59 protein-coding genes, 4 tRNA genes, 2 pseudogenes and 1 riboswitch (2 of these 66 only partly in view) are annotated in these 54,514 nt (G+C 69.7%); of the genes and pseudogenes, 41 read left to right on the top strand and 24 right to left on the bottom strand.

The features are described 5' to 3' along the window. Together AC1DWP_RS08470 and AC1DWP_RS08465 are read left to right on the top strand one after the other, a co-directional pair. Positions 1-151, top strand: partial view of an amidohydrolase family protein gene (locus AC1DWP_RS08470; protein ID WP_477614023.1) — the 3' portion only. 713 nt of this gene lie to the left of the window's left edge; only the last 151 of its 864 coding nucleotides appear in the window; its start codon lies off the left edge, out of view; the stop codon is at positions 149-151. Next, positions 148-1,125: an aldo/keto reductase gene (locus tag AC1DWP_RS08465; RefSeq protein ID WP_477614022.1), complete on the top strand. Its 978-nt coding sequence runs from the start codon at positions 148-150 to the stop codon at positions 1,123-1,125. The genes AC1DWP_RS08470 and AC1DWP_RS08465 overlap by 4 nt, the downstream gene beginning before the upstream one ends. 5 nt (positions 1,126-1,130) lie before the next feature. On the opposite strand, the gene AC1DWP_RS08460 is transcribed toward AC1DWP_RS08465, so the two are convergent. Next, the gene (locus AC1DWP_RS08460) at positions 1,131-1,892 is read right to left on the bottom strand and encodes a FadR/GntR family transcriptional regulator (RefSeq protein WP_477614021.1); all 762 of its coding nucleotides are present in this window, start codon (positions 1,890-1,892) and stop codon (positions 1,131-1,133) included. 144 nt (positions 1,893-2,036) lie between these two features. Between AC1DWP_RS08460 and AC1DWP_RS08455 the strand changes: the two genes are divergently transcribed. The 7 genes and pseudogenes from AC1DWP_RS08455 to AC1DWP_RS08425 all read left to right on the top strand — a co-directional run bounded on the left by AC1DWP_RS08455 (position 2,037) and on the right by AC1DWP_RS08425 (position 7,645). Then, positions 2,037-3,437, top strand: a complete 1,401-nt coding sequence (locus AC1DWP_RS08455) for an ABC transporter substrate-binding protein (protein WP_477614020.1) — start codon at positions 2,037-2,039, stop codon at positions 3,435-3,437. A 4-nt stretch (positions 3,438-3,441) separates the two neighbouring features. Beyond that, on the top strand, positions 3,442-4,353 hold the full coding sequence (locus AC1DWP_RS08450) for a carbohydrate ABC transporter permease (protein WP_477614019.1): 912 nt from the start codon (positions 3,442-3,444) through the stop codon (positions 4,351-4,353). A gap of 10 nt (positions 4,354-4,363) precedes the next feature. Then, a complete protein-coding gene (locus AC1DWP_RS08445; RefSeq protein ID WP_477614018.1) occupies positions 4,364-5,308 on the top strand; it encodes a carbohydrate ABC transporter permease in 945 nt (314 codons plus the stop codon). A 5-nt stretch (positions 5,309-5,313) separates the two neighbouring features. Then, on the top strand, positions 5,314-6,450 hold the full coding sequence (locus AC1DWP_RS08440) for a mandelate racemase/muconate lactonizing enzyme family protein (RefSeq protein WP_477614017.1): 1,137 nt from the start codon (positions 5,314-5,316) through the stop codon (positions 6,448-6,450). Between the two features lie 80 nt (positions 6,451-6,530). Next, positions 6,531-7,124: pseudogene (gene deoC, locus AC1DWP_RS08435) on the top strand (deoxyribose-phosphate aldolase); the annotation flags it as partial. Beyond that, positions 7,022-7,477 (top strand): annotated as a pseudogene (locus AC1DWP_RS08430) (RbsD/FucU domain-containing protein); the annotation flags it as partial. The pseudogenes deoC and AC1DWP_RS08430, both read left to right, overlap by 103 nt. A gap of 9 nt (positions 7,478-7,486) precedes the next feature. Continuing rightward, positions 7,487-7,645: a hypothetical protein gene (locus AC1DWP_RS08425; RefSeq protein WP_477614631.1), complete on the top strand. Its 159-nt coding sequence runs from the start codon at positions 7,487-7,489 to the stop codon at positions 7,643-7,645. A gap of 114 nt (positions 7,646-7,759) precedes the next feature. On the opposite strand, the gene AC1DWP_RS08420 is transcribed toward AC1DWP_RS08425, so the two are convergent. After that, positions 7,760-7,836, bottom strand: a tRNA-Phe gene (locus tag AC1DWP_RS08420). A gap of 172 nt (positions 7,837-8,008) precedes the next feature. On the opposite strand from AC1DWP_RS08420, the gene AC1DWP_RS08415 reads away from it, so the two are divergent. From AC1DWP_RS08415 to AC1DWP_RS08385, 7 genes are all read left to right on the top strand, one after another. Then, complete coding sequence (locus AC1DWP_RS08415; protein WP_477614016.1) at positions 8,009-8,932, top strand: NADP-dependent oxidoreductase; 924 nt, start codon at positions 8,009-8,011, stop codon at positions 8,930-8,932. A 155-nt stretch (positions 8,933-9,087) separates the two neighbouring features. Continuing rightward, positions 9,088-9,202, top strand: a riboswitch (SAM riboswitch). 283 nt (positions 9,203-9,485) lie between these two features. Then, complete coding sequence (gene ssuE / locus AC1DWP_RS08410) at positions 9,486-10,061, top strand: NADPH-dependent FMN reductase (protein ID WP_477614015.1); 576 nt, start codon at positions 9,486-9,488, stop codon at positions 10,059-10,061. After that, positions 10,061-11,116 carry an ABC transporter substrate-binding protein gene (locus AC1DWP_RS08405; RefSeq protein WP_477614014.1) on the top strand — a complete coding sequence of 352 codons (1,056 nt, stop codon included), beginning with the start codon at positions 10,061-10,063 and terminating at the stop codon, positions 11,114-11,116. Before ssuE ends, AC1DWP_RS08405 begins: the two co-directional genes overlap by 1 nt. Next, on the top strand, positions 11,113-11,958 hold the full coding sequence (locus tag AC1DWP_RS08400; RefSeq protein WP_477614013.1) for an ABC transporter ATP-binding protein: 846 nt from the start codon (positions 11,113-11,115) through the stop codon (positions 11,956-11,958). Before AC1DWP_RS08405 ends, AC1DWP_RS08400 begins: the two co-directional genes overlap by 4 nt. Beyond that, complete coding sequence (locus AC1DWP_RS08395) at positions 11,958-12,851, top strand: ABC transporter permease (protein ID WP_477614012.1); 894 nt, start codon at positions 11,958-11,960, stop codon at positions 12,849-12,851. Before AC1DWP_RS08400 ends, AC1DWP_RS08395 begins: the two co-directional genes overlap by 1 nt. A gap of 36 nt (positions 12,852-12,887) precedes the next feature. Then, positions 12,888-14,237 carry an LLM class flavin-dependent oxidoreductase gene (locus tag AC1DWP_RS08390; protein ID WP_477614011.1) on the top strand — a complete coding sequence of 450 codons (1,350 nt, stop codon included), beginning with the start codon at positions 12,888-12,890 and terminating at the stop codon, positions 14,235-14,237. Next, positions 14,234-15,136: a TauD/TfdA dioxygenase family protein gene (locus AC1DWP_RS08385; RefSeq protein WP_477614010.1), complete on the top strand. Its 903-nt coding sequence runs from the start codon at positions 14,234-14,236 to the stop codon at positions 15,134-15,136. Before AC1DWP_RS08390 ends, AC1DWP_RS08385 begins: the two co-directional genes overlap by 4 nt. A 103-nt stretch (positions 15,137-15,239) precedes the next feature. On the opposite strand, the gene AC1DWP_RS08380 is transcribed toward AC1DWP_RS08385, so the two are convergent. From AC1DWP_RS08380 to AC1DWP_RS08340, 9 genes are all read right to left on the bottom strand, one after another. After that, positions 15,240-15,313 (bottom strand) — tRNA-Asp (locus tag AC1DWP_RS08380). Between the two features lie 20 nt (positions 15,314-15,333). After that, positions 15,334-15,406: transfer RNA gene (locus AC1DWP_RS08375), tRNA-Glu, on the bottom strand. Positions 15,407-15,571: 165 nt separating this feature from the next. Beyond that, positions 15,572-15,946, bottom strand: a complete 375-nt coding sequence (locus AC1DWP_RS08370; RefSeq protein WP_477614009.1) for a GntR family transcriptional regulator — start codon at positions 15,944-15,946, stop codon at positions 15,572-15,574. After that, positions 15,943-17,010: a PHP domain-containing protein gene (locus tag AC1DWP_RS08365; protein WP_477614008.1), complete on the bottom strand. Its 1,068-nt coding sequence runs from the start codon at positions 17,008-17,010 to the stop codon at positions 15,943-15,945. The genes AC1DWP_RS08370 and AC1DWP_RS08365 overlap by 4 nt, the downstream gene beginning before the upstream one ends. A gap of 4 nt (positions 17,011-17,014) precedes the next feature. Beyond that, positions 17,015-17,854, bottom strand: coding sequence for an oxidoreductase (locus tag AC1DWP_RS08360; RefSeq protein ID WP_477614007.1), 840 nt, complete (start codon positions 17,852-17,854; stop codon positions 17,015-17,017). Continuing rightward, positions 17,851-18,144 carry a hypothetical protein gene (locus tag AC1DWP_RS08355; protein ID WP_477614006.1) on the bottom strand — a complete coding sequence of 98 codons (294 nt, stop codon included), beginning with the start codon at positions 18,142-18,144 and terminating at the stop codon, positions 17,851-17,853. Before AC1DWP_RS08355 ends, AC1DWP_RS08360 begins: the two co-directional genes overlap by 4 nt. Positions 18,145-18,179: 35 nt before the next feature. Continuing rightward, positions 18,180-19,169, bottom strand: coding sequence for a pirin family protein (locus AC1DWP_RS08350; protein ID WP_477614005.1), 990 nt, complete (start codon positions 19,167-19,169; stop codon positions 18,180-18,182). A gap of 148 nt (positions 19,170-19,317) precedes the next feature. Next, positions 19,318-19,390 (bottom strand) — tRNA-Lys (locus AC1DWP_RS08345). A gap of 103 nt (positions 19,391-19,493) precedes the next feature. Next, entirely contained in the window at positions 19,494-19,880 is a 387-nt protein-coding gene (locus tag AC1DWP_RS08340) for a hypothetical protein (protein ID WP_477614004.1), read from the bottom strand. Between the two features lie 111 nt (positions 19,881-19,991). Between AC1DWP_RS08340 and AC1DWP_RS08335 the strand changes: the two genes are divergently transcribed. The 6 genes from AC1DWP_RS08335 (at position 19,992) to AC1DWP_RS08310 (ending at position 25,066) form a co-directional block, all read left to right on the top strand. After that, positions 19,992-20,354, top strand: a complete 363-nt coding sequence (locus tag AC1DWP_RS08335; RefSeq protein WP_477614003.1) for a TFIIB-type zinc ribbon-containing protein — start codon at positions 19,992-19,994, stop codon at positions 20,352-20,354. Positions 20,355-20,395: 41 nt separating this feature from the next. Next, positions 20,396-21,043: a hypothetical protein gene (locus tag AC1DWP_RS08330; RefSeq protein ID WP_477614002.1), complete on the top strand. Its 648-nt coding sequence runs from the start codon at positions 20,396-20,398 to the stop codon at positions 21,041-21,043. A gap of 565 nt (positions 21,044-21,608) precedes the next feature. Next, a complete protein-coding gene (locus AC1DWP_RS08325) occupies positions 21,609-21,827 on the top strand; it encodes a hypothetical protein (RefSeq protein ID WP_477614001.1) in 219 nt (72 codons plus the stop codon). A gap of 109 nt (positions 21,828-21,936) precedes the next feature. Beyond that, positions 21,937-22,563 (top strand): DUF47 domain-containing protein, encoded by a 627-nt coding sequence (locus tag AC1DWP_RS08320; RefSeq protein ID WP_477614000.1) that lies wholly within the window; start codon positions 21,937-21,939, stop codon positions 22,561-22,563. A gap of 8 nt (positions 22,564-22,571) precedes the next feature. Continuing rightward, positions 22,572-23,564 carry an inorganic phosphate transporter gene (locus AC1DWP_RS08315; RefSeq protein WP_477613999.1) on the top strand — a complete coding sequence of 331 codons (993 nt, stop codon included), beginning with the start codon at positions 22,572-22,574 and terminating at the stop codon, positions 23,562-23,564. Between the two features lie 734 nt (positions 23,565-24,298). Further along, complete coding sequence (locus tag AC1DWP_RS08310) at positions 24,299-25,066, top strand: hypothetical protein (RefSeq protein ID WP_477613998.1); 768 nt, start codon at positions 24,299-24,301, stop codon at positions 25,064-25,066. Positions 25,067-25,411: 345 nt separating this feature from the next. Here AC1DWP_RS08310 and pstB read toward each other — a convergent pair whose 3' ends face one another. The 7 genes from pstB to mshD all read right to left on the bottom strand — a co-directional run bounded on the left by pstB (position 25,412) and on the right by mshD (position 33,873). Beyond that, on the bottom strand, positions 25,412-26,188 hold the full coding sequence (pstB, locus tag AC1DWP_RS08305) for a phosphate ABC transporter ATP-binding protein PstB (RefSeq protein WP_477613997.1): 777 nt from the start codon (positions 26,186-26,188) through the stop codon (positions 25,412-25,414). Positions 26,189-26,263: 75 nt separating this feature from the next. After that, positions 26,264-27,184 carry a phosphate ABC transporter permease PstA gene (gene pstA / locus AC1DWP_RS08300; RefSeq protein WP_477613996.1) on the bottom strand — a complete coding sequence of 307 codons (921 nt, stop codon included), beginning with the start codon at positions 27,182-27,184 and terminating at the stop codon, positions 26,264-26,266. After that, the gene (pstC, locus tag AC1DWP_RS08295) at positions 27,181-28,194 is read right to left on the bottom strand and encodes a phosphate ABC transporter permease subunit PstC (protein WP_477613995.1); all 1,014 of its coding nucleotides are present in this window, start codon (positions 28,192-28,194) and stop codon (positions 27,181-27,183) included. The genes pstA and pstC overlap by 4 nt, the downstream gene beginning before the upstream one ends. A gap of 153 nt (positions 28,195-28,347) precedes the next feature. Next, complete coding sequence (gene pstS, locus AC1DWP_RS08290; protein WP_477613994.1) at positions 28,348-29,469, bottom strand: phosphate ABC transporter substrate-binding protein PstS; 1,122 nt, start codon at positions 29,467-29,469, stop codon at positions 28,348-28,350. Between the two features lie 197 nt (positions 29,470-29,666). Then, on the bottom strand, positions 29,667-30,635 hold the full coding sequence (locus tag AC1DWP_RS08285) for an NUDIX hydrolase (protein WP_477613993.1): 969 nt from the start codon (positions 30,633-30,635) through the stop codon (positions 29,667-29,669). Then, positions 30,632-32,893, bottom strand: coding sequence for an RNA degradosome polyphosphate kinase (locus AC1DWP_RS08280; protein WP_477613992.1), 2,262 nt, complete (start codon positions 32,891-32,893; stop codon positions 30,632-30,634). Before AC1DWP_RS08280 ends, AC1DWP_RS08285 begins: the two co-directional genes overlap by 4 nt. Then, on the bottom strand, positions 32,890-33,873 hold the full coding sequence (mshD, locus tag AC1DWP_RS08275) for a mycothiol synthase (protein WP_477613991.1): 984 nt from the start codon (positions 33,871-33,873) through the stop codon (positions 32,890-32,892). The genes AC1DWP_RS08280 and mshD overlap by 4 nt, the downstream gene beginning before the upstream one ends. A gap of 99 nt (positions 33,874-33,972) precedes the next feature. Between mshD and AC1DWP_RS08270 the strand changes: the two genes are divergently transcribed. Beyond that, on the top strand, positions 33,973-35,880 hold the full coding sequence (locus AC1DWP_RS08270; RefSeq protein ID WP_477613990.1) for a bifunctional metallophosphatase/5'-nucleotidase: 1,908 nt from the start codon (positions 33,973-33,975) through the stop codon (positions 35,878-35,880). 157 nt (positions 35,881-36,037) lie between these two features. Here AC1DWP_RS08270 and AC1DWP_RS08265 read toward each other — a convergent pair whose 3' ends face one another. Next, positions 36,038-36,742 carry a winged helix-turn-helix transcriptional regulator gene (locus tag AC1DWP_RS08265; RefSeq protein WP_477613989.1) on the bottom strand — a complete coding sequence of 235 codons (705 nt, stop codon included), beginning with the start codon at positions 36,740-36,742 and terminating at the stop codon, positions 36,038-36,040. A gap of 121 nt (positions 36,743-36,863) precedes the next feature. On the opposite strand from AC1DWP_RS08265, the gene AC1DWP_RS08260 reads away from it, so the two are divergent. Further along, the gene (locus AC1DWP_RS08260) at positions 36,864-37,184 is read left to right on the top strand and encodes a MoaD/ThiS family protein (protein ID WP_477613988.1); all 321 of its coding nucleotides are present in this window, start codon (positions 36,864-36,866) and stop codon (positions 37,182-37,184) included. 7 nt (positions 37,185-37,191) lie between these two features. Beyond that, the gene (locus tag AC1DWP_RS08255; RefSeq protein ID WP_477613987.1) at positions 37,192-38,055 is read left to right on the top strand and encodes a hypothetical protein; all 864 of its coding nucleotides are present in this window, start codon (positions 37,192-37,194) and stop codon (positions 38,053-38,055) included. 285 nt (positions 38,056-38,340) lie between these two features. On the opposite strand, the gene AC1DWP_RS08250 is transcribed toward AC1DWP_RS08255, so the two are convergent. After that, complete coding sequence (locus AC1DWP_RS08250) at positions 38,341-38,709, bottom strand: DsrE family protein (protein ID WP_477613986.1); 369 nt, start codon at positions 38,707-38,709, stop codon at positions 38,341-38,343. 122 nt (positions 38,710-38,831) lie between these two features. On the opposite strand from AC1DWP_RS08250, the gene AC1DWP_RS08245 reads away from it, so the two are divergent. Genes AC1DWP_RS08245 through AC1DWP_RS08235 form a run of 3 tightly spaced genes read left to right on the top strand, consistent with a single transcriptional unit; the run spans position 38,832 to position 40,870 of the window. Beyond that, a complete protein-coding gene (locus AC1DWP_RS08245) occupies positions 38,832-39,329 on the top strand; it encodes a heme-binding beta-barrel domain-containing protein (RefSeq protein WP_477613985.1) in 498 nt (165 codons plus the stop codon). A gap of 9 nt (positions 39,330-39,338) precedes the next feature. Beyond that, the gene (locus AC1DWP_RS08240) at positions 39,339-39,926 is read left to right on the top strand and encodes an arsenate reductase/protein-tyrosine-phosphatase family protein (protein ID WP_477613984.1); all 588 of its coding nucleotides are present in this window, start codon (positions 39,339-39,341) and stop codon (positions 39,924-39,926) included. Next, the gene (locus AC1DWP_RS08235) at positions 39,926-40,870 is read left to right on the top strand and encodes a hypothetical protein (RefSeq protein ID WP_477613983.1); all 945 of its coding nucleotides are present in this window, start codon (positions 39,926-39,928) and stop codon (positions 40,868-40,870) included. The genes AC1DWP_RS08240 and AC1DWP_RS08235 overlap by 1 nt, the downstream gene beginning before the upstream one ends. Positions 40,871-40,885: 15 nt before the next feature. Here the strand turns inward: AC1DWP_RS08235 and AC1DWP_RS08230 are convergent, their stop codons facing one another. Further along, positions 40,886-41,908: an LCP family protein gene (locus AC1DWP_RS08230; RefSeq protein WP_477613982.1), complete on the bottom strand. Its 1,023-nt coding sequence runs from the start codon at positions 41,906-41,908 to the stop codon at positions 40,886-40,888. Between the two features lie 81 nt (positions 41,909-41,989). Between AC1DWP_RS08230 and AC1DWP_RS08225 the strand changes: the two genes are divergently transcribed. Next, on the top strand, positions 41,990-42,406 hold the full coding sequence (locus tag AC1DWP_RS08225; protein WP_477613981.1) for a Fur family transcriptional regulator: 417 nt from the start codon (positions 41,990-41,992) through the stop codon (positions 42,404-42,406). Further along, entirely contained in the window at positions 42,391-43,449 is a 1,059-nt protein-coding gene (gene ygfZ, locus AC1DWP_RS08220; RefSeq protein ID WP_477613980.1) for a CAF17-like 4Fe-4S cluster assembly/insertion protein YgfZ, read from the top strand. Before AC1DWP_RS08225 ends, ygfZ begins: the two co-directional genes overlap by 16 nt. Before the next feature lie 67 nt (positions 43,450-43,516). Here ygfZ and AC1DWP_RS08215 read toward each other — a convergent pair whose 3' ends face one another. Next, complete coding sequence (locus AC1DWP_RS08215) at positions 43,517-44,935, bottom strand: tyrosine-protein kinase domain-containing protein (protein WP_477613979.1); 1,419 nt, start codon at positions 44,933-44,935, stop codon at positions 43,517-43,519. 154 nt (positions 44,936-45,089) lie between these two features. Here AC1DWP_RS08215 and AC1DWP_RS08210 point away from each other — a divergent pair, with 154 nt between their 5' ends. From AC1DWP_RS08210 to AC1DWP_RS08180, 7 genes are all read left to right on the top strand, one after another. Further along, positions 45,090-45,929: a beta-keto acid cleavage family enzyme gene (locus tag AC1DWP_RS08210; protein ID WP_477613978.1), complete on the top strand. Its 840-nt coding sequence runs from the start codon at positions 45,090-45,092 to the stop codon at positions 45,927-45,929. Positions 45,930-46,086: 157 nt separating this feature from the next. Continuing rightward, on the top strand, positions 46,087-46,524 hold the full coding sequence (locus AC1DWP_RS08205) for a helix-turn-helix domain-containing protein (protein WP_477613977.1): 438 nt from the start codon (positions 46,087-46,089) through the stop codon (positions 46,522-46,524). Between the two features lies 1 nt (position 46,525). After that, positions 46,526-47,224 carry a hypothetical protein gene (locus AC1DWP_RS08200; RefSeq protein ID WP_477613976.1) on the top strand — a complete coding sequence of 233 codons (699 nt, stop codon included), beginning with the start codon at positions 46,526-46,528 and terminating at the stop codon, positions 47,222-47,224. 190 nt (positions 47,225-47,414) lie between these two features. Then, a complete protein-coding gene (locus AC1DWP_RS08195) occupies positions 47,415-48,395 on the top strand; it encodes an asparaginase (protein WP_477613975.1) in 981 nt (326 codons plus the stop codon). 6 nt (positions 48,396-48,401) lie between these two features. Next, entirely contained in the window at positions 48,402-48,827 is a 426-nt protein-coding gene (dtd, locus tag AC1DWP_RS08190; protein WP_477613974.1) for a D-aminoacyl-tRNA deacylase, read from the top strand. 16 nt (positions 48,828-48,843) lie between these two features. Next, on the top strand, positions 48,844-49,182 hold the full coding sequence (locus AC1DWP_RS08185) for a DUF2516 family protein (RefSeq protein WP_477613973.1): 339 nt from the start codon (positions 48,844-48,846) through the stop codon (positions 49,180-49,182). Next, positions 49,179-49,562, top strand: a complete 384-nt coding sequence (locus tag AC1DWP_RS08180) for a phosphomannose isomerase type II C-terminal cupin domain (protein WP_477613972.1) — start codon at positions 49,179-49,181, stop codon at positions 49,560-49,562. Before AC1DWP_RS08185 ends, AC1DWP_RS08180 begins: the two co-directional genes overlap by 4 nt. Here the strand turns inward: AC1DWP_RS08180 and AC1DWP_RS08175 are convergent. Then, positions 49,544-50,347: a class I SAM-dependent methyltransferase gene (locus tag AC1DWP_RS08175; protein WP_477614606.1), complete on the bottom strand. Its 804-nt coding sequence runs from the start codon at positions 50,345-50,347 to the stop codon at positions 49,544-49,546. The two genes, AC1DWP_RS08180 and AC1DWP_RS08175, sit on opposite strands and share 19 nt — an antisense overlap. Positions 50,348-50,392: 45 nt before the next feature. Here AC1DWP_RS08175 and AC1DWP_RS08170 point away from each other — a divergent pair, with 45 nt between their 5' ends. The 4 genes from AC1DWP_RS08170 (at position 50,393) to AC1DWP_RS08155 (ending at position 53,813) form a co-directional block, all read left to right on the top strand. Next, complete coding sequence (locus AC1DWP_RS08170) at positions 50,393-51,184, top strand: hypothetical protein (RefSeq protein ID WP_477613971.1); 792 nt, start codon at positions 50,393-50,395, stop codon at positions 51,182-51,184. Positions 51,185-51,246: 62 nt separating this feature from the next. Next, positions 51,247-52,560 (top strand): D-inositol-3-phosphate glycosyltransferase, encoded by a 1,314-nt coding sequence (gene mshA, locus AC1DWP_RS08165; RefSeq protein ID WP_477613970.1) that lies wholly within the window; start codon positions 51,247-51,249, stop codon positions 52,558-52,560. Beyond that, positions 52,557-53,045: a YbjN domain-containing protein gene (locus AC1DWP_RS08160; protein ID WP_477613969.1), complete on the top strand. Its 489-nt coding sequence runs from the start codon at positions 52,557-52,559 to the stop codon at positions 53,043-53,045. Before mshA ends, AC1DWP_RS08160 begins: the two co-directional genes overlap by 4 nt. Positions 53,046-53,078: 33 nt before the next feature. After that, positions 53,079-53,813, top strand: a complete 735-nt coding sequence (locus AC1DWP_RS08155) for a phosphoglyceromutase (RefSeq protein ID WP_477613968.1) — start codon at positions 53,079-53,081, stop codon at positions 53,811-53,813. 60 nt (positions 53,814-53,873) lie between these two features. Here AC1DWP_RS08155 and phoU read toward each other — a convergent pair whose 3' ends face one another. Continuing rightward, positions 53,874-54,514, bottom strand: the 3' portion of a protein-coding gene (gene phoU / locus AC1DWP_RS08150; protein WP_477613967.1) for a phosphate signaling complex protein PhoU. 49 nt of this gene lie beyond the right edge of the window; 641 of the gene's 690 nt are visible here — the last part of the coding sequence; its start codon lies beyond the right edge, outside the window — the gene reads right to left on this strand; its stop codon occupies positions 53,874-53,876.

Here is a 54,514-nt window from a genome sequence, read left to right as displayed (position 1 = left end):
GATGGCGGGTTCGGACTGGCCGGTCTGCCTCGTTCGCGACGACTATGCGACGGTGTGGAGGGTGAACGAACAGCTCGTGGCCCAGCTCTCGCCTGCCGAGCAGCGCGCTGTCCTCGGGGGCACCGCGACGACCTGGTACGGCCTCTCGTGACCGACCTCGTGAGCCGCCGGCTGGGTTCGACCGAGGTCGGGGTGAGCGCGCTCGGCTTCGGAGGAGCCAACCTCGGGAACCTCTACCGTGCGGTCTCGGACGACCAGGCCCGCGCAGCGGTGGATCACGCGTGGGACCAAGGGATTCGGTACTTCGACACGGCGCCCCACTACGGCCTCGGTCTGTCCGAGCGCCGGCTGGGAGGGGCCTTGGCCGGTCGGCCGCGGGCCGAGTACGTCGTGTCCACGAAGGTCGGACGCCTGTTGGTCCCGAACGAGGACGCCACCGGCTCTGACCTGGCCCAGCAGTTCGACGTCAGGGACGACCTGCGTCGCGAACTGGACTACTCAGGTCCCGGCGTGCGCCGAAGTCTCGAGGAGAGCCTGGAGCGTCTGGGCATCGACCAGGTCGATGTCGCGTTCGTGCACGACCCTGACGACTTCGTCCAGCAGGTGCTCGACGGAGCGCTGCCGGAGCTGGCGCGGATGCGCGACGAGGGCATCGTGAAGGCGATCGGCGTGGGCATGAACCAGTGGCAGGAACCGCTGCGGTTCGTGCAGGAGTGCGACCTCGACGTCGTGATGCTCGCGGGTCGGTGGACCCTGCTCGACCGCAGCGGTGCGCCGCTGCTCGACGCGTGCCTCTCGCGAGGGGTCAGCGTCGTGGCGGCCGCTCCCTTCAACTCAGGCCTCCTGGCGCGGGCCGATCCGCAGGCGGACTCGCACTTCAACTACGACACCCCTGACGCACGGCTGCTCAGGGCAGCCCGTGACCTCGCCGCCCTCGCGGGGGAATACGGCTGCACCCTGCCCCAGGTCGCCCTGCAGTTCCCGCTCAGGCACGCCGCCGTCGCGAGCGTCGTTGCCGGGCTCGGCAAGCGCGAGCACGTCGACTCTGCGGCCCGGTGGCTGCTGGAGCCGGTGCCGGAGGCGTTCTGGGAGGACGCCGACTCGGTCGTCGAAGGCCTTCTCTGACGGCGTCAGCCGGCCGAGGTCGTGCCCCGTGCGTCCGCCGCAGTGGGACGGCGTCGCTCCCAGGACCCGAGGATGTGCGCGCGCATCGCCTGTCCCGCGCGGGCGCCGTCGCGGTGCTCCACGGCGTCGAGGATCGCCCGGTGCTCCGCGAGCGTGATGTCGATGTTGGACCGTGTCGCCGAGCCGTGGTAGCGACCGGTGGTTCGGGCTTGGTCGTGGATGCTGGTCACGATGGCGCGCCCCAACCGGTTTCCGGACAGGACCATCACGGCATCGTGGAAGTCCACGTCGGCGCGAGCGAAGGCTGCGGCATCCTCGGAGCTGTCCGTCATCTCGGAATAGGCCAGCCTGAGCGGGTCCAGGTCTGCGGCCTGCTGACCGCGGCAGGCCTCCTCCGCCATCGCCATCTCCAACGCGGCACGGACCGACACGAGGTCGTCGAGGATGCCCAGCGACTCGTCGTGCTTGACCATCGCGCTCAGGACGACCTCGTCGATGAGGTCCCAGGCGTCCATGGCGCGCACGACGGTGCCCACCCCCTGACGGCTCGACAGCAGCCCCTTGGACTGCAAGGTCTTCACGGACTCGCGGATCACGGTCCGGGAGACGCCGAGCTGTTCCCCGAGTTCGGCCTCGGAGGGCAGGATCGTGCCGACGGGCAGGGCACCGCTCACGATCTGGTCCACCAGGGTCGCGATGACCGCCGTCCCCAGGCTGGAGCGCTGGGCCGGAGCCGGAGCGGTCCATCTGCCGTCCTCGGTCGTCATGCTGACTCCTTCTTCGTGCACATGTCCTTGGGCGGATCGTAGCGGCGATCCTGCTATTGCCTGATCATCATATGTATTATATCTTAGGAGTCAGCACCGCGGCACCTGGCCGCTCAGGACCTTGATCGACAAAGGAGTCATCTCATGGGTATCGGAATGCGGAACACCTCCGCCGGAGGCGCGGCGGCCGCTCGTGCGCCGCGGGCCGTGGTCGCGGCAACTGCGCTTGCCTGCGCGCTTGCCCTGGCCGCCTGCGCCGGTGGACAGAGCGTTGGCGCCACCAAGAACAACGCGGACACCGGGAGCCCCTTCGGCTTCAAGACCGCAGCCCAGGACGCGAAGGCCGAGATCACGGTGTGGGTGGACTCCACCCGACAGCCGGTCGCCGACGCGTACGTTGCTGCCCACCCGGACGTGAAGGTCAAGGTCGTCGCCTACGACGGCAACGCGAACGGGTCGAACTCCTTCAAGACCAAGACGCAGCTGTTCGACCGTGCCGGCTCCGGCTGGCCGGACGTCGCCTTCACGACGGACAACAGCTCGGCTGCCTGGGGTTCACTGACTGGCACCGGCGACCTCGCCCCCGTCAACAAGGGACTCGTGCCCGCGGCGACCCTCGATGGGTTCTCCAAGGGCGCTCTCGACGTGTGCACGCTCGACGGGGTGGCCTACTGCCTCCGCAACGACCTCGCCCAGAATGTGCTCTGGTACAACAAGAAGCTGATGGACAAGTGGGGGTACACCGTCCCGAAGACGTGGGCGGAGTATGAGCAGCTCGGGAGCAAGGTGGCCGCTGAGCACCCGGGATACCTCGTCGGCACCGCCGGCGACGCCTGGACCCCGGAGATCTACATGTGGGCCGCGCAGTGCCCGGCCAACAAGGTCGACGGGCCCACCAAGCTCACGGTCAACACGAGCGACGCCAACTGCGTCAAGGCGGCCAAGCTCCTCGACGGCCTGATCGCCAACAAGTCGATGTCGACCCTGTCGTTGTTCGGTCCCGAGTTCGCCAAGACCAAGGCTGACAAGGTGCTCCTGCTGCCTGGGCCGTCGTGGTACGGCGGCGCTGTCTTCCAAGGCACGCTCAAGACCCCGAAGGGCGAGCTCGCAGTTGCTCCTCCGCTGGCATGGGATGCCGGCACGGCGTCGACGGGCAACGTCGGCGGTGGTGCATGGTGGGTCTCGGCGCACAGCAAGAACCTCAAGGCGGCCGCCGACTTCGCATCCTGGGTCACGAGCCAGTCCGCCGTGGGAGGCACGCTCGTGCCGACCTACCCGGCATACAGCCAGGCGGCAGCGGCGTGGCTCGCCGAGACGCAGAAGAGCGGCTACTACGCCGGTGACATCGCTCCCGCGCTCCAGCAGGCAGCCGGGCAGGTCTGGTCGGGCTGGGGCTCGCCGTCCTTCAGCCAGGAAGCGATCTGGGCCAAGGTCGTCCAAGCGGGCATGACCAAGGGCGAGACCATCGAGTCGCTGCTCCCCGCATGGCAGAAGCAGATCGAGAACGAAGCCAAGATCCTCGGCTACCAGGTCAAGACCAGCTGACGTCATGGCAATCCCCACTGCAACGATCCCCGGGAGTCGGCCCGCCGCCGGCTCCCGGGGGCACGGCAAGGCCGGGTACGTCTTCGTGGCGCCGTTCGCCATCCTCTTCCTGTTCTTCGGGGTCATCCCGGTGCTGTACTCGCTCTACCTCGCATTCACCTCCGGATCGGGGGGTTTCGCGGGTCTGTCAAACTTCACGAAGGCCGCCACGGACTTCAGGTTCCTGCCGGCCGTCGGCCACGTGGCAGCCTTCGTCGCGATCTGGCTCCTGCTCCTCTCCGTCCTCGTCGTCACCCTGACCCTGGTCATGAACCGGGTGGCACGGCGTCGGACCAAGACCTTCGTCCGGTTCGCCTACTACATCCCCGGCGCCCTGGCGGGCGCCTCGAGCGTGCTCCTGTGGCTCTTCATGCTGGACCCCACGGTGAGTCCGGTGGCCTGGGTCCTCAAGGCGACGGGTTCCGACACGTTCCAGCAGGTCGTCGCTCCGGGACACCTGCCGGTGATCTTCGCCCTCATCGCCTTCTGGACGGGCGCCGGCGGCTGGATCCTGGTGCTCTACGGCGCGTTGAACACCATCCCCACCGAGGTCATCGAGGCCGCCAAGGTCGACGGGTGCGGTCCTGTCCGCAGCGCGTTGCAGATCGAGCTGCCGATGATCCGCAAGTCGGTCGTCTACATGCTGATCCTGTCCCTGGCGGCAGGCACGCAGCTGTTCGTGGAACCCCAGCTCGTCTCCCAGGCCAGCTTCGGCGTGGTTCCCAACGACTACAGCGTCAACCAGCTCGCCTACATCTATGCCTTCGGTCAGAACGACTTCAACGGATCAGCGGCCATATCGATCATGTTGCTCGTCGTCGCGGCACTCGCAGCGGGCCTGTTCGTCGCCCGCGGCCGACTCTTCGAGACGGACTGAGAGAGACGTCATGACAACCACCACGAGACCCGACACGCGGCAACGAGCCAGCAGGCCGGCATACCAGCGGGGAAGCAGCTCACCCACCTCTGGCACGTTCGCCGGGCGGACGCTGATGGCCATCGTGCTCGGCGTGTTCGCCCTGTTCTTCCTCGTACCCGTCATCTGGCTCTTCCTCGCGGCCACCAAGGACTCGCGCGAGCTGGTGAACGACGCACCCTTCAGCCTGGGGAGCCTGTCCGCGTTGCGCGACAACTGGAACGCCTTGATGTCGTTCCAGGACGGAGCCATCAGCACCTGGATGACCAACTCGGTGCTCTATGCCGGGCTGGCGTTGGTCCTCACCCTGGTCGTGAGCCTCCCCGCGGGCTACGCCCTGGCCAAGATGCGCTTTCGCGGTCGGCGGCTCCTGCTGGTCGCGACCCTGGTCGTGATGCTCATGCCCGCGACCTCGCTGGTGCTGCCCATCTTCCTGGAGATCAACTACCTCAGCCTCGTGAACACCCCCCTGTCGGTCGTGCTGCCGTACTCGTTCTTTCCGTTCGGTGTCTACCTGGCCTACATCTACTTCTCGACGGCCATGCCCAGCGAGCTGCTGGAGGCGGCCAAGATCGACGGCTGCGGTGAGCTGCGGACCTTCACCTCGATCGTGCTTCCCCTCTCCACCCCCGTGGTGGCCCTCGTGGGCTTCTTCAGCTTCGTCCAGAACTGGAACAACTTCTTCCTGCCCTATGTGATGCTGCCCGGCAGTGAGGCCTACCCCATGCAGGTGGGCCTGACGCAGATGCTCGCGTCGACGCCCAACTTCAACCCTGTGGTGGGTGCCAACGCCGCCGTGAGCCCGCCGGAGCTCGTCCTGGCCACCCTCGTGTCGGTCGCGCCTGTGCTCGTGGTCTTCCTGATCGCGCAGCGGTTCCTCGTCACCGGCCTGACTGCCGGCGCGACGAAGGGCTGACGTCGATGAAGATCACCGGATACCGCAGCCTCACGACCCACCACCGGTGGGGGCGCTCGGTCGGCGACGCCAACGGGTTCATCCCCGACGCGGTGACCGAGGTGCCCATCCTGATCGTTGAGACAGACGAGGGGGTCGAGGGCATCGGGCTCGGGTCGCACCGTGACGTCGACCGTGTGTTCGCGGCTGTCGAGGGCGAGGACCCGCGCGCGGTCGTCGCGCTCTATGACCGGATGCTCCGGCAGGTGTTCAAGGCAGGCCACCAGGGCGCGACCTTCGGAGCTGTCGGTGCGCTCGACATGGCGTTGTGGGACCTCAAGGCCAAGCTCGCCGGGGAGCCGTTGTGGCGCCTGCTCGGAGGCCGGGACCGGTTCGTTCCCGGATACGCCTCAGGGCTCGACGCGGGCCTGACCGAGGCCGAGCTGGTCGAGGTGTACGAGTCGTTCGCCGCCCGAGGCTTCACGGCGGCGAAGGTCAAGGGTGGACTCGACCCGGCCCGCGACCTCGTCCGCCTGCGACTGGTGCGTGAGATCTTGTCGCGGGGCAACGCCTCGCCCGCGCTCATGCTCGACGCCAACGAGGTCTGGCAGCCGAAGGAGGCGATCCGGCACGTGGGCATGCTCGAGGAGCACGTCGACCTCACCTGGGTCGAGGAGCCCGTGCGGCGCTGGGACGCCGCGGGTCACCACCTCGTCCGTCTCGGCATCAAGGCCGCGGTCGCGACGGGCGAGAACCTCACTGGACTCGAGCAGTACCGACCCCTGCTCAGCGCCCAAGGGGTCGACGTCGTGCAGGCCGGGAGCGTCTGGGGCATCACCCACTTCCTGCGCGTGGCCGCGCTCGCCCATGCCTACGACCTCCCGGTCAGTCCGGTGGGCTACCACACGAATCCGCTGGCGGCCGCTGCGACATCGCTGCCCAACGTCATCGCGATCGAGGTACAGAACCTCGAGGAGCCGCTCGGCATCACCGTCGACCACACGGTCGCCGACGGCGGCCTGGTCCTGGGTGACAAGCCGGGCAGCGGGGTCGTGGTCGACGAGTCCGCCATCGGGGGACTGTCGGGCGCTGCGTGGTCGTCGGCCAGTGGTCCCCACGTCCGCTCCAGCCGGGCGGGACTTCGCTTGACCCAGCCCACGTGACGCGGTTCACCAGCGCGGACCGCGTGACTCGATCCACCACAGACCCTGTGACCCCATCCACCAGAGAAGAAGGACCACTCATGATCGACTTCGCCGACTCCAAGGCCGTCGCCAAGGCCATCCAGTACACCAACGTGAACCCCGACCTCACGCGCGACGGAGTCCTGGAACACCTGCGGACGGCACTGGAGTACGGCTTCGACGCCGCCATGATCGCGCCGGTGTGGGTCTCCCTCGGCAAGGAGGTGCTGGCCGGCTCGGAGGTGAAGGTGGCTTCCACCCTCAACTTCCCGATGGCCAACGACACCCTGGGTATGCGGCTCGCCGCCTTGCGGGAGCTGGCCAGGGAGGGCGCGGACGAGTTCGACTTCCCGCCCCACCCGGGCTACCTGCTGGGCGGCCAGGTCGCGGAGTACACGCGCGACATGAACGAGATCGTCAAGGCCGCGCACGACGAGGGCATGAAGGTCAAGGCGATGCTCGAGTTCGGCTACCTCGACGAGGCGCAGAAGGTCCTGGCCACGCGGATTGCCTACGAGGCCGGCATCGACTGGGTCAAGCAGTCCAGCGGATGGGGTGTGGGCGGCTGTGCCGCCACCGTGGAGGACGTGGCCCTGCTCAAGGCAAACATCGAACCGCCTTGCCGCGTCAAGGTTTCCGGCAAGGTCAACTCGCTGGAGAAGATGCAGGCGATGTTCGAGGCGGGGGCCGAGCTCGTCGGCACCAGCTGGCGAAGGCGTTCGCGACGCTCGGCCACACCGACACCATCCTGGTCACCGACGCCGGGTTCCCGATCCCGGCAGACGCCCACCGGATCGACCTCGGCCTGCGTCCGGGGCTGGTCGACGTGCGCGACGTGCTGCGGGTGGTCCTCGACCAGGTCTTCGTCGAAGAGGCAGTGTTCGCGCCGGAGCTCAAGTCCCACCATCCGACCCTGTACCGCGAGGTGCAGACGATCTTCACGGGTTCGGGGGCCACGTTCAGCCAGGCCAGCCACGAGCAGCTCTGCAGCGACTACGCCCCTCGGGCCAAGTTCGTGATCAGGTCGGGCTCGTTCGAGCCCTGGGCCAACTTCTCGCTGGTCGCCAGCACGGACCCGTTCGCCTGGTTCTCAGACGACGACGTGGAGATCCTGCCTGCCTATGTCGAGCGGCGCCGGCGGATCCGGGACGGGCAGGTTCCCGAACTGCCCTGAGGGACGTGCACATCGTGGGCGTCGGTCGCCGCCAGCTGGGGGGCCGGCCCTGGCGATCGGCTTCACGTGAAGTCGAGACCGCCGGTCATCGAGGTGATGACCGGCGGTCTCGGGTGGTGGCCAGGGGCGGGGTCGAACCGCCGACCTTCCGATTTTCAGTCGGACGCTCGTACCAACTGAGCTACCTGGCCGTGGGTGCATGTGCGTGATGGTGACCATGCAATGCAGAACATGCGATCGCGGCGGCCTCGTGCCGAAGCCCGGGGGACCGTCGCGACTGCAGGATCATAGCCGATCCGTGCTGCCCCCTCACAACCGACGGTCATCGCGGAATACCCCGTGGGTGGCGACGTTGCCCCCACCATGAAGGCAATCACCTTCGCCGAGTACGGCGACCCCGACATCCTCCAGCTCACCGACCTCCCCGACCCCAAGGTCGGCCCCGGCGAGGTGCTCATCCGCGTGCGCAGCGCAGCCGTGAACCCTGTCGACTGGAAGGTCATGAAGGGCTATCTCGACGGCCTCATGGTCGTGGAGTTCCCCGCGATCCCGGGCTGGGACGTCTCGGGAGTCGTCGAGGCGGTCGGCCCCGACACCCCCGAGTGGGCCCCCGGCGACGAGGTGATCGCCTACGCCCGCAAGGACTGGGTGCAGGGCGGCACCTTCGCCGAGCTTGTCACCGCGCCCGTCCGCACGGTCGCCCGCAAGCCGAAGTCCCTCGACTGGCACCAGGCGGCGGGCCTCCCGCTTGCCGGCCTCACGGCATACCAGCTGATCGCTCGGCTGGGACTCAAGGATGGCGAGACGGTCCTCGTGCACGCCGCCGCCGGTGGAGTCGGTCTCTTCGCCGTGCAGATCGCCCGAGCTCTCGGCGCGCGCGTGATCGGCACCGCCTCCGAGGGCAACCACGAGTTCCTGCGCGGGCTGGGTGCAGAGCCGGTGACGTATGGCGCGGGGCTGGCCGAGCGCGTACGTGAGCTGTCGCCCGACGGCGTGGACGTCGTGGCCGACTTCGTCGGCGGGGTCCTGGACGTCACGCAGGCCGTTCTCGCCGACGGTGGACGGCACGGGTCGATCGCCGACGGCACCGTCGCCGAGGCCGGTGGCATCGCCGCATGGGTGCGGCCCAACGCCGAGGACCTGACTGCGCTGGGCGACCTCGCCGACGCGGGTCGGCTGACCGTGCCGGTGGCCGACGTGTTCGCGCTCGCGGATGCGGCTGAGGCGTTCGAGCTGAGCCAGACCGGGCACGTCCGCGGCAAGATCGCCATCGAGGTCAGCGTCTGACGGACCCTGGCGGGCCCCCGCCACGCATATGACGCCTGTCCAAAAGGGCGCCCGCGCAACGGATTCCGTGCGTGGGCGCTCTTTGTCGTCCCACCATGCGAGAGGCATATCCTACTTATTTGATAGGCAATGAAGGAACCGCTACCTTCGACGTAGGTCATGAGCTCCAGTGACAAGCCCCGGCTCGCTGGACGGCAACCCTCCCACTCGCGGTGGGGTGCTCCGGGTGAAGACCAGGTGGCAGTCGAACGACCGCCGCAAGCGCGAGGCTCGAGCCTCATCCGAGGACGGAAACCCATGAAGGACAACGGATCCAGGCAGGCAGCCGATCGCTCCTGCCGACCCGTCCTGCGCAGGCACATCGACCTGCTCAGGGTTTCCAGCGCGCTCTGTCGCCCCTGACGCGCGCCCTCGTCGTTCGTCGGCTTCAGCCGGTCTCTGACCTGCGCTCGTAGGTCTGTTCGGCACCTGCTGCCTCGAAACCCATTCTCCTCCAACGGTTCTGCGCCTCGGCGCGGGACCGGCGATTCCCCTTGCCCGAAAGGATCCACCCATGGCTGTCATTGCCACGATCTCCAGCAGTCCCTCCCTCTCCTCCAAGACCGACGCCGTCCTCTCCGACATCGCGAGACAGCTCCAACGCGCCGGCCACGTCGTCGTCCCGATCGTGTTGCGGGACCTGCCGGCCGGCCCACTCCTGCGCGGGGACGCCCATGACCCCGACGTGGCCCGCGCCGTGGCTGCGCTCGAGGCGGCAGACGCGGTCGTCGTGTCCACCCCGGTCTACAAGGCGGCCTACGGCGGCCTGCTCAAGACCTTCCTCGACCTGCTGCCGCAGTTCGCGCTGCGGGGCAAGGTCGTCCTGCCGGTGGCCACCGGCGGCACGCCCGCCCACGTGCTGGTCGTCGACTATGCCCTCCGCCCCGTCCTGGCGAGCCTGTCGCCGAGCAGCATCACCCCGGGCTGGTTCGTCCTGGCCGACCACGTGAGGCTCGTCGACGGGGGTGAGGCCTTCCTCGACGAGGCTGCCCTGCGCCCGCTGCGCGAGGTCACGACCGTCTTCCTCGACACCGTGGCAGGACGCTCGCTGGTCACCGCGGGTGCCGTGCTCCGCGAGGCGGTGGCCTGATGCGCACGATCCGTGGTTCCTTCACCGCGAGCCGGGCGCTGGTCGCCTCGCTGGCGGCGGCCCTCCCACTCGTCCTGGTGTCCGGCTGCTCGCTCCCGTCGAGCGAGGCCAGCACGTCCGCGAAGGACAAGGGGCCGGTGACCATTCGCTACCAGGGGTGGGCCAACTCGGTGTCCCTACCTGAGCTCGCCTCCGACCTGGGCTACTTCCCCACCCTCAAGCTCAACTGGGTCGGCAACACCACGAGCGGTCCCCAGGACATCCAGTCCGCGGCCACGGGGCAGACCGACTTCGGCGGTGCGTTCTCCGGCGCCGTGGTCAAGCTCATCAGCGCCGGCGCCCCGGTCAAGGCCGTCATCAACTACTACGGCGAGGACGTCAGGACGTTCAACGGCTTCTACGTCAAGGACGACAGTCCGATCCGGACCCCGCACGACCTGATCGGCAAGAAGGTCGCTGTCAACACCCTGGGGGCGCACGCCGAGGCGGTCATCGACACCTACCTGAAGAAGAACGGCCTCACGCCGGCGCAGATCAAGCAGGTGCAGCTGGTCCCGCTGCCCCCGAACGACACCGAGCTGGCCGTTCGGCGTGGGCAGGTCGACGTCGGCACCCTCTCGGGGGTCCTGCAGGACCACGCCATCGCCACGGGTGGGCTGCGGTCGCTGTTCAGCGACTACGAGCTGTTCGGCGCCTTCAACGGTGGTCAGTACGTCCTGCGGGACGACTTCATCGCCAAGCATCCTGCGGCAGCCAAGGAGTTCGTCACCGGGGTCGCCAAGGCGATCGAGTGGGAGCGCACGAGCCCTCGCGAGACCGTCATCGCGCGGTTCAGCACCATCATCGAGAAGCGTGGTCGCAACGAGAAGACCGACAACCTCAAGTTCTGGAAGAGCGTGGGAGTCGCCAGCAAGGGCGGCGTGATCAGCGACCAGGACTTCACCCGCTGGGAGCCGTGGCTCGTCGACAGCGGGGTCCTCAAGCAGGGCGCGCTCAAGCCCCGCGACCTCTACACCAACGACTACAACGGGCTCGCGTCGAAGGCGTCCTCATGAGTGCCCACATCGAGCTGCGTGGCGTGACCAAGGAGTTCGCGCTCCGCCCGACCAGGGACCAGCCGCAGGCGCGCACGCTGGTCGCGCTGGAGGACGTGTCGCTGGAGGTGCCACGCGGTGAGTTCCTCACGCTGGTCGGACCGAGCGGGTCGGGCAAGACCACCTTGCTCGACCTGCTCGGCGGGCTGAGCCGCCCCACGAGCGGCAGCGTCCTCGTGGACGGCGCCGAGGTGACCGGTCCCGGTCTCGACCGGGGCATCGTCTTCCAGCAGTACGCCCTGTTTCCCTGGCGGACCACCCTCGCCAACGTGACGTTCGGCCTCGAGCAGCGGGGACTGAGTCGCCGCGAGCGCACCGAACGGGCCCGCGAGAACCTGGCCCTCGTGGGGCTCGAGGGGTTCGAGGACCGCTACCCCCACGAGCTCTCCGGTGGGATGAAGCAGCGGGTCGCGATCGCCCGGAGCCTGGCCTACCAACCCGGGATCCTCCTCATGGACGAGCCGTTCGCGGCCCTTGACGCGCAGACCCGTGAACAGCTGCAGGACGAGCTGCTGCGGATCTGGCGAGCCACCGACACGACGGTCGTGTTCATCACCCACGGCATCGAGGAGGCGGTCTACCTCGGCCAGCGCGTGGCCGTCCTGAGCGCCCGCCCCGGGCGTCTCAAGGCCCTCGTCGACGTCGACCTCGGCGACCGCGAGTCCACCACGGACCTGCGGTCGGACCCCCGCTTCGTGCACTACCGGCACGAGGTCTGGACGCTCCTGCACGACGAGGTGCGCCGCGCCCAGGACGCCGGTCACCTCAAGATCCAGCCCGACGGCACAGAGAAGGCAGCCTGATGAGCACCGCAACCCTGGACCCAGGTCGTGATCTGACAGCGCCGACGCAGCCCGGCCCGGCACCCGAGGCGAGCGTGGCTCGGCGGGCTGCCACGCGGCATACCTGGTGGGGTGCCGTCGCGCGCCGCCTCGGGCGGGGGACGCGCAGGTCTGCGGCCGTCGTGCTCTTCCTGCTGTTGTGGGAGTTCGGCACGCAGTACCTGCTCGACCCCGCGCGCAAGGTGTTCCTCCCGCCTCTGCACGAGGTGCTCCAGGCGTGGTGGGGACTGGTCCAGAGCGGCCAGCTCCAGCAGCACGTCGCGGCCAGCCTGACCCGGTCGGTGATCGGGTTCAGCGTCGCGGTCGTCGCGGGCATCGGGCTGGGACTCGTGGTGGCGTGGTACGACGGCCTGCGCGAGTTCCTCACGCCGCTGCTGGAAGCCTTCCGCAACACGGCCGCCCTCGCGCTCCTGCCGGTCTTCGTCCTACTGCTCGGGATCGGGGAGACGAGCAAGATCTCGATCGTCGCGTACGCGAGCTTCTTCCCGGTGCTGCTCAACACGATCGCCGGGGTGCGCACGGTCGACCCGCTCCTCGTCAGGGCCGCCCGGTCGCTGGGGCTGGGCAGCCTGAGGCTGTTCCAGAAGGTGGTCCTGCCCTCCGCGGTGCCCACCATCTTCACGGGCGTCCGGATGGCGGGCACGGCCTCGATCCTGGTCCTCATCGCCGCCGAGATGGTGGGCGCGAAGGCGGGGCTGGGCTACCTGATCGTCAACGCCCAGAGCAGCTTCCAGATCCCGGACATGTATGCCGGCATCCTCACCGTCTCGCTGTTCGGGCTCCTCGTGAACACCGTCCTCGTCCGGCTGGAGCGGCACTTCTCGCGCTGGCGCGTCGCTGCCGCGGCCCGCTGACCAGCACCCCAGATCCGTTGAAAGGAAAGCTGAACCATGTCCACTGAACCCCGAGAGCTCCATCTCAACGCCTTCATCATGTCGACCGGCCACCACGAGGCCGCCTGGCGACACCCTGAGGTCGAACCCGCCCGCGCGCTCACGCTGCAGCACTACGTCGACATCGCCAGGACGGCCGAGCGCGGCCTGCTCGACTCGGTCTTCTTCGCCGACGGAGTGGCGCTGCACGGCAACGTGAAGCACAACACGCACAGCGCCTTCGAACCGCTCACCCTGCTCTCGGCCCTGGCCGCCTCGACGACCCACGTCGGGCTCATCGCGACCGCGTCGACGACCTACAACCATCCCTACACACTGGCTCGCGCGTTCGCCTCGCTCGACCACCTCAGCGGTGGGCGGGCCGGGTGGAACATCGTCACGAGCGCCGGGCAGGACGAGGCGCGGAACTTCGGGCTCGAGGGTCGCCCCGACCACGAGGCGAGGTATGCGCGGGCCACCGAGTTCGTCCAGCTCGCCCAGGCGCTCTGGGACTCCTTCGACGACGAGGCCGTCATCGCCGACAAGGTGTCGGGCATCTACGCCGACACCGACCGCATCGCTCCGATCGACCACAAGGGCCCGCACTTCGAGGTGCGCGGCCCACTCAACATCCGCCGGCCCGTGCAGGGCTACCCCCTCCTGGTGCAGGCGGGGTCGAGCGAGTCGGGCAAGGAGTACGCGGCCCGCTTCGCCGAGGCCGTCTTCACCGCGCAGCAGACGCTCGAGGAGGCGCAGGCGTTCTACGCCGACCTCAAGGGCCGGCTCGCCGCCCACGGTCGGCGCCCGGAAGCCCTGCTCATCCTCCCTGGCATCAGCCCCGTCATCGGGCGCACCGAGGAGGAGGCCAAGGAGAAGGAGGCCGAGCTCAACGCCCTGATCAACCCGGCATACGGGCTGGCGCAGCTCTCGACCATGCTCGACCACGAGCTGACCGAGGGCGACCTCGACGGACCACTGCCGCCCGTGGCGGTGGGCACGGAAGGCAACCAGAGCCGCAAGCAGCTGATCCTCGACCTGTCCGAGCGCGAGGGCCTCACGGTCCGCCAGCTCATCGAGAGGCTGGCCGGCGGGCGCGGCCACCGGGTGTTCGCCGGGACGGCCGTGCAGGTCGCCGACCAGATCCAGGAGTGGTTCGAGCAGGGGGCAGCCGACGGGTTCAACGTCATGCCGCCGACGCTGCCGGGCGGTCTGGACGACTTCGTCGACCTCGTGGTCCCCGAGCTGCAGCGTCGGGGCCTGTTCCGCACCGAGTACACGGGCAGGACGCTGCGCGACCACTACGGCCTGCCCCGGCCGGCCAACCCCAACACCGAGCACGCCCTCACCACGAAGGAGCACGCAGCATGACCGCCATCGCGACCGACCGGGACGTCCGCAAGATCACCGGACGGATCGGCGCCGAGATCGTCGGCGTCGACCTCACCTCCGACCTCGACGCCGAAACCATCCAGTTCCTCAACCAGGCTCTGCTGGAGCACAAGGCGCTCGTCTTCCGCCGTGCCCCGCTCACCGACGATCAGCAGGAACGGTTCGCCGCGCACTTCGGCCCGCTCACGACGGCGCACCCCACGGTCGCGTCGGCGCCGGGCGCCCCGCGGATCCTTCCCGTCGACAGCGAGAAGGGGGCGGCCAACCACTGGCACACGGACGTCACCTTCGTCCAGGCGCCACCGAAGGCGACCACCCTGTCGAGCAAGGTGGTCCCACCCCACGGCGGCGAGACGCTGATCGCCAACACCGGTGCGGGCTACCGCGACCTGCCCGAGCCGTTGAGGCTGCTGGCCGACTCGCTCTGGGCGATCCACACCAACGACTACGACTACGCCGAGCCGGAGGAGTCCCTCGACGACCAGGCCAGGGAGAACCGTGCTGAGTTCACCTCCACCGCCTATCGGACCGCCCACCCGGTCGTGCGCGTGCATCCCGAGACGGGGGAGAAGGGGCTCTACCTCGGCGGCTTCGCCCAGCGGCTGGTCGGGCTGTCCGCCGCGGAGAGCCGGGACCTGATCCGGCTGTTCCAGTCCTACATCACGCGCCCCGAGAACGTCGTGCGCGTGGCCTGGGAGCCGGACCAGCTCGTCATCTTCGACAACCGGATCACCCAGCACTACGCGATCGACAACTACGACCACCTGCCGCGCCGCCTCCACCGGGTCACGGTCGCGGGCGACGTGCCGGTGGGGCTGACGGGGGAGAAGAGCAGGGTGATCGAAGGGGACGCGTCGCACTACACGCAGGGGGACTGACAGGGATGCCGCAGGGCCGGGCCGGCGCACGAGGCCCAGCCACGCGGCATACCCGGACATGCGAAGAGGCCCGCACGTGTGTGCGGGCCTCTTGGCTTTCGAGCGACCCCGACCGGGCTCGAACCGGCGACCTCCGCCGTGACAGGGCGGCGCGCTAACCAACTGCGCTACGGGGCCTAGATGGTGCTTTTACTGCGTATCCCCAACGGGATTCGAACCCGTGCTACCGCCGTGAAAGGGCGGGGTCCTAGGCCGCTAGACGATGGGGACCAGTTCAACGGCCCCCCGCCGTTAGCGCCAGGCGCGGATCCGTCGAGGACTCGCGAAAGCATACGGGCAGACCGCCCGGATAACCAAAACGGGTCCGTGGGCGACGCGAGCCGGGGGCTGGGCGCCGCCCGTCCCCACGACCCCGACGGTATGCCGCGTGGCTGGTCAGGGGCGTGCCTCGCGCATCGCCGCGCGCACCCGGTCGACGGCCGCCGACTCGCTCAGCCCGGCCCGTGCGGCCAAGATGGCGTACTCCGCGGCGCTGCGGTCGAGGGCGACGTCGAGGGGTTGAGAGCCCGCCGCCACGACGGTCCCGGCGCGACTTCGGGTGGTGACGAGACCCTCGGCCTCGAGCTCCTTGTAGGCCCGGGCCACGGTGTTGACCGCCAGGCCCAGGTCGGCGGCCAGCCCGCGCACGGTAGGGAGCCGGTCGCCCTCCGCGAGGGTGCCGCGGGCGATCAGCCCGGCCAGCTGGGCGCGGACCTGCTCGAAGGGTGGCTCCGGGGCCGTCAGGTCGACCGACACCGGCGGGGTGCTCACCCGCCGCTCGCAGCCGTCTGCGGGGCGGCCCACGTCAGCAGGCGGTCGACGTCCCAGGTGGTGACGATCCGGTCGGGGTCGATGCCGAGCTCCTCGGCGCGCTCGCAGCCGTAGGCCTTCATCTCCAGCTGCCCCGGGGCGTGCGCGTCGGAGTCGATCGCGAACACGCAGCCGATCTCCATCGCCAGCCTGATCAGGTCGTCCGGCGGGTCGCGCCGCTCGGGACGGCTGTTGATCTCGACGGCGGTGCCGTGCTCGGCACAGGCCTCGAACACGGCGCGCGCGTCGAACTCCGACTGCGCTCGCGTCCCGCGCGATCCCTCGACGAGCCGCCCGGTGCAGTGGCCCAGCACGTTGACGCGGGGGTTGGACACCGCGGCCACCATCCGCTTGGTCATCGGCGCCTTGTTCATCTTGAGCTTGGAGTGGACGCTCGCGGTGACCAGGTCGAGCTTGGCGAGCATCGCGTCGGTCTGGTCCAGCGACCCGTCGTCGAGGATGTCGACCTCGATCCCCTTGAGCAGCCGGAACTGGCCACCCAGCGAGGCGTTGATCGCGTCGACGATGGACAGCTGCTTGGTCAGCCGCTCTGCCGTGAGCCCGTTGGCCACGCGCAGCTGGGGGGAGTGGTCGGTGAGGACCAGCCACTCGTGCCCGAGCTCCACGGCCGTGAGCACCATCTCCTCGATGGGACTGCCGCCGTCCGACCAGTTGGAGTGCGAGTGGCAGTCGCCCTTGATCTGGGCGAGCAGGTCCGTGCCGCCCTGGGCGAGCGGCCTCGCCTTTCCCTGCAACGACTCCAGGTATGCCGGGAGCTCACCGTCCAGGGCCTCGCTCACCACGGCGGCGGTGGACTTCCCGATCCCTGGGAGGTCCTGCAGCGTCCCCGCCTGGTGGCGGCTGCGGAGCTCGTCGTCCGGCGTCTCGCGGACCGTGACGACGGCCTTGCGGAACGCCTCGACGCGGTAGGAGCCAGCCCGCTCGCGCTCCAGGAGGAAGGCGATGCGTCGCAGGGCCTCGTCGGGCTCGACGGGTGCGGTGAGGGGTTCCACGGACGCGACCACGGCGCTACCCCTTGAACTGCTGCCGGATCATGAAGTCCCAGACCCGGTCGCCACCGAGCGTCCTCGTGGCGATGAGGGCCCGGGCTGCCGGCGTCACGATGTAGCGCGACCGGGGGTGGCGCGACTCGACCGCCTTGACGACGACCTTGGCGACGGACTCCGGGCCGGTGGCCACCATGGGGTTGCCGTAGCCCCCGGTGGTGTTGCTGGCGCTGGAGGCCAGCAACGCGGCATACGGTGAATGTTGTTGTGCCGCAGCGGCATCGGAGGTGAGGGCGGTCTCCTCGAAGCCGGTCCGGATGAGGCCGGGCTCGATCAGGCTGACGCCGATACCGAAGCCGCGCACCTCGTTGCGCAGGGCGTCGGTGATCGCCTCCACGGCGTACTTGGTTGCGTGGTAGTAGCCGCCGACGGGGAAGGTGAAGCGGCCGCCCATCGAGCCGATGTTGACGACACGACCGCTGTGGGCTTCGCGCATCGCCGGCAGGACGAGCTGGGTGAGCCGGGCGAGTCCGAACACGTTGGTCTCGAACATGGTGCGCACCTTGTCGAGGTCGGTTTCCTCGATGGTGCCGTACTCGCCGTACCCGGCGTTGTTGACCAGGGCGCCGATGCTGTCGTGCTCGGCCTCGATCGTTTTGACCGCGCTGGACATCGACTCCTCGGAGGTGACGTCGAGGGCGAGGATGCGCGCTCCCGCGGCTTCGAGGTCGGTGAGGGTCTCGGTGCGACGGGCGGTGGCATAGACCGTGTGGCCGCGTGCGATGAGCGCCTCGGCTGCGGCACGGCCGATGCCGGACGAGCAGCCGGTGACGAGGACAGGTCCGGTGGGGGCGGCGCTCACTGCTCCTCGCCGCGCCCTGCGGGTCCGGCCGGTCCTGCGGGTCCTGCGGGTCCTGCGGGGCCGGCGGGTCCGCCCCCGTTGCGGCGCGCGACCCAGCGCTCGACGCCTGCGTACGCCAGCCAGCCCGCCGCCAGGGCGATGACGAAGACGACCCACGTGTTGAGGCTGGGGAGGACCGCCTCGAGACCTTCGCGGACGAGGACGATCGCACAGACGGCGACGACGATGGGGGCGAAGGCGGCGACGCCACCAGGTCGCTGCCCGGGGCGCTGTCCGGTGGTGGGACTCATGCCGCCAGTCTGCCCCATCACCCGCCGGGAAGGGGTCACGCGTCCCGGGCGCTGCGAGATGTGTTGGAGCGCGGGCGGATCCGCACGGCAGGCATCTCTGGCGCCGGCAGGTGCTTGACCTGGCCGGCGTACCCGTCCACCTCACCGAACCGCTCCGAGTGGGCCATCCACTCCTCGCGAGCGGTCACGATGTCCTCGTGGCTGCGGCCGACGAAGTTCCACCACATGACGATCTCCTCGTCGAACGGCGGCCCACCGAGGATGAGCGCCCGGGCGCTGTCGTTTCCGGTGTTGGTGAGGGTGAGCGTCGCGGTCGCCGTGGGGAGATAGGCCATGGCGCTGCGCGGGGTGGCGGTGCCGTTGACCGTGAGCCCTTCGCTGTCGGCCAGCACCCCGTGCTCGTATGCCGCGTCGAGACCCAGCTCGACCGTGGCCCCCGCGTCGAGGGTGACCTCGGCGCCGAGCAGGGGGGTGAAGCTCTCGACCGGGGAGGTCTGGCCGGCCAGGCTGCCGAGAAACACGCTCAGGGTGGCACCGTCGAGCCGCGTCGGCGTCGGCTCGTGGTGCTGGAATGCCTTGGGGGCGTTGCGGTACGCGTCGGGCAGGGCCACCCACAGCTGGGCCCCGTGGAGGACGGTCGTGCCCGGAGTGGACACCTCGGAGTGGGCGATGCCGAGCCCGCCGGTCATCAGGTTGACCGCACCGGGGCGGATGATGGCGTGGTAGCCGAGGCTGTCGCGGTGCTCGATCTCGCCCGTGAACAGCCAGCTGACCGTCTGGAGCCCGCAGTGGGGGTGGGGCGGGACGTCCATGCCACCCGAGCCTGCGACGTCGTCCGGGCCGTAGTGGTCGGCGAAGCACCAGGCGCCGATGAGCGAGCGCTGGCGCTGGGGGAGGGTGCGACGGACTGTCATCGCGCGAGGCCCGCCGAGGGGCACGTCACGGGGTTCGAGGATCTCCACCCCGTCGACGGACGGCGCCGTCGAGCAGACGGTTTCTTGTGGCTGGGTCTCGACATTGCTCACCAACCCAGTCTGCACCGAACGCGCTCACCCGGAGCAGACGTGGCATCGAGAGTGCACGACACGCTGGCCGCGCTCGCCTGCCGTCAGCGTGTCGTGCACCCTCGAGTCACGCGCGCCGCGTCAGACAGCCAAGTTTTTCGGGCACCGGTGGGCCCCGTGGGACTCGAACCCACAACCTACGGATTAAAAGTCCGCAGCTCTAACCATTGAGCTAGAGGCCCTGGCTGCCTGTTGGCGAGCCGCAGGTCAGCGTAGCCAACGAGGCGCAGGAGTCCCCACTCCGTTCAACGGGCTCTGACGATCAGCGATCAACGGATCAGGCGTTCAACGGCTCTCGGCGAGACAGGTCTCGTAGGAGATGGACCTCGGACAGCCGCGCCATTCCGACCCGATCACCCCCGCGAGTGCCAGCACCGCCACGAGGCTGATCACGACGGCATACCCGGCGGTGCGCAGGCTGCGCAGGAGCGCGGAGCGGACGAGCAGGGCGGCGAGCAGGCAGGCTGCGGCCAGCAGCAGCAGCTGGCGGGTGCCCGCCGGGTCCGTAGACCGCCCGAAGCCGCCGCCCGAGCACCCGGAGATCCCGCACATCCCGAGCCAGGCCATCAACCCGAAGAACGCGAAACCGGCCACCCCTGTGGCGATCACGAGCACCGACACGACGGTGCGGACCACACGAGCCGGCCGCGGACTCCGGGACTCAGGGGGCACGTTCCCACTGTGTCGCAACCAGCCGTTGCATCGTGGGACCCGGCAAGGAACCAACCCCAGGCAGTCCGGGGGCGCCCGGAACCCCATCCCACCCCGAGCCGTTGGCCCGACATGAACACCCTCACCTGTCCCAAGTGTGGTTCCGACATGCGCAGCTACGAGCGCAACCGGGTCCACGTCGACCAGTGCACGGGATGTGGCGGCCTGTTCCTCGACCGTGGGGAGCTCGAGGCCCTGGTCGCCGCGGAGAACGCGTGGCACCAATCCCCTGCGCAAGCACCTCCCGCAGCGGCAGCGCCGACCCCGCAGCAGCCGCCGGTGCCACAGCCCCCACAGCAGCAGGGGGCGTGGCAACAGCAGCCGGCTCAGAGCTACCAGGCGCCCTACCGCTCGATGTCCAAGGCGCCGTACGGCGGACCTGGCGGCTACGGCCAGCGGCGCAAGAAGTCGTTCCTCAGCGAGCTCTTCGACTGAGCGAGGCCGCCCAGCGAGCATCACCTGAGACAATGGGCGCGATGAAAAACGAGCCCAGTGGCCGACCCGGTCCGCGCCGCCCAGCCTTCTTCAGCCCCATGGCGATGGAGGCGCAGGGCGGCACGGTCCCCGACCCCGCGCAGGTCACCGAGATCGCCCACGAGACGGCCGCGGTCCTGGTGGGCACCGGGCGCGCCAACGACGACCCCGCCCTGACCGCGCGGCTCGTAGCCCTCGTCGACGAGCTGGGGTTGGTCACCGTCGCAGAGCTCTGGGCCGACCGTCCCGCGCGGAGCCTGCCGGGTGCCCTCTGGCGGCTCTACGCCTTGCGAGAGTGGGTGCAGCGCAGCCCGGGTGAGGCCAGCGCCGACTACGCAGCAGGGATCCGCTTCACCGACGTCAACCACGCGGTGGCGGGCGTCGCCGAGCCGCCCGGACCCGCCGAGCTCCGCGAGCTCAGCGACGCGATCCTGCGGGGAGTCTTCGCGGGCGACTTCGCCGTTGCGCTGCAACGGGCGGCGGCGTTCTGTCGCGTCGTGGCCGCGGGCCGCGCCGACCGTGCCGACACGACCGACGCCCAGGACCGCGAGGCCGCCGCCCAGCAGACCCGCCGGGCCGCGTCGATGCTCTCGACCGCCGAGGATCTGGAGGCCGGAGCCCGCCTGTGGCGGGCCGGCGAACTCATCTGAACGGCCCCTTGCGTCGCGGTAAACACGCCGCAGATGGAACAACTCCAGAGCCTCCGGGGTTACAGTCGGACGTGCGTCGGGCCGCGGTAGCCCCGGGTCCCAACTGAAGCCGCTACGAGCGGCCGCGCGCCGTGAGGCGCTCCCGGCCCGACGCACAAATGTCATCTCCCGGCCATGTCTGGCCACTGATCCACAAGCCTTGGTATGCCGCGTGCGCGCCCCCTCGCTCAGCTGTCCTGGGCCGGCGGTCGACCACCCGGGCAGACCCCCTGGTGAGTCTGTGCGTCCTCTCTCGAGACCCGTCGCGAACGGCGACCCGGACCGCTCCAGCCGCACACGCGGCATACGGCATGACTGAACGAACCCCGGTCCTCGACATCGCGAGGTTCGACCGGGGGGGCACCGCCGAGATCGGGGGTCATGGCCACCATCATCAGGCATAGCCGCATGGGACTAGTCGTGATGGTGTCCGGTATGGCCCATCTGGGTGGTTCCGGGGCATCGCGGGTCAAGAGATAGCAAACTAGATGCGCTGTTCGGCGTTGCCTCGGTTAGCGTTTCATCCATGACCAAGGAACCGCGGGCCGGTGCTGACCTGACCGACGACGCGCTTCAGGACGAGATCGAGCTGGTCGGCGACCTGGTCGTCGCCGCGACTGCCAGCGACGAGCCGCTCACCGAGGACGAGATCGACCGGGCCCTCGGCATCGAGCGCGGGCACCCGACGTCGTCCGACGACGCACCGAGCTCCCCGCACCGGGTCTGGAAGCGCCAGAACGCCTGATCGTCTGCGCGGTACCGACCGGCGACGATCAGCGCCCAGTTGCGCTTTCTCGCGTCCTTGCCCGTAGCATCGTCCACGGCCATCCCCCCTTGCGTGACCGGAGAGAACCGTGGGCTTTCGCCTCACCCCCCAGGAGAACAGTTTTTACGATCTGTTCGCCAAGTCCGCTTCCTACCTCGTCCTCGGCTCGCGTGAGCTGACGACGCTGTTGGGCGTTCCACACGCCGAGCGCGAAGCCGTCGCGACGAAGATGCGGGAGATCGAGCACGCCGCCGACGAGGCGACCCACGAGATCATCCGCAAGGTGAACAGCTCTTTCATCACGCCGTTCGACCGGGAGGACATCCACGGCCTCGCGTCGACGCTGGACGACTGCATGGACATGATGGACGCCGCGGTCGACCTGATCGTGCTCTACCGCATCGGTGACCTCCCGGCCGGCGTGTCCGACCAGGTCGAGGTCCTCTCGCGGATGTCGGAGCTCACGGCTGACGCCATGCCTCGGTTGCGCTCGATGAAGGACCTCTCCGGCTACTGGATCGAGATCAACCGCCTCGAGAACCAGGCAGACCAGATCTACCGCCGGCTGCTCGCCGGACTGTTCAACGGTGACTTCGGTGGCGACACCCTCACGATCATGAAGCTCAAGGAGGTCGTCGAGGAGCTCGAGGCCGCCGCTGACGCGTTCGAGAAGGTGGCTCACAAGGTCGAGAGCATCGCGGTCAAGGAGTCCTGAGCCTCCCCATGGACTGGCTTCCGATCGGAATCGTCATCGCCTTGGCGATGGGCTTCAACTACACCAACGGTTTTCACGACGCGGCCAATGCGATCGCGACCTCGGTCTCGACCCGCGCCCTGACGCCGCGGGTCGCGCTGCTCATGGCCGCAGTGGCCAACCTCTTCGGTGCGTTCTTCGGCAAGAAGATCGCGGACACCGTCGGCAAGGGCATCATCGAGGCGCCCTCAGGCAACCCCGGTCTGGTGATCTGCGCGGCCGCCCTGATCGGCGCCATCGGGTGGAACCTGCTGACCTGGTGGTACGGCCTGCCGTCGTCCTCGTCCCACGCCCTGATCGGCGGCCTGGGTGGTGCCGCCCTGGCTGCGGGTGCTGACGTCAAGTGGACCGGCATCTTCCACAAGGTCATCATCCCGATGATCGCCTCGCCCCTCGTCGGGATCATGCTCGGCTACATCGTCATGGCCACGATCATGTGGCTGTTCCGCCGAGCCCACCCGGGTCGCGTCTCGCGTGGATTCAGGTACGCGCAGACCGCGTCGGCCGCGGCCATGGCCTTCGGCCACGGACTCCAGGACGCGTCCAAGACCGCCGGTGTTGTCGTCCTCGCGCTGACCGTTGGTGGCCACTACAACGGCAAGGGCATCCCGCTGTGGGTGCTGCTCATGAGCGCCATCGTGATCTCCCTGGGCACGTATGCCGGTGGGTGGCGGATCATGCGTACCCTCGGCCGCCGGATCATCCACCTCGACCCGCCGCAGGGTTTCGCAGCGGAGACGACGGCGGCCTCGATCCTCTACGTTGCGGGCATGGCGTTCGGCGCCCCGATCTCGACCACCCACACCATCACTTCGGCGATCATGGGCGTCGGCGCGACCAAGCGGCTGTCGGCCGTGCGGTGGGGCGTGGCCGGCAACATCGTCGGCGCCTGGATCCTGACCTTCCCCGGCGCCGGCCTGGTCGCCGCCGCCAGCTGCCTCCTGATCAACCTCTTCGTCTGACCGCCCCCGCTCCTGGCCACGGGTGCTGGGGGTAGGACGGGTTCGGCGCTACTCGGCGCTACTCGGCGCTGCTCGGCGCTGCTCGGCCCTGGTCTGCTCGCACTTGTTGCGATCTGGTGGTCACCCCGGTCCGGTTTGGGGGGTGCCGTGACCATCCGATGGCAACAAGTCGGGGGCAGGTGCGACGTGTTGCGATCTGGTGGTCACCCCGGTCCGGTTTGGGGGGTGCCGTGACCATCGGACGGCAGCAAGTCGGGGGCAGGGCGGGGCTATGGCGGACATCGCGGGGCGAGTTCGGCCGGCGCCCGGCCACCGTGGCCGCGACGCCGCGCCCGCATCGGTCGTGCTGGTCCACAGGGTCAGGGTCGACGCGGGCTGTGTCCACAGGCCCAAGGTCGGGCATGGTCCGCGACAGCCTCGCCACCCACGATCGCAGGATGAGGACAACCCCTGAAGCAGCGTGGCAGTCCCTGCCCCAACCCTTCCTGGCCAGGGAGGCGTTAGCCGCCGGCCTGAGCAGCACCAGCATCGCCGGGGCAGTCAGACGGCGTCACATCATTCCTGTCGCGCCCAGCCTGTACGCCGTCCGCGAGCCGTGGCTCGAACTCGACCCCCAAGAGCTTCATCGGGCCATGTCCCGTGCTGCGAGCGCGTCCGTCAAGGATGGGGTGCTGAGCCACCAGAGCGCTGCGCTTGTGCACGGGCTCCCACAGCCCTTGGGCCCACTTGGTGCCGTGAGCCTGACAGTGCCCGAGTCCGAGCGCACTGCCGCCCGAGATGACTGGAGGCGCCTGCTGGATGGCGACCTCCCTTCCGATCACGTCACCGAGGTTTCGGGCCTTCCCGTGACGACGGTCGACCGCACTGTCATCGACTGCCTTCGCCAGCTGCGGCTCCGCGACGCCTTGGCGATCGCCGATGGAGCGCTGCGCAACGGGACGACCAGTCCTGACGCACTGCGGGCGATGCGGGCCTTCCAGACGAGGTGGCCGGGCGTCACGAAGGCCGACGCCGGGATTGCCATGGCGGATGCGCGTCGCGAGAGCTGGCTCGAGTCAGCCTCCGTCGCCACAGCGCACCAGTTGGGCTTCTCGGTGCCGATGAGCCAGGTATGGATCCACCACCTGGATGGACGACTCATAGGCAGGGTCGACTTCCTGTGGGCACTGGCTGGCGTGATCGGCGAGGCGGACGGCCGCGGCAAGTACCTGGGTGCCTACGGCTCAGACATCTGGGACGCCGACGAAGCCGCGACCCACATGCTCGCCGAGCGGGAACGCGAACGCGAGCTCGAGTCAGTGGGTTTCGCGGTGGCGAGGTGGGACACAAGCGACGTCCTGGGTGGCGGTTCTGGCTTGGCTGAGGTCTTGCGATCTGCTCGTCGTCGGGCAGATCCGAGCCGGATCCGCTGTCTTTGGAGGCAGGACCCTGAGGACGACCTGCGTCTCTGGAGTGCGGAGACCATGCGGATGGGCGGAGATGAGGGCCCCTACGCCGCCTAACTCCGGGCGACTTGTTGCCGGCAGGTGGTCTCGAGGGGGCCGATTGCGGGGCTGGTGACGATCTGCGCGCAACAAGTCGCAGCGCCGGGGGACTTGTTGCGCGCCGGTGGTCACGAGGGGGCCGATTGCGGCGTTGGTGACGATTAGCGCGCAACAAGTCGCAGCGCTAGGAGACTTGTTGCGCGCCGGTGGTCACGAGGGGGCCGATTGCGGCGTTGGTGACGATCTGCGCGCAACAAGTCGCAGCGCCGGGGGACTTGTTGCCGGCAGGTGGTCACGAGGGGGCCGATTGCGGGGCTGGTGACGATCTGCGCGCAACAGGTCGCAGCGCGGCAGGCGCAGGGGTCAGCCGAAGCGACCGCTGATGTAGTCCTCCGTGGCCTTCACCCCGGGGTTGTTGAAGATCTTCTGGGTGTCGGCGACCTCGACCAGCTTGCCGGGCTTGCCAGTGGCCGCGAGGTTGAAGAAGGCGGTCTGGTCGGAGACCCGTGCTGCCTGCTGCATGTTGTGGGTGACGATCACGATCGTGTACTGGCTCTTCAGCTCCGAGATCAGGTCCTCGATGGCCAGGGTCGAGATCGGGTCGAGCGCCGAGCAGGGCTCGTCCATCAGCAGCACCTGCGGCTCGACCGCGATGGCCCGGGCGATGCACAGCCGCTGCTGCTGGCCACCGGACAGTCCGGCGCCGGGCTTGGCCAGCCGGTCCTTGACCTCGTTCCACAGGTTGGCCCCGTTGAGCGACTTCTCCACGACCTCGTCGAGCTTGGCCTTCCCGCGGACGCCGTTCAGCCGGAGCCCGGCCGCGACGTTGTCGTAGATCGACATCGTGGGGAACGGGTTGGGTCGCTGGAACACCATCCCGACCGTCCGGCGCACCGCCACGGGGTCGACCCCCGACGCGTACAGGTCCTGGTCGTCGAGCATGACCTTGCCCTCGACGCGACCGCCGGGGATCACCTCGTGCATCCGGTTGAGGGTGCGCAGGAACGTGGACTTCCCGCAGCCCGACGGCCCGATGAACGCGGTCACCGAGCGTGGCTCCACGGTCATCGTGACGCCCTCGACGGCCTTGAACGCGCCGTAGTAGACGTTCAGGTCACTGACGTCGATTCGCTTGGCCATGGTCTGTTCTTTCGTCCTTCGGATCGAGTATGCCGGGTGGCCGGCACGGTCGCGGAGCGGGGTTTCGGGTGTGGCTTACTTCTTGACGGAGCCGAGCCGGGCGATGACACGGCCGGCCAGGTTGAGGATCAGGATCAGCAGGATCAGGGTCAGCGCGGCAGCCCAGACGCGGTCGACCGCGGGCTGCAGGCTCTCGGTGCGGTCCTGGTTGATCATCGTGGGGAGCGTCGGCATGAGGCCGCTGAACAGGTCCGTGGCGATGGACTTGGAGTAGGGCCCGAGGATCAGCAGCGGCGCGGTCTCACCCATGACCCGGGCCAGCCCCAGCAGCACGCCGGTGATGATGCCCGAGAAGGCGGTGGGCAGGACGACCCGCACGATCGTCTTCCACTTGGGCACTCCCAGGGCGTACGCCGCCTCACGCAGCTCGTTCGGCACGAGCTTGAGCATCTCCTCGGTGGAGCGCACCACGACCGGCACCATCAGCAGCACGAGCGCCAGGCAGACCGCGAAGCCGACCCGCTGGAATCCGAACGTCGTCACCCAGAGCGCATAGACGAACAGGCCGGCGACGATCGAGGGCACACCGGTCAGGATGTCGACCATGAAGGACACGGCCTTCGCCAGCCTGCCTCGGCCGTACTCGACGAGGTAGATCGCGGTCATCACGCCGATCGGCACGGAGATGGCCGCGGTCGTGAGGCCCTGGATCAGGGTGCCCTGGATGGCGTGGATCGCGCCGCCACCTTCGCGGCGGGCCGTGATGCCCTTCTGGGAGTTCGTCCACCACTGGGCGTCCAGGAGCAGGTGGGCGCCCTTGCTGACGACGGTCCACAGGATCCACAGCAGCGGCACGAGGGCGAGCAGGAACGCGCCCCACATGACCACCCGCGCCAGCTGGTCCCGGATCTCGCGCCCGCGGGCCGGGTGGCCGAGGGCCGGGATCGTGGAGCCGTTGGACGCCTGGTCGGGCCGCACGGTGTCGACGGTGCTCATTCGATGAACGCCTTCCTGCGCTCGATCACGATGCGGGCGATCGCGTTGACGATGAAGGTCAGCACGAACAGCACCAGCCCGGCCGCGATGAACGCGCCGGTCTTCGCGGGGGAGTCGAACTCCCCGGCGTTGTTGGCGATGCGCGACGCGAACGTCTCGCCGCCGTTGAACAGCGACCAGGTCCAGCCAGTTCCGGCGGCCAGGGTCGAGAGGATGATCGTGACGGCGATGGTCTCGCCGAGGGCGCGGCCGAGGGCCAGCATGGCGGCCGAGATGACGCCGGCCTTGCCGAACGGCAGCACCGCGACGCGGATCATCTCCCACTTGGTCGCGCCGAGGGCCAGCGCGCCTTCCGTGTGGGTCACGGGCGTCTGGGCGAACACCTCGCGCGACAGCGCCGTGACGATCGGGAGCACCATGATCGCCAGGACGATACCGACGAACAGGATCGTGCTCCCGCCGCTGATGCCCGCGTCGGAGAAGAGAGGGAACCAGCCCAGCGTGTCCTTGAGGAAGTTCTGGACCGGCTCGAACACCGGGCCGAAGGTCTTCAGGCCCCAGATGCCGTAGACGATCGAGGGCACCGCGGCGAGCAGGTCCACGAGGTTCGCCGCCGGCCGCGAGAGCCACCTCGGCGCGTACTGCGTGATGAACAGCGCCACCGCCACCCCGACCGGCACCGCGATGAGCATGCCGATGGTCGAGACGGCGATGGTGGTCCACAGCAGCTCGACGATCCCGAACTTCAGGTTCGACGCGTTGTCGACCGACCACTCTCGCGAGGTGAGGAAGTTGACCTTGTCGTCGGCGATCGCCGGGATGGCCTGCCAGAGCAGGAACACCCCGACCAGCGACACCAGGCCGATGACGAGGATCCCGGCGCCCTTGGCCGCACCCCCGAAGAGACGGTCGCCGAGCCGTCCGGTGCCGGCGCCGTCGCCGCTCAGGGTGGGTCGGCCGTCGGGTCCGGGCAGCTCGTCAGCGATCGAAACGCCGGTTACGGAGCTCACGTTGCGCCTCTCGGTGCGTGTGGTCGTGGTCGTGGTGCGTGCGGTCGTGGTGGTGCGTGCCTTCGCACAGTCCACCAGACGTTCGTCCATCCATCAGAACGGGTATGCCGAGGAGCTGGCAACCAGCCAGCCCCCCGGCATACCCGGTGTGGGTCAGGACAGCGCTGCGATCGCGGTGTCGACCTTGGTGCGGACCTCGTCGGGGAGCGGCGCGTAGCCGATCTCCTCGAGGGACTTCTGCGTGTCGGCAGAGGCGAAGTGCGTCAGGAAGGCCTTGGTGAGGGCCGTCTTGGCGGCGTCCTTGCCCTTGGAGCAGACGATCTCGTAGGTCACCAGCAGGATCGGGTAGGCCCCGGCCTCCTTGGTGGCGTAGTCCAGCTTCAGGCGCAGGTCGTTGCCTTCGCCGTCGGCCTTCGCGGCGGACACGGCCTTGCCCACGGAGGCACCGCTGAGCTCGACCGGGCCGGCGCCGTTGTCGATCTGGGCGATGCCCAGCTTGTTGTCCTTGGCGTAGGACCACTCGGCGTAGGTGATGCCACCCTCGGTGGCCTTGACGGCACCGGCGACACCGGCGGACTTCTCCTTGCCCTCACCCTTGCCCAGCCACTTCTTGCCGGGCTCGGAGGTCCAGGCAGCCGGGGCTGCGGCCTTGAGGTACTTGGTGAAGTTCTCGGTCGTGCCCGACTCGTCAGAGCGGAAGAAGACCTTGATCGGCTCGCTCGGCAGGGTCACGCCGGCGTTGAGCTTGGCGATCGACGCGTCGTTCCACGTCGTGACCTTGCCGCTGAAGATGTTGGCGGCGACCTCGGGGGTCAGGACGAGCTTGTCGACGCCCTTGACGTTGTAGGAGACCGCGATGGGGCCGGTGACCATCGGCAGGTTCCAGGCGGGGGAGCCGCAGAACTTCGCCGCGGCGTCGGCCTCGATGACCCCGTCCTTCTCAACGGTCTTGAGCGCGGAGTCGGAGCCGGCGAAGTCGACCTGGCCCGCGATGAACTGCTTGATGCCCGCGCCGGAACCGGTCGGGTTGTAGTTGACGGTGGTGCCGGCACACTCGTCCTGGAACGACGCGATGGCCTCTTCGATGGCGTTCTTCTGAGCCGAGGAGCCCTCGCCGTTCAGGGTGCCGCTCTTGGGGCAGGCCGACGTGGTGGTGGAGCTCGAGTCCGACGAACCGCCGGAGCTGCCGGCGTTGTTGTCGGAGCCGCACGCGGTCAGCGCGATCGAGCTGACCAAGGCGACGCTGGCCACCAGGCCAAGACGCTGAATCTTCACGGTGTTCAAACCTTTCCACAGGGGAAAATCAGGGGCGGGCATTCGTACCCGACGCCCCGAAGGTAGGCAGGGCGAGTGACGCAGCGGCCCGTGGAGGGTGAACGGACGGTGAACACCAGTCAGACATTCGAGGTCGCCCCACCGACCCCCCGGGATGCAGTGGGTGAACGAGAGGTCAGGAGTGCGTCAGCACGGGCTCAGCCGCGGGCGTGGTGCGGCGGAAGGTGGCGCTCGACGGCCACCACGCGCGCGGCCGCTCCGGTACCTACGAGGTGGGCGACGAGGACCTCTCCCTTGGCCATCTTGTCGCGGGCCGCAGCCCTCAGCGCTGCCTGGGCCAGGTCGGCCTCCGGCTCGTCGGGAGCAACCTGGGCGAGCAGCAGACCGAGCAGCGCCGGGAGCACCGGTCCGTGGCTGCACAGCGCTGCGGGGGCACCCCGCTCGACCAGCCGCTCGAGGTGCCGGAGGGCGCGAGCCGGCTCCGCGGCATACCCCTCCTCGCTGAGGCCGTCCTTGGTGCGCATCGGCGCCCCGAGCCGCGCCGCGAAGGGGCGCAGGGTGTCGGCGCAGCGCACCGAGGGCGAGCTGACCAACCGCTTGACGCCGTATGCCGCGAGCAGCGGTGCGATGCCCGCCGCGCGTTCCTGCCCGGTGGCGTCGAGGGGGCGCAGCTGGTCGTCCTGCGCCCACGAGCCGCGCCCCACCGCATGGGCGTGACGCACGAGGGCCAACGGCCAGGTGGTCAGGGTCCCGACGTTGTCGGCCCGCACCACCGCGCGCAGCTGGTCACGGTCGCGGGCGTAGTCGAGGCGGTCAGACGCCGCGACCACGTCCAGCCAGCGCACCTCGTCGATCTCGTTCACCAACGGCCCGGCGGGGCTGGTGGCCTCGGCTGCCCAGTAGCGGACCTCCTTGGTCGCCGGCTGGCCCGTTGCGTCGAGCACGGTGTACTCCGCGCCGGGCAGCGGCCGACCCAGCCCGACGGCCAGCGACGTCTCCTCGAGCGTCTCTCGCACGGCCGCGACCGGCCACTCCTCGCCCGGGTCGAGCTTGCCCTTGGCCCACGACCAGTCGTCGTACTTCGGTCGGTGCACCAGCGCGACCTCGAGCTGACCGCGTCGGCGGCGCCACGGGACGGTGCCCGCGGCTGGGATCGGGGCGGTCAACGCCGGCGGGCCTTGCGGCGACGCTTGGCGTGCATCTCGATCATCGCGCTCTGCAGGTCGGCGAGCGGCTCGCCGTCCTCGTCGAAGTTCACCCGCGTCCACCGGCCGTCGCCGGTCAGCCGCCAGTGGGCGTAGGTGTCGCTCATGCCGCGGGCCATCAGCGACTGGAGGTCGGCGATGTGCTGGGGGTCCGCGAGGCGCACCAGCGCCTCGACCCTGCGGTCGAGGTTGCGGTGCATCATGTCGGCGCTGCCGATGTAGACCTCGGGTTCCCCACCACCGCCGAACAGGAACACCCGTGAGTGCTCGAGGAAGCGCCCGAGGACGGAGTGCACCCTGATGGTCTCGGAGAGCCCCGGCACGCCCGGGCGCAGCGAGCAGATGCCGCGCACCCAGATGTCGACGACCACCCCGGCCTGCGAGGCGCGGTAGAGCGCGTCGATGAGCTGCTCGTCGACGATCGAGTTGAGCTTCAGCTGGACCAGGCCCCCGCGCCCTGCCTCCACGTGGTCGATCTCGGCGTCGATGCGTTCGAGCAGCCCGGACCGGACGGACCTCGGTGCCACCAGCAGTCGCTTGAACTTGCTGCGGGGGGCGAAGCCGGACAGCTGGTTGAACAGGCGCGCCAGGTCGTCGCCCACCTGCGGGTCGGAGGTCAGCAGGCCGAAGTCCTCGTAGAGGCGGGCGGTCTTGCCGTTGTAGTTGCCGGTGCCGATGTGGCAGTAGCGGCGCAGGCTGCCGTCCTGCTCCTGGCGCACCACCATGCAGAGCTTCGCGTGGGTCTTGAGCCCGACCATGCCGTAGACGACGTGGACGCCCGCGTGCTCGAGCTTGCGGGCCCAGGAGATGTTGTTCTTCTCGTCGAAGCGCGCCTTGATCTCGACGATGGCCAGCACCTGCTTGCCGGACTCGGCGGCGTCGATGAGGGCGTCGATGATGGGGGAGTCGCCGCTCGTGCGATAGAGGGTCTGCTTGATGGCGAGCACGTTGGGGTCGTTTGCCGCCTGCTCGATGAAGGCCTGGACCGAGGTCGAGAAGGAGTCATAGGGGTGTTGAAGCAGCACGTCCTTGTCGCGGACGATCGGCAGGATCTCCGACGGCTTGGAGCTCTCGGCGGGCGCGAGGTCGGGGTGCATCTGCCCACGGAACGGCGGGTAGCGCAGGTCCGAGCGCTCGAGGTCCGCGACGAGGTTGAGCCCGCGCAGGTCGAGGGGAGCCGGGAGCCGGTAGACCTCGCTGTCCGTGACACCGAGCTCACGGACCAGCATGTCGAGCACGTGGTCGTCGATGGTCTCGTCCACCTCCAGACGGACCGGTGGCCCGAACCGGCGACGGGTGAGCTCCTTCTCCAGGGCGGTGAGGAGGTTCTCGGCGTCGTCCTCCTCGACCTCGAGGTCCTCGTTGCGGGTCACCCGGAAGGTGAAGTGCTCCCGCACCTCCATGCCGGGGAAGAGCATGTCGAGGTGGGAGGCGATGACGTCCTCGAGCGGCACGAACCGAGTGCTGAACAGGTCCGACGTCGACGGTTCGCCGGCCTCGGGCTCGATGTGCAGCAGCCGGGGCAGCAGGGGTGGGACCTTCACGCGGGCGAAGTGCTCCTTGCCCGTCTTGGGGTTGATCAGCACCACCGCGAGGTTGAGCGACAGCCCCGAGATGTAGGGGAACGGGTGGGCCGGGTCGACCGCCAAGGGGGTGAGGACCGGGAAGACGCGGTCCGTGAACAGGCCCGAGTGGAGTGTCTGCTCGGTCTCGCTCAGCTCGTCCCACCGGACGATCGAGATGCCCTCCTCCTCGAGGGCGGGTTGCACCTTTTCCTTGTAGACGAGGGTCTGCATAGCCTGCAGCTCGTGCGCGACGAGCGAGATCTGCTCGAGGACCTCACGGGGCTCGAGACCTGAGGCTGAGCGCACGGCCAGGCCGGTGGCGATGCGACGCTTGAGCCCGGCCACCCGGACCATGAAGAACTCGTCGAGGTTCGACGTGAAGATCGCCAGGAACCGCGCGCGCTCGAGCAGCGGCACCGACTCGTCGGCGGCCAGCTGGAGGACGCGTTCGTTGAACTGAAGCCACGAGATCTCGCGGTCGAGGAACCGGTCGGCAGGCAGGCCGCTGTCGTCCTGGCCCCCCGCGGCGTGGACGACCCGCATGAAGCGCCCGTTGGACGCCCGCGGCTGCGCGCTGGCGATCGACACCTCGTGGCCGGACTCATCGCCGTCGAAGATCTCGGGCTCGTCCGCGGGGCGGGTCGTCACACTCATGGCGTCATCCTGACAGTGCCGGGTGAACGCGCCGGCTGAACAGCGCGCGAATACATCACGTCGACCATGATGCTGCGAAAACCGAGCCCCGTGTAGGTGCGTATCGCGGCCTGGTTGTCACCGTCGACGTAGAGGACCACCTCGGGAAGTCCCAGCCCCGCGAGGTGGGCCAGCCCCAGCGCCGTCACCGGCCGCCCCAGACCTCGTCCCTGGTATGCCGGGTGCACGCCGACCACGTACACCTCACCCGCCGGTCTGGCCGGGTCGACGGACGAGCGCTCGTCGGGGTCGACCTTGGTCCAGTGGAAGGCTGCGACCGCCCCTGCGGACCGATCCCTGGTGGCGGCGTCGGCCTCGACGAGGATGAACCCGGCCGCGTCGAACCACGGGAGCGCCATCCGTTCCCGGAGGTCGGCCAGCGTCAGGCGCCCCTGCTCGGGGTGGTGCGCGAAGGCCGCGGCGTTGGTCGCCAGCCAGTCCTCCTCGTCGCGGCCGGCCTCGAAGGACCGTGCCGTGAAACCGGGCGGCAGCGCGCTCGCCGCGGGCTCGCGGTCTGCCTCCGTGAGCGGTCGGGCCATCTTGTGCAGCTCACGGACCGCCGTGAGCTGCGCGCTGGCAGCAAGGGCCCGAGCGGCCGGCAGCTGGCCGTGGGCCCACAGCCGGGCCCCGGGCGCAGTCTCGAGGACCGCGTCCACGAGGGCGCGACCGATGCCTTGACCCCGGAAGTCGGGGTCGACGACGAGCTCACCCGAGCCGTCGTCCCCGGCGGCGGAGTCGAGCTGGGCGTACCCCGCAAGCTGCCGACCGGCATACCCGAGCAGGTGGCGGACCCGGCCACTCGGTGTGGCGAGGGACAGCAGCGACTGCTCCGACACGGGAGCGACGCCGTCCACAGCGGCGGCACGTCGCTGCAGGTCATGAACCTGGGCGACTTGGCTGGCGGTCAAGGTGTCGGCGAGGCGGACGGGAGTCAAGGGCACGTAAAACATTGCACCATGCATCTTCCCTCGCCAAAGATCCGCGGTTAGCGTGCACAGGTCCGGCTACCGCCGGTTTTCCTCCCGCACAAGGACGCACACATGACCTCATCCCGCACCCGACGCCTATCCAGCGTCGTGGCCGTGGCCGCCCTCGCGGCCACCGGTGCGGCCTTCACGGGAGGCAGCACGTCCGCTGCCCCCAACGGGCCGACCATCGACATCCAGCTGCTGTCGTTCAACGACTTCCACGGGAACCTCGAGCCCCCGTCGGGCTCCGGCGGCCGGATCATCACCTCGGACACCTACACCGAGACGTCGAGCACGAACCCGAACACCGGCGTGACCACCTACGCGGTGACCCCCACGACGGTGAACGCCGGTGGAGTCGAGTACCTCGCGGGACACCTCAAGGCCATGCGTCAGGGACACCCGTACACCGCGACCGTCGCAGCGGGCGACATCGTCGGAGCCTCGCCGCTCCTGTCGGCCGCGTTCCACGACGAGCCGAGCATCGAGGCAATGAACAGCCTGGGCCTCGACGTCACAGCCGTGGGCAACCACGAGTTCGACGAGGGGTACAAGGAGCTGCAGCGACTGGCCAACGGTGGCTGCCTCGACGACGGCGCCGGCGCGGCCAACCAGGACTCCTGCCCCGGTGGCAAGAGCTTCGCGGGGGCGTCCTTCCCGATCCTCGCGGCCAACGTCCGCTACAAGGCGACCGGCCAGACGATCCTGCCGGCCACGTGGGTCAAGAACTTCAAGGGAGCCAAGGTCGGCTTCATCGGCATGACCCTCAAGGACACGCCGAACATCGTGACCGCGTCGGGCATCGAGGGACTGGAGTTCACCGACGAGGTGGACACCGCGAACGCGTTGGTCCCCCAGCTCGAGGCGCAGGGCGTCAAGGCGATCGTCGTCCTCATCCACCAGGGTGGCGTCCCCCTGCGGACCGCGACCTACCCCGGCGGGCCCCACACCAACCCGGCCAGCGGTCTGGAGAACCGGTTCGACTCGGCCTGCCCCACGGGCACCAGCACGGGCCTGAACCCCAACACCAGCGCGAGCCCGATCATCCCGATCGCGAGGGCGCTGTCCCCGCAGATCGACATGATCGTCAGCGGCCACACCCACACGCCGTACGTCTGCAGCATCCCCGACCCGGCAGGGCAGCCGCGCCTGGTGACGTCGGCGTCCTCGTTCGGCCGTCTCGTGACCGAGACGACGCTGACCTTCGACCGTCGCACCCAGGACATCGTGCGCAGCTCGGTGGCCGGCAGCAACGTCATCGTCACCCGCGATCCGGCCCTCAAGGACGCGGCGGAGACCAAGATCATCGCCGACTACAAGACCCTCATCGCCCCCATCGCGAGCAAGGTTCTCGGTTCGATCAGCACGGACATCACGACGTCGGCGAGCTCTGCCGGCGAGTCCAAGCTCGGGGACCTCATCGCCGACGCCCAGCTGGCCGACCCGTCGACCATCACCGGTGGCCAGACCCCGGTGATCGCCTTCATGAACCCGGGTGGCATCCGCACCAACCTCACCTACGCGAACAAGTCGTGGAACGAGGCCCCCGGTGAGGTGACCTACGACGAGGCCTTCCAGGTGCAGCCGTTCAACAACTACCTCGTCTCGGTGTCGCTCACGGGCGCACAGATCAAGGAGATCCTGCGCGAGCAGTGGGGTGGTGGTGCGACGACCTCGCCCAACACCACTGCCAGGCCGGTCATCCTGCAGGTGTCGGCGGGCTTCGCCTACAGCTACAGCGACACCCCCACGGGCCGAGTTCTCGGGCCGGTGACCCTGGGTGGTGCCGAGATCAGTGACACGGCCAGCTACCGCGTCGTGACGAACAACTTCGTCGCGGACGGTGGAGACGGCCTTCCCGGCTTCCGGGTCGGCACCGGCAGGTTCTTCGGCGGCCTCGACATCGACGCCTTCGCGAACTACCTGCAGGCGCACTCGCCGTACAGCCCGGTCGCGGACGCCCGGATCACGAAGAACTGAGCACCACGCATGGGCGCGGCAACGCGGCATACGCACTGACGCGGCAACGCGGCATACGGCAACGACGAAGGCGCCCCTCCCGGGAACGGGAGGGGCGCCTTCGGTGTGCAGCTGGCTTCAGGGGCTGAGGGTCGCGGAGCGTTGCAGCGCAACGGGTTCAGGCGTCGGCGTGTGCGTCTTCGCGGGGGAGGTCCTCGGCGGGGACGAACCGGTAGCCCACGTTGCGCACCGTGCCGATGAGCACCTCGTGCTCGGAGCCGAGCTTGGCCCGCAGCCGGCGGATGTGGACGTCGACGGTGCGGGTGCCCCCGTAGTAGTCGTAGCCCCAGACCTCCTGAAGCAGCTGGGCCCGGCTGAACACGCGACCCGGGTGCTGGGCGAGGTACTTGAGGAGCTCGAACTCCTTGTAGGTCAGGTCGAGCAGCCGTCCACGGACACGTGCGGAGTAGGTCGCCTCGTCGATCGTGACGTCGCCCGAGGTGATCTGGACGTCCTCGGGCTCCTGGGTGTCCACGAGTCGGCCTGCCGCCAGCCGAAGCCGGGCCTCGACCTCGGCGGGGCCGGCGGACTCGAGCAGGACCTCGTCGACCCCCCACTCGGCCGTGATGCCCGCCAGGCCGCCCTCGGTGAGGATGGCGATGAGGGGCACGGACATCCCCGTGGCACGGAGCACGCGGCACAGGGAGCGGGCCACCGCCAGGTCGCGGCGGGCGTCCAGCAGGACGGCATCGCAGGGTGGGGCGTCGACCAGCGCAGTCGGCTCGGCCGGGATGATGCGCACGTGGTGGGTGAGCAGACCCAGTGCCGGAAGCACCTCGGCGCTGGGCGCCAAGGCGTTCGTCAGCAGCAACAGACGGGCCATGCCTTGAAAGGATACGGGCGAGGGCCCCCCGGCGGGCCAGTGCACACATGGTGAGACCCTTGTCTCACGGGAAGAGCTCACGAGAAGAGCGCGACAGGAGTCGCCTGAGAGGAGCGTGGGTATGCCGCGTGACGACGATGCGCCGACGGTCACCGTCGGCTCGACCGAGGTTGGCAGTGCCACGGTCCGCAGTGCCACGGTCCGCAGTGCCACGGTCCGGTACTGGGCCGGCGCCCGGGCTGCCGCCGGCGTGGAGACCGACCTCGTGCGTGACTGCGCAACGATCGCCGAGGCCGTGGCGGTGGTCGACGCGCTCCACCCCGGGCTGGCGCCGGTGACGGCAGTGAGCACGCTGCTCCTCGACGGCCGGGCGGCGCACCGCGACGACCCCCTCCCGGACGGTTCGGTGCTGGAGGTACTGCCTCCCTTCGCCGGGGGGTGATGCGAAGATGCCCCTTGTGTCCGACGTCCCCGAGCAGGCGCCCAACAACCCTGCCGTCCCGCTGACCCGGCGCGAGCGTCGAGCCCATGCCCAGACCGCCCCGCCTGCGCTGCCGCGACGAGCCCTGCTCCCGCGACCGCTGTCGATCGCGGCGACGGTGGCCTTTGCCGCCCTGGTGGCACTCACCGGCTATGCGAGCCCCCAGTTCGTGGCGCTCGCCGTGGCGTTGGCCGGGTTGGTGCTCGCCTGGGGATGGCCGCTGCTGCTCAGCCTGCCGAGTCCCCGCGGCACCAGCGCCGTCCTGGCCATCGGCACGCTGCTCATGACGGGGACCGCCCTGCTGACGCGTCACGACCCGTACCTCGAGTGGATGCCGGCCGCGCTCGCCGTCGCGGTCATCGTCGCCTTCCTGCACCAGCTGATGCGCCGTGACGGCCGCCCGCGCCTGACCGAGTCGGTGGCCGCCACGATCTCAGGGCTGGCGATCATCTCGGCGGGCACCACGCTCGCCCCCATTCCGCACGTCCTGGCGGGAGAGCCGGCCCTCGCGACGGCGATGGCCGGACTGGGAGTCGGTGCCCTCGCCGATCCCTGCGTCTCCATCGCCCGACTGCGGCAGTGGGCGCTCTTCATCGCGATGCTGCTCGGGGGTGGCGCAGCGGTCGTCGTCTCCCTCGTGGCCGGTGACCCGATGCCGGGGCCGGCAGCACTGCTCGGCCTGCTCGCGGCCGCCATCTCACACGCGGCGCGGCGGGTGCTGGCTCCACTGCCGGCGACGGCCATGCCACGGGCCCAGCTAGCCGTGGCTGCCGCGTCATCCCTGCTCGTCGGCGTGGTCGCCTACCTCGTGGTCCGCTACTTCGTCGCCTGAGCACCGCACTTCCGGCGAGGGTGCCCCACGGCGGGCGCGGGCGCCGCGACTTGTTGCCGCCTGGTGGTCATGGAAGGCCCGGATCGGGGGGCTGGTGACCACCGGGGAGCAACAAGTCGCAGGGGTGGGGACTTGTTGCCGGCTGGTGGTCACCCAGGGCCCGGATCGGGGGTCTGGTGACCACCGGGGAGCAACAAGTCGCAGGGCGTGGCGACCCTTCCCGCGCTGGGAGGTGGGCACGCGGCATACCCAGGCCGTGGGTCTGGCGTCGGGCGCTCGCTGCGGTCAGTAGACGAGGGCCTGGGCCCCGGGCGCGGTGACCTCCTCGACGAACGCCGCCGCCCCACGGATGAGCACGCCGGGCACGAGGTCGGCGTCGCTGAGGTCGCGCCGCGCCGCGCACTGGCCGCACACGGTGACCGTCCCGGCTGCCACCACGGCGTCGCGGAGGTCCGCCAGAGGGGCGGCGTGGGCCAGCTCGACCGCCTCCGCCCGACCGGGCACGCCCATCCACGACGCGTCCCCCGTGAGCCACAGACTGACGTCCACCCCGCTGGCCACGGCGGTGGCGGCGACGGTGAATGCCTGGTTGAGGCGTTCGAGCGACTCGGTGCCACAGGTGACCTTGATGACGAGCGTGCGCGGGTCTGTCATGGTCCACAGGCTACGATCTGGCGCGTGCACACGTTCTACATCTCCCTGCTCGCCCTCACGGCCGTGGTGATCACCTGGTTTGCGGGATTCGTCGTCTACCGCCTGGTCAAGACGCCGCGCTGATGCAGTTCACCCTCGACCCCGACCTCCCGCGCGAGCTCGCGCCCCTGGCCTGGCTGATCGGCCGCTGGGAGGGCGCCGGCGTCGTCGGCTACCCCACGATCGAGTCGGCCAACTTCGGGCAGGAGATCGAGGTGACGCACGACGGCCGCCCGTTCCTGGCGTGGCACAGCCGCACCTGGCTGCTCAACGAGGCGGGCGACAAGGTGCGACCGCTGGCGACCGAGCTCGGCTTCTGGCGGCCCTTCCCCGACGGCGAGGTCGAGTTCCTCCTGACCCACCCGACGGGCATCGTCGAGCTCTACTACGGCAAGGCCGAGCCGGCCAAGATCGAGCTGCGCACCGATGGAGTGCTGCGCAGCCCCCAGGCCAAGGAGTACAACGCCGCCACCCGGCTCTACGGCCTGGTCAACTCCAACCTCATGTGGGCGATGGACATGGCCGCCGTCGGTCAGCCGCTCCAGAGCCACCTGTCCGCCGAGCTCAAGCGCGTCGGCTAGGGCCCACCGATGTCGTCGACACCAGCGCGGATCCTCACGGTCTGCACCGGCAACATCTGCCGGTCGCCGTTCCTCGAACGCGCGCTGCAGGCGGAGCTGGACCGATCGTGGGGCCCTGGCGCCGTCGAGGTGTCCAGCGGTGGCACCGGCGCGCTGCCCGGCCACGCGATGGAGGACCAGGCGCGGGCGCACCTGGAGAGCCAGGGGTATGCCGCGAACGGTTTCCTCGCTCGCGACCTCACACAGTCGATGGTCGCCGAGGCGGACATCGTGCTCACCGCCACCCGCGCACACCGGGGCAAGGTGGCCATGCTGCACCCCAAGGCGCTGCGCTACGTCTTCGCCTTCCGCGAGTTCGCCGACCTGGTTTCGGGGCTGGAGGACTCGGTCGTGCAGATCCCGTCCGACTCGGCCCGAGAGCACATCGTCCGCGTCGTCGCCCTGGCAGCAGGCCAGCGGGGGATGCGGGCGCCGCTGAGTGACGCCGAGGCCGACATCGTCGACCCGTACCGCCGGCCCCCGCAGGTCTTCGAGGCCATGACCGGCCAGATCATGGGCTCGCTGCCCGCGGTGGCCCGAGCCCTCGGGAGGCCGTGATGCCCCGCCTGGGTGAACGAGCCGGCATCGTCGGGTTGGGCGCCTTCCTGGTCGTGGACGTGCTGCTGGTGGCCTTCGCGATCAACAGCACGCGTCAGCCGGTCGACCAGGGTGGCTCCACCATCAACACCGGCGTGGTCGGCTCGGCGTCATCCTCCAAGACGAGTACGTCCACGGGCGGCACGACCACGTCGGACCCGAGCGCGCCCAGCGTCGAGGTCGCCCCGTTGACGCAGGGGGTCGTGGCGTTCGACAAGAACAGCGCCTTCCGCTTCACGACGGGCACCTGCAAGTCGGGCGGCTCCAAGCTCGAGCTGACCCGCAACGCCGGAGCGACCTGGGGCCCCCGGTCGGTCCCCTATGACGCCATCGTCCGCGTCCGCGTGCGACCCGACGGTTCGGCCTTCGTCGTCGGCGCCGACTCCGCCACCGACTGCACCCCGGCCATTCGCCAGGCAGGTGCCCTCGACGCGGACTTCGGGGACTCGGTGGTCGTGAAGGATGCGTGGTTCCGCGACCCGAGGGCGGCCGCCTCGATCGGTCTGCCCACGGGCGGCACGGGCAAACCGTGTGGCTCCGGCCCCGTGATCGACCTTGCGGTGGTGGACAGCGGCGCCGCAGCCCTGTGCCCGGACGGACGGGTGAGGGTGAGCACCTCCGGCGGGCGCTGGGACACGTCGGCCACCGTTGCCGGTGCGCTCGCCCTGGCGCTCAACGCCAAGGGCCGCGCGTTCGTCGCGCTCCCCGGTGCGGACTCGTGCAGCGGCGTCGCGGTCGTCGACGCCGCCAAGCCCACCTCGGCCCTGGGCTGTGCTGAGGCAGACCTCACCAAGGTCGAGCCGGGAACCGTCGCGCTGTCGGTGACGTCCGGCTCCGGCTGGCTCCTCGTGGGAGACGCCGTCTACCTCGCCGGCGGCAACCTCGCGACCTGGAAGAAGAGCTGACCGCCGCTGACGCCGCTACGGCGTGTGGGTGACGTCCTGGTAGGTGCCCATCGCGTCGTTCTGCAGCGCCTCGCCGAGGGCCTGCATCCCCGGCTCGTCGACGATGTCGATGGACGCACCGGCGGGTGAGGTGCCGAAACCGGTGAACGGCGCCGTCACGAACGCGATGTCCGAACCACGCAGGTTGCGCAGGGACAAGGCCTCGCTGCGCATCTTGCTCACCGTGAAGGCGTCGTCGACCGTGAGGTTCGCCGTGCCCGCTTCCACGAACTGCGCCAACCTGACCGGGTTGGTCAGGACGCTCTTGCTCAGGGACTTGAGCATCAGGGCCTTGATGAAGGCCTGCTGGCGTCGGCCGCGCGAGATGTCGCCCTCGCTGAGATCCTTGCGCTCGCGGACGAAGGCGAGCGCCTCCGCACCAGTCATCTGCTGGTAGCCCTTGGTGAACGTGTAGCCGTCCGAGCTGCTCGACTCCTCGACGTACACGTTGACGCCGCCCACGGCATCGGTCATGTTCTTGAAGCCCTCGAAGCCCACCAGGGTGACGTGGTCGATCGGCACCCCGACGAGGCCCTGGAGCGTCTGGACCAGCAGCGGCGCACCCCCGTAGGCGAAGGCCGCGTTGATCTTGTCCTTGCCGTGGCCGGGGACGCTGACGTAGAGGTCGCGCGGGAAGTGCACCAGCGTGACGGTCTTGCGGTCACTCGCGACGTGCATGAGCACGATGACGTCGGAACGGGCGCCGGCCAGCCCTGCCCGGGCGTCGGACCCGATGAACAGGATGTTCTGCGCCTGCTTCGCCGCGGGCTTCTTCGTCGGGGCGGGCGCGGCACCGCTGACTCCCGGTGTCGGGAGCAGGGACTCGTGCTGGACGTTTGCGGTCACCGTGTGGTTGAGGAAGAGCAGGTATGCCGCGATGCCCCCGACCACGATCAGGACCACGAGCGCCAGGATGACGGCCAGGGTCCGCCGAAGGCGCGAACGCTTCTGGGGCGCCTTCGGGGGCGTGGACTGGGTGTCTGCGAATTGGTCGAGCACCCGGACAGTGTAGGTAGCGCCCGAGCGCACTCGTGACAGAACTCGCCCGAGGGGCCCGTCACAGAACCGTAGAGTGGGATGGTGCAAGACGTCGGCGAGCGGTTGCGGGCCCAGGGGCGGCGGATGACGCCGCAGCGGCAGTGGGTGCTCGACGCCGTCGCCCAGCTGGGGCACGCCACGCCCGAGGACGTCGTCGCCCAGGTGGCCCGCGACGGGGGTCCGGCCCTGGCGCCGTCGACCGTCTACCGCGCCTTGGACGCCCTCGAGTCGCTGCGGGTCGTGGGACACACCCACCTCGACCACCGGGCGCCGAGCTACCACCTCGCAGACCACGCCGACCACATCCACCTCGTCTGCCGCACCTGCGGCCGCGTGCAGGAGTGCCCCAAGGAGTACGCCGAGGGCTTCGCGGGGAATGTTCTGGCCGGTTCCGGCTTTGTTGCTGACGTGACACACATGGCGATCCACGGAGAGTGCGGCACATGCGCGACGCGCTAGGGACGACCACCGAGCCCGGTATGCCGGCGGTGACGCCCTCCGTGCTGCTCGGCCACGGCGGTGCCGTGGAGGGTGACGGTCCCGATGCAGGGGTCGCCGCCCACTACGGCGATCCCCTCCGAGAGCAGCGCCTCCTCTCCGAGGGGCTGGCCGTCGTCGACCTGTCCCACAGGGGGGTCGTCACCGTGACCGGACCCGACCGGTTGTCCTGGCTCCACTCGATCACGAGCCAGCAGCTGACGGGCCTGGGGCCGCGGCAGTCACGCGAGGCGCTGGTGCTGACACCCAAGGGCCACGTAGAGCACAACCTCCACCTCGTCGACGACGGTGAGACGACGTGGATCACCACCGAGCCCGGACGGTCGGCGGCCCTGGTCGGCTGGCTGGACTCGATGCGCTTCATGCTCAGGGTCGAGGTGGCCGACGTGACGTCCGAGTGGGCCGTCCTCGGTGAGCCGTCAGGGCTGGAGTCCCAGCCCGGGGAGCGCCTGGCCTGGCGAGACCCCTGGCCCGACCTCGTGGGTGACACCGCGGCATACGGACCGGTCGAGGGGCACCCGGCACTCGGGCGCACCTGGCGTGAGGTCCTGGTCGAGCGGCCGGGACTGGCAGAGGCGGTCGCCGACCGCGACCTCGCCGGCACGTGGGCCTGCGAGGCGCTGCGCGTCGCGGCCTGGCGTCCGCGCCTGGGCTTCGAGACCGACCACCGCACCATCGCCCACGAGGTGGACTGGCTCCGCACGGCGGTGCACCTGCACAAGGGCTGCTACCGAGGCCAGGAGACGGTGGCTCGCGTGCACAACCTCGGTCGCCCGCCGCGGCGACTGGTCTTCCTGCACCTCGACGGGTCGGGGCACACGCTGCCCGATCGCGGCGCAGCGGTGATGGCCGGTGACCGTCAGGTGGGTCAGCTGACCTCGGTGGCCAGGCACTTCGAGGACGGCCCGGTCGGACTGGCGCTGGTGAAGCGGAACACCCCGGTGGACGACGTCCTCGACATCGACGGCGTCAGCGCCAGCCAGGTCGTGGTCGTCGCGCCCTAGTCGCTTGGCCGCGCGCCGCTCGCGCGCTGGTCGTGCGGTAGTCGCCCGAGCAGGCGACGGTGAAGGATCAGACCTTGACGGCGTGGGCGTGGCGGTCGCGGGTGCGTTCCTTGCGGCTGCGCGCCTGGGTGAGTGGTGCGTAGCCCTCGCCGTAGTAGTAGCTCTCGGCGTTCGCGCCACGGGTCGGGATCCTGTTGACCACGAGGCCCAGGACGTTGCCGTTGACCGCGTGGACGGACATCAGGGCCCGGGTCAGCTGCTCACTGTTGACGACTCCGCAGCCGACCACGAGCACGACCCCCCCGGTGAGGGTGCTCAGCACGGTGGCGTCAGTGACGGGCAGGACCGGCGGGGCGTCGATGATGACGTAGTCGAACATCTCCTCGAGCCGGCTGATGGTGCGCGACATCGTCTCCGACCCGAGCAGCTCACTGGGGTTGGGCGGGATCTGACCGGCGCCGAGGACCTGGACTCCCGTGTCGCCGAACGGCTGGAGCACGTCCACCAGGTCGGCCTGGCCGATGAGGACGTTGGTCAGGCCGACTGAACCCTCCAAACCCATGTAGTTCAGCAGCCGCGGTCGACGCAGGTCCGCCTCGATGATGCAGACCCGGGCGCCTGCGGCAGCCATGCTGATGGCGAGGTTGGCCGTCGTCGTCGTCCTGCCCTCGGCGGGGAGCGAGGAGGTGAACACGATCGAGCGAGGGTGGTTGGCGGCGTCGACGAACTGCAGGTTCGTGCGCAGGGCCCGGAAGGCCTCGGCGCGGGGTCCGTGCGGGTCGGACTGCACGATGAGCGGGTTCTTGGGGCCCTCCGGATCGTAGGTGATCCCGCCGATGATCGTCTCGTCGACCGCGTCAGTCACGTCGCGTTCGCTCTTGATGGAGGTGTCGAAGGTGTCGCGGAGCAGGGCGACGCCGAGTCCGACGAGCAGACCCAGGACCACGCCGAGGCCGATGTTGCGCACCGGGTTCGGGCTGATCGGGCTCACGGGCACCGACGGCGGCCGGACGACCGACACCTTGACCGGGCTCACGGAGTCGTCGTTGACGCGCTCGAGCTCAAGGATGCTGGTCGAGAACTGCTTCCCCACGGCGCTGGCGATTCGCGCGGCCTGCTCGGGGTTGCCGTCCGACACGAGCACGTCGATCAGGACGGTGTCGAGGGGGACGCTGGCCGTGATGCGGGAGCCGAGCTGGTCGGCAGTGCCGGAAAGTCCGAGGCTCTTGATGACCGGATCGAGCACGGTCGGCGTCGTGATCAGGTCTGAGTAGGACTTGACGCGCTGCTGGGTGAACGTGTTGCCCTGCAGCAGCTGGGTGGAGTCCTGACCGCCCGAGGTGGACACGAACAGCTGGGTGCGCGCCTGGTACGTCTTGGGGCTCCACAGGGTGAGCAACGCAGCCAGGCCCACCATCAGGAGAGTCACGGCAGCGATGGCACGCCAGCGCTTGCGCACGACCCGGTAGTAGTCGTGAAGGTCCACGGTCCTGCTTTCACTGTCGGGGCGCGGTCGATGGGCCCCGGTTGGTTTCGGCTGTGAGCGCCGACAGTCTCCCACACAACGCCTGAGGAGCCGGGTTTCCGCTGCTGGAGCGGCCGTGGTGATGGCGCTGGGCGTGGCTGCCATGATGGCGCCCATGGCTCCCACGACCGGCACCCTGATCACCGTCGCGCCCACCGGTGCGGAACTCGCCAAGGCCGACTTCCCACAGCTGCCCACGACGCTCGACGAGCTCGTCGAGACGGCCGTGGCGTGTGAGCGGGCGGGTGCCTCGATGATCCACCTGCACATCCGTGACGGCGAGCACCGGCCGACGCTGGACCCAGGTCACCTGAAGGCCGCCGTGGAGGCACTCCGGGAGCGGACCTCGCTGGTCATCCAGCTCTCGACCGGGGGCAGCGTGCACGACCCGCTCGACCAGCGGCTCACGGTCCTGGACGCAGAGCCCGACTCCTGCTCGCTCACGTGCGGCACCACGAACTTCGGCGACGACGTCTTCCTCAACCCCTACGGCTTCATGTCCGACCTCTACGTGCAGGCCCAGGAGCGCGAGGTGGTCCCCGAGTTCGAGCTCTTCGACCTGGGCCACGTCGCGTCGCTGGCCCGCCTCATCGACACCCACGGCCTCCCGTTCGGCGGCAAGGTGCACGTGGACTTCGTGACCGGTGTGCCGGGAGGTATGCCGGGAACACCCGCTGCGCTGCTGGCCGGCGTGGCGATGCTCCCGCCTGAGGTCACCTCCTGGTCCGCGACGGGGATCGGTCGCAGCCACCTGCCCGTCGCGGCAGCGGCCCTCGCGGCCGGCGGCCACCTGCGGGTGGGGATGGAGGACAACGTGGTCTTCGCCCGCGGCATACCCGTCGAGCACAACTCCCAGCTCGTGGAGCGGGCCGCGCACCTCGCAGAGGTGATGCAGCGCCCCGCGCTGTCGACCGAGGACGCGCGCCTCATGCTGGGCGTGAAGGACCGCCGCTGAGACCGGCACCCGAGTCCCCGACTTGTTGCCAGCCGGTCGTCACGGAGCCGCCGCAGGCACTGGTTGGTGACGATCTCCGCGCAGGAAGTCACCCTGTGATGGGGAACACGCTGCCTCCAGTTTGCATTCTGCTAACTGGAGCAAGCACACTGGGGGCATGAGCCGAATCCCGTTGCCGCTCCCCGGCAACAACCTGGGTGACTACCTGCGCGAGCAGCGTCAGTCCGCCCGGCTCTCGCTGCGCCAGCTCTCCGAGCTCGCCGGTGTGTCCAACCCCTACCTCTCGCAGATCGAGCGGGGCCTGAAGAAGCCCAGCGCCGAGATCCTCCAGCAGCTCGCCAAGGGCCTCGAGGTCTCGGCGGAGTCGCTCTACGTCCGGGCCGGGATCCTCGACGAGCGCCACGGCGACGCCCATGCGACGCCCGGCGCCGAGTTCGACACCAGGGCCGTCATCGGCGCCGACCCGCAGCTCACCGACCGTCAGAAGGCGGCGCTGCTCGACATCTACGACTCGTTCGTGGGCGTCGGCAGCAAGCCCGGCACCAGCAAGCCCGGCACCACCCGTACCAAGACCCCTCGTAACAAAGGAGCATGACATGGCATTCGTTGCCGACATCCGCAAGACCGTCACCGACACCACTCCCGTCTTCGCCGCAGTCGGCCTGGCCGACCTCGCCGTCGAGAAGGTGCGCGACGCCCGCGTCAAGGCCACCGTCAAGGCCACCGGCGTCCGTGTCGACCTCGACCCCGCCGCGCTGCAGACCAAGGCCCAGGTCCGCGTGACCGAGGTTGCCGAGCAGGCCCAGGAGCTCCCGGCCCTCGCCCTCAACCGCAGCCTCGAGCTGGCCGGCAAGGCGCAGGAGACCTACGAGACCGTCGCTGCCCGTGGCGAGAAGCTCGTCAAGCGCGTCCGCACCCAGAAGTCGACCAAGGACCTGCTCGCGCAGGCCGAGGCAACCTTCGCCCTGGGCAAGGGTGCCGTCACGACCGTGCGCAAGTCCGCCACGGACATCCAGCGCTCGGCCAAGGCCACGCTGACCACCGGTCGCAAGGAGGCCGCTGTCGCCGCCGACGCCATCGCCGACTCGATCGTCGTCGAGGCCACGGAGGCCGGCACCGCGGTGAAGCAGTCCGCCACCCGCACGCGTACCGCCGCCAAGCGCACCGCGACCACCACGAAGAAGGCCGCCGCCAAGAGCACGTCCGCCACCAAGGGCGCGACCACCAGCGCGAAGAAGACGGCCACCGCCACCAAGAAGGCTGCCACCACGGCCGCCACGAAGGTCGGCGACTGACCAACCCTCCAGCCAATCGGCCCTCTCCCGTGATCCGGGAGGGGGCCGTTTGCCTGTCCCGGCTGAGGCGCTCCACCCCGGAACGGTGACCTTCACCCCGGAACCGTTCCAGGGTGAAGCACGCCCTTGTCCCTTGACCCGATAAAGGTGGGGCGGGGGAGGTCGGGTGGTCGGTGGCTAGGCTCGCCGGGTGAGCACGCCGCAGACAGCCACCCCACCCGCCCTCGACGACGCGCCGGTCCTCGCCCACTACGTGCGCGGAGGCTTCGTCGAGTCCGCGCACCGCGCCTCCGTGGTCGCCACCGCCCCGGACGGCAGCCACCTGCTGGCACTCGGTGCCGTCGACGACCCGATCTTCCCGAGGTCGTCGAACAAGCCGATCCAGACCCTGGCCATGGTGCGCGCAGGGCTGCGTGTGCCGCCCGCGCACCTCGCGCTCGCGTCCGCCAGCCACTCCGGCGAGGAGTTCCACGTCGAGGCCGTGCGCGAGATGCTCGCCGCTGCGGGACTGACCGAGGCCGCCCTCCAGAACACGCCGGACTACCCGGTCAACGAGGCGGCGCGCGAGGCGGTGATCCGTTCAGGCGGGGCCAAGACGCCCATCATGCAGAACTGCTCTGGCAAGCATGCGGCGATGCTGGCCACGTGTGTCGTCAACGGCTGGGACACCAAAACCTACCGCGACCCGAATCACCCACTGCAGCAAGCGATTTCGCGGACACTCGCCGAGCTGACGGGTGACGAGATCACGGCAGTGGCCGTCGACGGCTGTGGCGCGCCGGTGATGGCCGTGACGCTCGCGGGGCTCGCCCGGGCCTTCGGCCGGATGGCCGCTGCCGACCCGGCGACGCACGAGGGCGAGGTCGCCGACGCCATCCGTGCCAACCCGGCATACCTCGGGGGCAGTGACCGTGACGTGACCGCCCTCATCGAGGCCACCCCCGGCCTCATCGCCAAGGACGGTGCCGAGTCCGTGTATGCCGTGGGGCTGGCTGACGGGCGCGGCGTGGCCGTCAAGGTCGCCGACGGCTACCCCCGGGCGAAGCCGGTCATCCTGGCCGCCGCGCTGCGCCGGCTCGGCGTCGAGTCGCCCGCCCTGGCCCAGCTCGAGAACTCTCCCGTGCTCGGGCACGGCGAGGTCGTCGGCGGCATCGTCGCCGTCAACATCTGAGGCGACGTGCGCGCCGTCCTGCAGCGGGTGACGAGCGCCTCCGTCTCGGTCGAGGGCGAGGTCGTGGGAGCAGTCGACCGGCCGGGGCTGGTGGCGCTGGTCGGTGTGACCCACGACGACGGGCCCGACCAGGTCGAGGCGCTGGCCCGCAAGATCAGCGAGCTGCGGATCCTGCGCGACGAGCGTTCGGTGCTCGACGAGGGAGCGCCGGTGCTGGTCGTCAGCCAGTTCACGCTGTACGCCGACACGCGAAAGGGGCGGCGGCCGTCGTGGAGCAACGCGGCGCCGGGCCCGGTCGCGGAGCCGCTCGTGGACGCCGTCGTCGCGGCCCTCCGTGCTCGAGGGGTGGAGGTTGCCACCGGCCGGTTTGGGGCCATGATGGAGGTCACCCTCGTCAATGACGGTCCAGTCACCCTGGTCGTGGACGTCTGACCCTTAGGCTGTGCACATGTTCTCCGCGCTCGGTTCCGCACAGGGCATCGTGATCCTGCTGCTCAGTCTCGCGGCCTTCGCGGCCGAAGTCTTCGCGTTGGTCGACGCCATGCGCCACCGCCCGGACGCGTTCATCGCGGCAGGCAAGCGCACCAAGAAGTTCTGGACCATCGTCACGGGCGTCGCGGTCCTGCTCGGGTTCATCTCGGTGGCGAACTCGATCACCCTGTTCTCGGTCGGGCTCATCGCCATCGTCGGGGCGGGCATCTACCTCGCCGACGTGCGTCCAGCGCTGCAGCAGGTCAGCGGCAGCGGCCGCGGAGGGCAGCACATGGGGCCGTACGGACCGTGGTGACCCGAGACATGTCGGCCCTGCCCGACCCGCGCGATGGCATCTTCACGGTGGAGCGGCCCTGGGGGAACTTCCAGCAGTTCGTCGCCAACGAGCCCGTCACAGTCAAGATCATCACGGTCGATCCGGGCCACCGGCTGTCGCTGCAGACCCACGACCACCGCGGGGAGTTCTGGCAGGTCCTGGACGTCCCGATCGAGGTCACCGTCGGGGACCGCACGTGGACTGCCGCGCCCGGCGAGCCGGTCTGGGTGCCGTGCAACGCGGTGCACCGGATGGCCAACAAGGGCGACCAGCCGGGCCGTCTGCTCGAGATCGCCTTCGGTGACTTCGACGAGGCCGACATCGTCCGCCTCGAGGACGACTACGCCCGCGACGCCTGACCCGCGGGGGCGACGGCCGACCAGTCGACGGTGACCTCGCCGAGGCGCCACCTCGCCGGCCCGTCCTGGACCGGCCAGCCGTCCTCACGCACGGCGTCCACCGCCGCCAGGAAGCGTTGCCGAACGCCGAAGCTCGCGTGGTGAGCCGCGTGGCTCCATGCCCTGTCCAGCGCCTGGAGCCACCTGTGGACCGGCTCCCCGTCGACGTTGCGGTGGATGAGCGACTTGGGCAGCCGCTCGGCGATGTCGGAGGGGCGGTCGAGCCCCCGCAGTCGCCACGACAGGCTCAACGACACGGGGCCCGTCCGATCGACGGCGATCCACGCACTGCGTCGACCGAGCTCGTCACACGTGCCGTCGACGAGCAGGCCGTCGGGGGAGAGCCGTTGCTGGACGGTCGCCCACGCCTCGGCCACCTCTGACTCGTCGTACTGCCGCAGCACGTTGAACGCGCGCACGATGGTCGCCTGACGCCCGTCGATCGGTACCTCGAAACCACCGAGCCGGAACGAGAGCCCCTCACGCTCGAGGGGCCGGCCCAGCGCCACCCGCTCAGGCTCGATCTCGATCCCCACGACCTGGACATCAGGACGCACCGGCTGGAGGCGGTCGTGCAGCTCGACAGCCGTCACCGGGGAGGCGCCGTACCCGAGGTCCACCACGACCGGCACACCGACGGCCCGCCGCAGGCGCCAGGCCTGGGGGCCGGCCAACCAGCGGTCGACCCGGCGCAACCGGTTGGGGTTGGTGGTGCCGCGGGTGATGGTGCCCACCGGTCGCTGCACAGCCACGCGCGCAGCCTACGCGGCGACGCACCCTAGGCTGGGCAGGTGCGAGGCCGGGAGCGTGACATCAGCCGCAGCATGGTCGCGCTGGTGGCTTCGCTCGCCGCCCTCGCGCTGCTCGGCCTCGTCACCAACGTGCCCGGCTGGCTGGGCCACGGCGAAGGCTTCGTCGACGTCGCTCCGGGCCTGCTGACGGTCGACGCCGAGGCCAAGGGGGTGGCGACCCTGGGTGGCGGCGTGACCGTGTCGCTCTACTCGGACGGACTGCGGATCAACCGCGAGAACGACCTGCTGCTCCAGACCGTGATCGGGGGGTCGATGCTGTCGGCCGTCGAGGGGAGTGCCACGACGGACGCAGCCGGGACGAAGGAGCGGGTCACCCGCAGCTACGACAACCTGACCATCACCGAGCTGGTCTTCCTGCCGGGCCGGGCGACGTACTTCGGCAGGCTCAGCGACGGGTCGCGCTCGCTGCCCGTGACGCTACGGATCGAGTCGGCCGGCGGGCTGATCAGGGTCGGCGCCTCGGTCAACGGTGCCGACGGAGTCGTCTGGCACCTCGACCGCGAACCCCTGACGGTCGGCATCCGTCCCGGCCTCCCCGCCGTGAACCTTCGCGACTCGGCGGCCTGGATCGACCCGGGAGCGGTCGAGGGGCGGGCGGTCTTCACGACCCTGCTGCGGACCGACATCGGGGTCGGCCCGCAGCGGGTGGCTCGAGGCGTCGACATCCGGGCGGCCGGGCGCACCGACATCCACGTCTGGTCCGACTCGTGCTCGTTGTCGGTGTCGTCCCAGGCCCGTCCGGCGCCGCAGCCGTCTCGATCGCGCGGCTGAGCACGGCGCCGGGCTGACCACCGGCGTCGTGGGCCCCAGCGGCTGCGTGGCAGACTCGCAACATGGGCTGCTGCGAACGCATCGACCGCGTCGCGATGCTGAGCGTCCACACCTCCCCGCTGGAGCAACCGGGCACCGGTGACGCGGGCGGGATGAACGTCTACGTCGTCGAGGTGGCGCACCAGCTGGCCAGGCGCGGCGTCGAGGTCGAGATCTTCACCAGGACCACGACGGCTGACCTGCCCCCCACGGTCGAGATGGAGCCGGGCGTCACCGTCCGTCACGTCACCGCGGGTCCCTACGAGGGGCTCGGCAAGGACGACCTCCCCGGGCAGCTGTGTGCCTTTGCCGCCGGGGTGATGCGCACCGGAGCCCACGAGGCCGAGGGTCACTACAGCCTGGTCCACTCGCACTACTGGCTGTCCGGCCAGGTGGGGTGGCTGGCCGCCGACCGCTGGCAGGTGCCGCTCGTCCACACCATGCACACCATGGCGCGGGTCAAGAACCTCCACCTCGCCGACGGTGACACTCCCGAGCCCCCTGGCCGCGAGATCGGTGAGGTCCAGGTCGTGGAGGCGGCGGACCGCCTCATCGCCAACACCCTGGGCGAGCGCCACGAGCTGATCGACCTGTATGCCGCGGAGCCCGACAAGGTGGTCGTGGTGCCTCCGGGCGTGGACCTGTCGCTGTTCTCACCGGGTGACCCTCGCGCGGCGCGTGCCGCCGTAGGCCTGCCGCAGGACGCCAAGGTGCTGCTCTTCGTCGGACGGATCCAGCCCCTCAAGGCGCCCGAGGTGCTCATCAAGGCGGCGGCCGAGCTCCTGGCGCGGCACCCGCACTGGTCCGGCGAGCTGGTCGTCGCCGTGCTCGGCGGTCCGTCCGGTTCCGGCCTGGCGCACCCGCGAGGGCTGCAGGAGCTGGCCGAGGGACTCGGCATCAGCGCTCAGGTGCGGTTCGTGCCGCCGGTGCCCAGGACCGACCTGGCTGACTGGTACCGCGCCGCGGACCTCGTGGCGGTGCCGTCGCACTCGGAGTCCTTCGGGCTGGTCGCCGTCGAGGCGGAGGCGTGCGGGACCCCGGTCGTCGCTGCCGATGTCGGCGGTCTGCCCACTGCGGTCGGGGATGCCGGGATCCTGGTCGACGGCCACGACCCCCACACGTGGTCCCTGGCCCTCGAGTCCCTGCTCCTGGACCCGCAGCGAAGAGAAGACCTGAGCCGCAAGGCGGTGCAGCACGCGGCGCTGTTCGGCTGGGACCGCACGACCGAGCGGCTCTACGAGGTCTACGTCGAAGCGTGTCGGGCCAAGAGCTACTCCAACGACACTCCCTCGCCCAACGGCTCACTGGCCGGGGTGCCTGCGGCGGTGGTCCCGTGAGCCAGCTGGTGTCCGCGATCGAGGGATACCTCGCTGGGGCCGAGATCGAGTGGGAGCAGGGTGCCCGCGAGGGTGAGTTCGTCCTCACCCTCCCGGGCGAGCAGAAGCTCAAGACCGTCGTCTCACTGGTGGTGGGGGCTGACGCCCTCTCCTTGTCGGCCTTCGTCATTCGCAACCCGGACGAGAACCACGAGACCTTCTACCGCTACCTCTTGCGCAAGAACCTGCGCCTTCCGGGGCTCGCCTACTCGGTCGACAAGTCCGGCGACGTCTACGTGACCGGACGCGTCCCCGCGGGCGGGGTCGACGCGGCATACCTCGACCAGGTCCTGGGAGTCGTGCTGGAAGCCGCGGACGCGCACTTCAACGAGCTGCTCGCGATCGGCTTCCTGACGAGCATGCAGAAGGAGTGGGACTGGCGGGTGTCACGGGGGGAGTCGCTGCGCAACCTCGAGGCGTTCCGCCACCTGCTGGAGCACGACTGAGCGGTGGCGCGTTGCCTCGCTAGGCTGGCCCGCATGGCATACACCCTCATCCTGCTGCGCCACGGGCACTCCGACTGGAACGCCAAGAACCTCTTTACCGGCTGGGTCGACGTCGACCTGAACGACCAGGGTCGCGAGGAGGCCGTCAACGGTGGAAACCTGTTGAAGGACAAGGGAGTTCTGCCCACCGTCGTGCACACGTCGGTGCTTCGGCGCGCCATCAACACGGCCAACCTCGCACTCGACGCAGCGGACCGGCACTGGATCCCGGTCCGGCGCGACTGGCGGCTCAACGAGCGCCACTACGGCGCGCTCCAGGGGCTCGACAAGGCGGCCACGCGCGACAAGTACGGCGACGACCAGTTCATGCTCTGGCGGCGGTCGTTCGACACGCCGCCGCCGCCGATCGAGGCCGGGTCCGAGTTCGACCAGAGCGGCGACCCGCGCTACGCCGGCATCGACGTGCCGCGGACCGAGTGCCTCAAGGACGTCATCGAGCGGTTCATGCCCTACTGGGAGGGGCCGATCCAGGACGACCTGCGGGCCGGTGAGACGGTATTGGTCACGGCCCACGGCAACAGCCTGCGCGGACTGGTCAAGCACCTCGACGGCATCAGTGACGAGGACATCGCCGCCCTGAACATCCCGACCGGCCAGCCGCTCGTCTACACCCTGGGTGAGGACTTCATGCCGACCAAGCCGGGGGAGTACCTCGACCCCGAGGCCGCTGCCGAGGCCGCCGCAGCCGTCGCCAACCAGGGCCGCTAGCGCGCGGCCGTTTTGCCGCGCGAGGTGAGTGGCGCGCGAGGTGAGTGCCGCGCCAGGCGGTTACTGCGGACCGGTCGCGCGGTCTTCCTGCTCCTCGTGGTCCTCGGCGACGTCCCACTCACCGGTGACGAGGTAGACGACGCGGTGGGCGACCGACACGGCGTGGTCGGCGAAGCGCTCGTAGTAGCGACCCACGAGGGTCATGTCGACGGCGGCCTCGGTGCCGTGCTTCCACGTCCCGTCGATGAGGTGGCTGAACAGCGTGCGGTGCAGCTCGTCCATCGCGTCGTCGTCGCGCTCGAGCGTCTTGGCGTCCTCGACGTCCTTGGCAGCGATGACCTGCCCGCACTTGGCGACGATGCGCTCGGCCACCTGGCCCATCTGCAGGATCGTCGCTCGGATGTCGGCCGGCACGGCGGAGTCGGGGTAGCGCAGCCGCGCGACCTTGGCCACGTGCCGGGCGAGGTCTCCCATTCGCTCGAGGTCGGCGCTCATCCGCATGCTGGTGACGACCATGCGCAGGTCTGTGGCGACCGGCTGCTGTCGGGCCAGGAGGTCGGTCGAGAGCGCGTCGAGGTCCTCGCGCATGCGATCCAGCTCCTTGTCGGCCTTGATGACCGATTCGGCCAGCTGGATGTCGGCGTCGAGCAGGGCCGTCGTGGCCCGGGCCATGGCGGACCCGGCCAGACGCGTCATCTCGA

It is taken from the genome of Pedococcus sp. P2_F6, from assembly GCF_056403675.1.
The sequence above is the reverse complement of the archived record's forward strand: the minus strand, read 5'-3'. Positions and strand labels throughout refer to the sequence as shown.

Excerpts from the sequence above, each read along its gene's own strand:
- AC1DWP_RS08460 (WP_477614021.1), bottom strand. The coding sequence starts at position 1,892 with ATGACGACCGAGGACGGCAGATGGACCGCTCCGGCTCCGGCCCAGCGC.
- AC1DWP_RS08455 (WP_477614020.1), top strand. The coding sequence starts at position 2,037 with ATGGGTATCGGAATGCGGAACACCTCCGCCGGAGGCGCGGCGGCCGCT.
- AC1DWP_RS08450 (WP_477614019.1), top strand. The coding sequence starts at position 3,442 with ATGGCAATCCCCACTGCAACGATCCCCGGGAGTCGGCCCGCCGCCGGC.
- AC1DWP_RS08445 (WP_477614018.1), top strand. The coding sequence starts at position 4,364 with ATGACAACCACCACGAGACCCGACACGCGGCAACGAGCCAGCAGGCCG.
- AC1DWP_RS08440 (WP_477614017.1), top strand. The coding sequence starts at position 5,314 with ATGAAGATCACCGGATACCGCAGCCTCACGACCCACCACCGGTGGGGG.
- AC1DWP_RS08415 (WP_477614016.1), top strand. The coding sequence starts at position 8,009 with ATGAAGGCAATCACCTTCGCCGAGTACGGCGACCCCGACATCCTCCAG.
- ssuE (WP_477614015.1), top strand. The coding sequence starts at position 9,486 with ATGGCTGTCATTGCCACGATCTCCAGCAGTCCCTCCCTCTCCTCCAAG.
- AC1DWP_RS08405 (WP_477614014.1), top strand. The coding sequence starts at position 10,061 with ATGCGCACGATCCGTGGTTCCTTCACCGCGAGCCGGGCGCTGGTCGCC.
- AC1DWP_RS08400 (WP_477614013.1), top strand. The coding sequence starts at position 11,113 with ATGAGTGCCCACATCGAGCTGCGTGGCGTGACCAAGGAGTTCGCGCTC.
- AC1DWP_RS08395 (WP_477614012.1), top strand. The coding sequence starts at position 11,958 with ATGAGCACCGCAACCCTGGACCCAGGTCGTGATCTGACAGCGCCGACG.
- AC1DWP_RS08390 (WP_477614011.1), top strand. The coding sequence starts at position 12,888 with ATGTCCACTGAACCCCGAGAGCTCCATCTCAACGCCTTCATCATGTCG.
- AC1DWP_RS08385 (WP_477614010.1), top strand. The coding sequence starts at position 14,234 with ATGACCGCCATCGCGACCGACCGGGACGTCCGCAAGATCACCGGACGG.
- AC1DWP_RS08355 (WP_477614006.1), bottom strand. The coding sequence starts at position 18,144 with ATGAGTCCCACCACCGGACAGCGCCCCGGGCAGCGACCTGGTGGCGTC.
- AC1DWP_RS08335 (WP_477614003.1), top strand. The coding sequence starts at position 19,992 with ATGAACACCCTCACCTGTCCCAAGTGTGGTTCCGACATGCGCAGCTAC.
- AC1DWP_RS08330 (WP_477614002.1), top strand. The coding sequence starts at position 20,396 with ATGAAAAACGAGCCCAGTGGCCGACCCGGTCCGCGCCGCCCAGCCTTC.
- AC1DWP_RS08325 (WP_477614001.1), top strand. The coding sequence starts at position 21,609 with ATGACCAAGGAACCGCGGGCCGGTGCTGACCTGACCGACGACGCGCTT.
- AC1DWP_RS08315 (WP_477613999.1), top strand. The coding sequence starts at position 22,572 with ATGGACTGGCTTCCGATCGGAATCGTCATCGCCTTGGCGATGGGCTTC.
- pstB (WP_477613997.1), bottom strand. The coding sequence starts at position 26,188 with ATGGCCAAGCGAATCGACGTCAGTGACCTGAACGTCTACTACGGCGCG.
- pstA (WP_477613996.1), bottom strand. The coding sequence starts at position 27,184 with ATGAGCACCGTCGACACCGTGCGGCCCGACCAGGCGTCCAACGGCTCC.
- AC1DWP_RS08280 (WP_477613992.1), bottom strand. The coding sequence starts at position 32,893 with ATGAGTGTGACGACCCGCCCCGCGGACGAGCCCGAGATCTTCGACGGC.
- AC1DWP_RS08270 (WP_477613990.1), top strand. The coding sequence starts at position 33,973 with ATGACCTCATCCCGCACCCGACGCCTATCCAGCGTCGTGGCCGTGGCC.
- AC1DWP_RS08265 (WP_477613989.1), bottom strand. The coding sequence starts at position 36,742 with ATGGCCCGTCTGTTGCTGCTGACGAACGCCTTGGCGCCCAGCGCCGAG.
- AC1DWP_RS08260 (WP_477613988.1), top strand. The coding sequence starts at position 36,864 with ATGCCGCGTGACGACGATGCGCCGACGGTCACCGTCGGCTCGACCGAG.
- AC1DWP_RS08255 (WP_477613987.1), top strand. The coding sequence starts at position 37,192 with ATGCCCCTTGTGTCCGACGTCCCCGAGCAGGCGCCCAACAACCCTGCC.
- AC1DWP_RS08250 (WP_477613986.1), bottom strand. The coding sequence starts at position 38,709 with ATGACAGACCCGCGCACGCTCGTCATCAAGGTCACCTGTGGCACCGAG.
- AC1DWP_RS08245 (WP_477613985.1), top strand. The coding sequence starts at position 38,832 with ATGCAGTTCACCCTCGACCCCGACCTCCCGCGCGAGCTCGCGCCCCTG.
- AC1DWP_RS08240 (WP_477613984.1), top strand. The coding sequence starts at position 39,339 with ATGTCGTCGACACCAGCGCGGATCCTCACGGTCTGCACCGGCAACATC.
- AC1DWP_RS08235 (WP_477613983.1), top strand. The coding sequence starts at position 39,926 with ATGCCCCGCCTGGGTGAACGAGCCGGCATCGTCGGGTTGGGCGCCTTC.
- ygfZ (WP_477613980.1), top strand. The coding sequence starts at position 42,391 with ATGCGCGACGCGCTAGGGACGACCACCGAGCCCGGTATGCCGGCGGTG.
- AC1DWP_RS08210 (WP_477613978.1), top strand. The coding sequence starts at position 45,090 with ATGGCTCCCACGACCGGCACCCTGATCACCGTCGCGCCCACCGGTGCG.
- AC1DWP_RS08205 (WP_477613977.1), top strand. The coding sequence starts at position 46,087 with ATGAGCCGAATCCCGTTGCCGCTCCCCGGCAACAACCTGGGTGACTAC.
- AC1DWP_RS08200 (WP_477613976.1), top strand. The coding sequence starts at position 46,526 with ATGGCATTCGTTGCCGACATCCGCAAGACCGTCACCGACACCACTCCC.
- AC1DWP_RS08185 (WP_477613973.1), top strand. The coding sequence starts at position 48,844 with ATGTTCTCCGCGCTCGGTTCCGCACAGGGCATCGTGATCCTGCTGCTC.
- mshA (WP_477613970.1), top strand. The coding sequence starts at position 51,247 with ATGGGCTGCTGCGAACGCATCGACCGCGTCGCGATGCTGAGCGTCCAC.
- AC1DWP_RS08155 (WP_477613968.1), top strand. The coding sequence starts at position 53,079 with ATGGCATACACCCTCATCCTGCTGCGCCACGGGCACTCCGACTGGAAC.